Raw genomic sequence first — 54,129 nt, 5'->3', positions numbered from 1 at the left:
ACAGCTTCACCCTGCTGGCCGTGCCGCTCTTCGTGCTGCTGGGCGAATTGCTGGTGAAGGGCGGCGCGACGGACCGCATGTACAAGGCGCTGGCCGCCTGGCTGGGGCCGCTGCCGGGTGGGCTCCTGCACACCAATATCGGCGCCTGCGCGCTGTTCGCGGCCGTCTCCGGCTCCTCCGTCGCCACCGCGGCCACCATCGGCACGGTGGCCATGCCGACCTTCGCGGACCGCCGCTACGACCCGCGCCTGGTGCTGGGCACCATCGCCGCCGGCGCCACGCTGGGCATCCTGATCCCGCCCTCGATCAACATGATCATCTATGGCGCGATGACCAACACCTCCGTCGGCCGACTCTATGCGGCGGGGGTGATCCCCGGGCTGCTGCTGACGGCGATGTTCATGGCGCTGATCGCGCTGATGTGCCTGTGGCGGCCGGCGCTGGCCGGGCGCAGCGAGCCGCGGCTTCCCCTGGGCGAGCGCATCCGCGCGCTGGGTGGGCTGGCGGCGCCGGTCGGGCTGTTCGTCGCGGTGATGGGCAGCATCTATGCCGGCTGGGCGACGCCCACGGAAAGTGCCGCGGTGGGCGTGATGGCGGCCTTCCTGCTGGCGCTGTTCTCCGGCCGCTTCAAACTCTCCATGCTGCATGCCTGCTTCGAGACGACGGTGACCGTCAGCTCCATGATCCTGCTGATCGTGGCGGCGGCCTTCTACCTGAACTTCGTGCTGGGCATCCTGGGCGTGCCGCAGGCGCTGTCCGCCTTCGTCACCGCGCTCGGCGTCGGGCCTATCGGCATCCTGTTCGTGCTGTTCGTCTTCTACCTCATCATCGGCTGCTTCCTGGAGACGCTGTCGATGATGGTGGGCACCATCCCCATCGTCTTCCCCATCGTCGTCGCCCTGGGCATCGACCCGGTATGGTTCGGCATCTTCCTGGTCATCATGTGCGAGATCGCGCTGATCACGCCGCCGGTGGGGATGAACCTTTATGTCGTGCAGGGGGTGCGCAATGGCGGCTCCGTCGGCGAGGTCATCCAGGGCACGCTGCCCTTCCTCGGCGTGATGGTGCTGCTGATCCTGGTGCTGATCGCCTTCCCGGGGCTGGTGCTTTGGCTGCCGGGACTGGCCTTCGACTAGGGCCTTTGGAAAGGTGGGGCCGGGATGCGGCCGGCGCGGGATTCTTGGTGCTGGGCAGGAGGGCAGCGCAGCCGATGGCTATCCATCGGCGAGCATGGCTGACGCACCCGGCGCGGAAAAGCACCGCCGGACGCGCCCGCTGCCCAACTGTCGACAGGCCCTAGACCTCGCGGGCCAGGTAGTGGTCGCGCACGGCGGCGACGAGCCCGGCCACCGCTTCCTCCCGCCCCGGCGTCCAGGGCGCGCGGGCGCGGGCGGCGGCTTCCGCCGCAGCGGCGGCGATGGCGGCAGGGTCGAGATGCGGGAAGCGGCCTTCCCGGTACAGCACGCGGCCATCCACCATGGTCAGCCGCACATCCCGCGCATCGGCCCGCGCCAGCAGCAGGTCCAGCAGCGGCACGGAAGGATCGGCATAGGCGCCGCGCACCCGCGCCAGGTCCACGGCGATGATGTCCGCCGCCAGCCCCGGCGCCAGCGCGCCCACCTGCCCTTGCAGCCCCATCGCCGCGGCGCCCATGCCGGTGGCCATCGCCAGCAGCGTCTCAGCATCGGCCGGGCCGGCGCCGTGCCAGGCGGGCTCGGTGGCCAGCCGCGCGGCCAGGCGCAGCTCCTTCCACAGATCCTCGTCGTCATCCATGGTCTGGCAGTCTGTCCCCACCGCCACCCGCACCCCCGCCGCCCAATAGGCCGCCAGCGGCGCGGTGCCGCAGCCGAGGCGGAGGTTGCTCGCCGGGTTGCGCACCAGCAGGGTGCCGGTTGCCGCCGCCACCGCCACATCGCCCGGCGTCAGATGCGCCGCATGGGCGAGCGAGGTGACGGGGCCGAGCACGCCCAGGCGTTCCAGCCGCGCCAGCGTGCCTTCAGGGTACAGGGCGCGCGCGGCGGCGGCCTGCGCCACGCTTTCCAGCGCATGCAGGTGGATCGGCGCGCCGCGCGACCGTGCCGCCTGCGCCAGCCCGGCGAACAGCGCGTCGCTGACCCATTGCGGGCCGGCCGGCGCGAAGGCCAGGCGGAGCCGGCCATGCGCGGGCAGGCGTGCCGCCAGATCGTCGAACAGCGCCGCCGCTTCCGCCGCCGTCGCCGCGAAGACCGGCGGATCGGCCTGCCCGACCAGCGCCTGCAGCGCCGTCGGCAGGCCGTCGACGAAGCCGGGCTGGGCCTCTGCCGGGAAGACCAGGCCGGCACGGTCCTGCGCGCCGATGCCCACCAGGGCGCGCACCCCCGCCGCGTCATAGGCCGCAATGGTGCGCGCCAGATCGTCCGGCTGCCGCCCGGCCTCGCCCCAGGTGCTGTTGGCGTGGATGGTGGCGGTGACGCCGGAGGCCAGCATCTGCATCGCCGCGAGCGGCACCATCGCCGCCGGATCCAGCCAGCCGCGCCGGCGCTTGGTGGTCTGCCAGGCCTCCAGGATCATGTCCGGGAAGCCGAGCTGCAGCTGCGTCAGCCCGCGCCCGTGCTGGTGCGCGTTCACCAGCCCCGGCATCAGCATGCAGCCCGCCAGGTGCAGCCGCGCCGCGCCCGGCGCCCTTTCGGCCAGCGTCGCCGCCGGGCCGATGGCGGCGATGCGCCCACCTTCCACCAGCACCCCCTGCCCTTCCCGCGCCCGGCTGTCGGCGGCTCCGACGATCAGCGCCTCGGCCGTCAGGATGGTGCCCGTTCCGCTCATCGGAGATCTCCATGAACCCAGTTGATGCCGAAGCCGCAGCGCTTGCCCTGGCCGCCGGCTACCTCGATGCGATCCGCGCCGGCAGCCTGGACGACCCCGGCGTCACCCGCGCCTCCTACGGCGAAGGCGAGCGCCTGGCCCACCGCCTGGCGCGGGAGGCCGCGGAAAGCCTGGGGCTGGAGGTGGCGGTGGACCCGATCGGCACCCTGTCCATGACGCTGCCCGGCGAGGATCGCGCCTTGCCGGCGGGGATCATCGGCAGCCATGCGGACAGCGTGCCGCATGGCGGCAATTTCGATGGCGCGGCGGGGGTGGCGATGGGGCTGGCGGTGGCGGCGCGGCTGCGCCATCTCGACCGCCGCCTGGCCCGGGACCTGACCGTGCTGGCGATCCGGGCGGAGGAGATGGTCTGGTTCCCCGCCAACTACCTGGGCAGCCGCGCCGCCTTCGGCCTGCTGCCGCCGGCGGCTCCCGACACCCTTCGGCGCAGCGACAGCGGCCGGACGCTCGCCGAGCACATGGCGGAGGAGGGCTTCGACCCCGACTTCATCCGCCAGGGCCGCGCCAGCCTGCACCCCGCGCGCATCGCCTGGTTCCTGGAGCCGCATATCGAACAGGGGCCGCTGCTGGTGGAGGCCGGGGTTCCGGCCGGCATCGTCACCGGCATCCGCGGGTCGCTGCGGCATCGGAACTGCCGCGCGATCGGGCAGGATGCCCATGCGGGAGGCGCGCCGCGGCGCCATCGTCGCGACGCCGTGATCGCCGCCTCGCGCCTGGTGGCCGGGCTGGATGCATTCTGGACGGCGGAGGAGGCGGCGGGCACCGACCTGGTCTGCACCATCGGCGAGTTCTTCACCGACCCCACCCGCCACGCCCCCACCCGCGTGCCGGGCGAGGTGCGCTTCACCCTGGATATCCGCAGCGCGGAGCCCGCCGCGCTGCTGCGCGCCGAAGCCTGGCTGGCCGGGGCGGCGGCGTCCGCCCTGGCGCGGCAACGGGTGGAGATCGACTACGGCCCGGCGCTGCACGTACCGCCCGCCGCGATGGATGCCGGGCTGCGCGCGGCGCTGGCGGCCGCGGCGGCGGAGGCCGGCATTCCCACCCTGCAGATAGCCTCCGGCGGCGGGCATGATTGCGTGACCTTCGCGGGCCAGGGCGTGCCCTCCGCCATGCTGTTCATCCGCAACGAGGGTGGCAGCCACAACCCCGATGAGGCGATGGCGATGGCGGATTTCGCCGCCGCCTTCCGCATCGCCGCGGGCGCGGTGGAGCGCTTCGGCTGAACGCTCCACCGTGCATTGCGGCCGGCCTGCTTCGCCGGCCGAGCGGCCGCCCGTCACGCCTTTGGCGTGCCTCTGCCACGGCTGAGGGCTAATTGATGGTGAAGCCGCGCGCGGCGCCCACCGTGCCGTTCCAGGTCCGGGTGCACTGCGCCCAGACGCGGTTGCAGGTGTCGCGCCAGGTCGGCAGGATCACCGCGCCCACCGCATCGCGCACCAGCGCGGCATCGGCCTCGCTCACCGCCACCAGCGTGTTGCGGAACGGCTTGTGTTCCGTGCAGGCGCCGCCGGTGGAGCAGGACAGCGCATCGCCGTTGGAATTGCTGGCGAGGTTCCACATGGAATCCTCCATGCGGCGGAATTCCCGCGTCAGCGCCGCCTGCTGCTCGGGCGAGAAGCGGCGCCAGGCGGCCAGCGTCATGAAATGGCCCTGCACGGCGCCGGACAGGCCCAGCGGCAGGATGTGCGTGGTCACTTCCGGCCAGTTGCCGGTGTTGCCGGAGGTGGCGGAGGTGATGGCGCAGCTGGTCACGCCGCGCTGCAGCGCCGGATACACCTCGCTGAACTGCAGCGTCACCGGGGTCGCGCCCAGGTTCTGCAGCAGCGCCGACATGGTCGGCGTGAAGGACCGCACCTTCAGCCCGCGCAGGTCGCGGACCGAGGTGATGGGCGCGTTGCAGTAGATGATCTGCGGGCCGAAGGGCCACAGCGTCATCACCTTGGCGCCGAAGCGCTGCTGCAGGCGCGCATCGAAGGCTTCCCGGTAGCTCTCCACCGCCTGGCGCAGCTGCGGCACGGTGGTGGAGACGCCGATCAGGTCCAGACCCTCGAAGAAGGGATCGTCGCGCGCGACCATGCCGATCTGCACGCTCATCACGTCGAAGGTGTTGGAGCGCAGCAGGCGCAGGCTGTCCGCGGCCTGGATGCCGAGCACGTCCAGCGGGTTGTAGTTCACCGCCAGGGGGGTGCCGCTGGCCGCCGCAAGCCCGGCGAAGAAGGGCCGCTCCACCCCGTCCACATGCTTGGTGTTCTGGCTGAAATTGCCCGCCACGCGCAGCGGGATCGGCGCCTGCGCCTGGGCCTGCGCGCCGAGACCCAGGGCAAGGGCGGCGGCGGACAGGCCGATGGCAAGGCGGCGTGGAAGGAAACCCATGGACACTCTCCTGGAGGCGTTTGCGCCGCGAAACTTTGCAAGTTCCGGGCCAGCGGCATGAAGGTTGCTTCCCGGGCTGCTGCCGATGTTGCTTCCGCGCAGCGCGGCAGGGGAGTTGGGCATGCGTCGTGATCTCGTCGGCTATGGCTTCGATCCGCCGCGCCTCGCCTGGCCCGGCGGCGCGCTGCTCGCCGTCTCGCTCGTGGTGAATTACGAGGAAGGGGCGGAGATGGCGGTGGAGGCGGGCGATGCGGAAAACGAGCGCATCGGCGAGGTCATCAGCGTGGTGCCGCCCGGCCGGCGCGACCTCGGCCAGGAACAGATCTTCGGCTACGGCCTGCGCGCCGGGCTGCCGCGATTCCTGGACGCCTTCGACCGCCACGGGGTGAAGGCCAGCTTCTTCCTGTGCGGCCGCGCCGTGGAACGCACGCCGGCGCTGGCGGCGGAGGTCACGCGGCGCGGGCATGAGGCGGCGAACCATGGCTGGGTCTGGCGCCCGCATGCGGACTACGCGACCGAGGCGGAGGAGGAAGCGGCCCTGCTGCGCAGCAGCGCCGCGATCGAGGCCGCGACGGGCGAAAGGCCGGTCGGCTTCTTCTGCCGCGGCAGCGCCTCCGCCTGGACGCGATCGCTGCTGGCGAAGCATGGCTACCGCTATGACAGCAACGCCTTCGATGACGACCTGCCCTATTGGGATTCGGGGATGCTCGTGCTGCCCTATGCGCTGGACTGCAACGACATGAAGTTCTTCCACCCGAACGGCTTCGTGCTGCCCGACCAGTTCGTGGCCTATGCGGAAGCGGCGATGGACCAGCTGATCGAGGAAGGCGCGCGTGGCGTGCCGAAGCTGCTCAATATCGGCCTGCACCTGCGCATCTGCGGCCGCCCCGCCCGCTTCCGCGCCGTGGAGGGCATCCTGCGCGCCCTGAAGCTGCGCGGCGACGCGGTCTGGGTGGCCAGGCGGCGCGACATCGCCGAGCACCTGCACCGCACCCTGCCGAAGCCGGAGACCGCCACGCCATGATCACCATCGACAACCAGCAGGTCTTCACCGAAACCTCGGAACTGGTGGACCCGGCGCATACCGCGCTGGTGGTGATCGACCCGCAGAATGATTTCTGCGCGGAAGGCGGCATCTTCGCCCGCACCGGCAAGGACATGTCCACCTTCCCCGCCGCCATCCGCGCCTGCGCCCGGCTGGTGGACAGCGCGCGCGCCGCCGGCGTGCGGGTGATCTTCATCCAGAACCAGAAGCTGCCCAACGGCCGCTCCACCTCGCCCGCCTGGCTGCGCTTCCTGACGGTGCGCAACGGCATCACGGAGGAGCCGGAGGTGTGCCTGGCCGGCAGCTGGGGCGCGGAGTTCGTGCCGGCGCTGCAACCCACGGCCAGCGACATCGTGGTGCAGAAATGGCGCAGCTCCGCCTTCGTCGGCACCAACCTCGACATGCTGCTGCGCGTCAACGGCATCCGCACCGTGGTGTGCTGCGGCTTCATCACCCAGGGCTGCGTCGAATCCACCGCGCGCGATGCCGGCTTCTACGACTACTACCCGGTGGTGGTGGAGGATGCGGTCGCCAATCACGACCCCGCGTTGCACGAAGCCTCCCTGCTGGTGCAGCGCAGCCGCTACGACGTGATGCCAAGCGCGGAGATCCTGCCGATCTGGGAAGCCCGCGCACCGCAGCTTTCGCGAAACGCCTGACCGGATCAGGCGACTAGGTAGCCGCCCGGAGTCCCACCCGCCGCATCGCTGCCCCAATTGCCGCTCCGCCTGCCGGGCACCACCACCCCGGCGGCGCGGATGAGGAGGGGCAGCAGATGCGAAACCCGACAACGCGGCACGCCCTGCGGGCGCTGCTGGGCGGCGTCGTCGGCCTCGGCCTGGGCAGCACGGCCCTGGCGCAGGGCGGTGCCGCGTCGGACGAGACCCGGGCCCGTTTCGAAGCCGGCTTCCGTGCCGGCATCGCCGATGAGCGCCGCCGGCAGGGTCCTGGCGCAGGCTGGAACGAAGCTGCGCAGGGCCAGGCGATGCGGCGCCTGGAGCGGGCGCGCATCCTGCTGCGGGAAGCGCTCGTCGCGCTGCAGGAGGCCCCCCTCACCGAAAGCCGGCGGCGGGCCATCGCCCAGGCGCGGGAAGCGGCGCGGGAAGCGCTGATCCACACCCAGAACGCCGTCACCTGGATGCCGCGCGGCGGGTCCGGGTCCAACCACGGCGCGACACCGCGGCGCATGCCACCGGGCGCGCTCGAGCATGGCTGGGGCGAGCGCGCCTCCGGCGGCCCCCGGGGTTGAGGTGCGACGCCGGCAAGCGGCCGACGAGAACAGGAAGGAAGCCAAGCCATGAAACGCAACCTGATCGTCCCGGCGCTGCTCGCGCTGGGTTTTGCCGGCGGCGCGCTGCCCGCCGGCGCCTTTGCCCAGGGCCCGTCCCAGGGGGAGGATTGGCGCGGCCAGGGCATGGCCAGCCCGTCCCGCCCCGCCGATGCGCGCCGAGCCTATGAACGCTACCTGCGGCAGTTGCACGACGATCTGATCCGCGACCAGGACGCCCGCTCCGCCCGCGGCGACAGCGCCCGCCAGGGCGGCGGCCAGGCGGGGGGGGCCTCCTCCGGCAGTCCGCCGGGTTGGGAGCAATCGGGCTGGGAGCAATCGGCCTGGCAGCAATTCGCCCGCGGCTACCGGGCGGGCCGCGCGGCGGAACGACGCTCCGGCGGCGGGAGCGCTGGCCGCGAAAGCCGGTCCGGCCCGCGCGCCGGCGCGGATCGGGCCTCGGCCGGCGGCCGGCGGGAAGGCTTCTTCGTGATCCCGAATGCCTATCCGCCGGGCGTGCCCTTCCAGCGCGCCGTCATCGTGCCGGACCGTTCCCGCGCGATGGATAGCCTGCTGGCCGCAGCGCAGAACATCCGCGTGGCGATCCAGGCGCTGGCGCGCCAGCCCGCGGGCGATGGCCGCGACCAGGCGATCGCGGAAATGCAGGACGCGCTGCTGGAGACGCAGCAGGCGATGCTGCGCATCCCTGCCGAGCTGCGCTGACGCCCCCTTTCACACCAGGAGAACATCCCATGCGACACAGCCGAACCAACGCCCTCACCCTGACCCTCGCCGCCGCGCTGCTCGGCGGCACGGCCCTGGCGCCGGCGCCGGCCGCGGCCCAGCGGGGAGAGATCAGCGAGCGCGGCCGCTTCATGACCTCCCCCACCGAGGGCACCTACTATCGCCGTGGCGAGGATCAGCGCCTGTCCGCGCCCTGGGGCGGCCCCGGGCCGGACCCGATGGCGCGCCGCAACAGCGGCGACACCTGGTTCGACAGCAGCGGCCGCCAGGGCATCGACGCCTTCGACGACGGCTACCGCGCCGGGCGCGAGGATGAGCGGCGCTGGCGTGACCGGTCTTCCGGGATGTCGGAGGCGCGCAACGAGCGCGCTGCGATGGAATTCCTCGACCATGCCCGCATGCAGATCGACCGCGGCAATCTGCGCGAGGCCTGGGTGGCGCTCGGCCAGGCGGAAACGCGGCTGCTGACGCGCGCGGTGCCGGAAGGCAGCGCCGGGGAAGCTGCGACGGGTGCGGCCATCGGTGCCATCCGCTCCGCCCGCCGGGCGCTGGAGGACCGCGAGGCGGATCGTGCCCGCTGGCGCACGGCGCGCGCCATGGAGCTGGCGGCGCGCGGGCAGGTCGTCGGCAGCAACACCGCCGGCTCGCGGGTGAATCCGGCGGGCGAAGGGGGCCGTGGCCAGCCGCAGGCCTCCGGCGATCGGAACAGCGGCAACTGGAACACCGGCAGCAACTGAGGCCACGCCCTCGGACGGCGACGACAGGACACGGGAGACAGAGATGGAACGCACGCGGATGATGATGATGCCGGCGCTCGGCCTGGCGCTGGCGCTGGGCACCGGCGCGCCGGCGCTGGCCCAGGGCGGCGATCAGGGCAGGCAGGGCGAGCGCGGCGCCGGCGCGGTGCTGGACCGCTACGACCCCTATGCGGCGGGCTACCGGATGGGCCGCGAGGCGGAGCGCCGGCGCAGCATGCAGGGCGGCCAGATGAGCGGCCAGATGAGCGGCCAGATGAGCGGCCAGATGGGTGACCGCATGGGCGGCCAGATGGGCGGCAGCCGGCAGGCCTCGACGCGGGATGGCCGCGACACCGGGCTGCTGATCCTGATGCTGGAGCGCGACCGCACCCAGCAGATGCTGCGCGACGTGCGGGAGCCGTTGCAGCAGGCCCGCCAGGCCCTGCAGCAGGGCGACACGCAGCGCGCCCAGCAGGCGCTGGAGCAGGCGGATCGCGCCATGCGCCAGGACGACGCGCTGCGCAGCCGCCAGCAGGTTGAAATGGCCATCGAGCAGGCCGAGGAGGCGCTGCGCGAGGGTGACCGGCGCGGCGCACGCCAGGCGCTGCGCCAGGCCCGCCAGGCAATCCGCGGCGACAGCGCCAGCGGCGGCAGCCAGGGCAGCGGCGGCCAGGCCAGCGGCAGCCAGGGCAGCAGCAGCCAGGGCAGCAGCAGCCAGGGCAGCAGTGGTGGCCAGGCCAGCAGCGGCCAGGGCAACCAGGGCAACGGCGAGGCCACCGGCTCGGGCAGCGACTCCCCCGCCGGCTCCGGCGGCGGGTCCTCCAGCGACTCGGAGTCCTCCAGCGGCTCGGAGTCCGGCAGCAGCGAGGGCTCCGGCAGCGGCAACGATTAGCCAGCCAGGCGCGGCCCCGACCGGGGCCGCGCCTTCGACAACGACGTGCTGTGGCCGCAACCCAACGGAGGAGAACGACATGCGCATCATCACCACCCTGCTGCCCGTCGCGCTGGCCCTGACGCTGGGCGCCGCGCTGCCTGCCGCCGCGCAGCCGGACAACCGCGGCTGGGCCCAGGACCGCGGCTGGAACGACCGGGACAGGAACGACCGCGACGACCGCGCCTGGAACAACCGGGGCTGGAACGACCGCGACGAGCGCGGCCGGGGCAGCCGCGGCTGGAACGAGGGCCGCCGCGAGGATCGCGGCTGGTTCGAGGATCGGGAGCGCGAGGCGCGCGACCGCTACGATCGCGGCTACCAGCAGGGACGCATGGATGAGCGGCGCGAGCGCAGGCGCGGCGAGGGCTATCGCGACGATGGCGAGCGCGACGACGGCTGGTTCGGCGGCGACGGCCTGTTCGGTGGCGATGGCCTGTTCGACTGAGCAGGGTGGCGCCGGCCCTGGCGGCTGTCCGGCGTTGCCACAGGCGGCGCCTCCCCGCCCGGGCCGGGCGGGGCGCATGCGCGGCCTCGGCCACTGAAGGCGGCGCCGGGTTCGGCGATCCTGGGCCGAGGGGCGATGCGGCCATCGCGATCGATGGTATGACACCGCCCCCACCCAGATCGCCCGACCCGCAAGGACGCTGCCATGGCGCTGCCCGAGATCCTCGAAGCCGATGCAACCGGCGAGGTCGCGGCGACCTATGGCGCGCTGCGCCAGGCGCTCGGCATTCCGCTGGTCAACCTGATCTGGCGCCATTTCGCCGCCCTTCCCGGGGTGCTGCCCTGGGCCTGGGCGGCGCTGCGCCCAGTGGCGCAGGCGCAGGCGCTGCGCGAGGGCACCGCGCGGATGGAAGCGCGCATCGCCGCCCTGGCCGGGCCGGGGCTGGCGGTGCTGCCGGTGCTGGTGCCGGCGCAGATGGCGGTGACGGAGCTCTACAACCGCGGCAACGGCCTCAACCTGCAACTGCTGACGGCGCTACGCCAGGCGGTGACCGGCGCGCCCTGCGGCGGCGGCCCTGCCCTGCCGCAGGCCGCGCCGCTGGCGATGCTGCCGCCGGTCCCGCCCATGCCGCGCCTGGAGGTGCTGGAGGCCGCGACGCGGGCGGAGGTGCTGGCGCTCGCCGCGCTGCATGGCGAAGGCGCCGCGGCCGCGGTGCCCAGCCTGTACCGGCACCTGGCCCTGTGGCCTGCGGTGCTGCCGCCGCTGTACGCCGCGCTGGCGCCGATGGCGGCTTCCGGGCTGATCGCCGCGGGGCGCGCGGCGCTGGTGGCGGAGGCCTCGGCCACCGCCGGGCTGCTGCTGCCGGCGCTGCGCCCGCCCGGCGCCTTCCCCGCCGAGCAGCGCGCGGCGACGCTGGCGGCGCTGGAGACCTTCACCGGCCGCATCATCGCCGAACTCGGCACGGTGGGGCTGCTGCTGCGGGCGCGCGCCGCCGCCTGACGCGGCCTCAATCCTCGCCGGCCAGGATCGCGGCCAGGCCCTCGCGGTAGCTCGGGTGGCGCCAGGCCAGGTGCAGCGCCGCCTTGGTCGCCGCATTCGCAACAAGCCGGTTCTCCGCCCAGAAGGACAGTGCCATGGGCGACATCGCCGCGCATGCCTGCTCGAAGGGCACCGCCGGCGGCGGTGCCACGCCCAGCAGCCGCGCCGCCTCCGCCACCACCTCCGCATTCGGCGCCGGCACATCGTCCACCAGGTGCAGCACCCGCACGCCCTGCCCCGCCCCTTGCCTTCCCCCCTGGCCCACCTGGCGCGCGGCCGCGAGCACGGCCAGCGCGATGTCGTCGCGGTGGATGCGGCTGAAGGCGTGGCCAGGCTTGGCGATGCGCCGCGCAGTGCCGGCGCGCAACTCGTCCAGCGCGCTCCGGCCGGGGCCGTAGATGCCGCCGACGCGGAACAGGTCCAGCGCCGCCCCGGCCGCCCCGGCCGCCACCCGCCAGGCAGCTTCCGCCTGCAGCCGGGCGACGGAGCGCGGCTGGCCCGGCGCCGGCGGCGTCGCCTCCTCCACCCAGCCGCCGGCGCGGTCGCCATAGACGCCCGTGGTGGACAGGTAGCCGATCCAGCGCAGCCCGGGCGCCGCCGCCAGCGCCGCGCCATGCCGCGCCAGCACCGGGTCGCCCGCCGCATCGGGCGCCGCGGTCACGACGAGATGCGTCGCCGCGGCGATCGCCGCCCCGGCCTCCGCGAAGCGCAGCACCGCGACACCCGGCGGCGCCTGCACCCGGGCCGGGTCCCGCGTCGTGCCCGCCACCACGAAGCCTGCTGCCACCGCCTCCGCTGCGATCGCCGCCCCGGCATAGCCGAGCCCTGCCACCACCATCCGCATCGCCACCGATCCCCCCTTCGCTCACCAGCCTGCAACTGGCGCCGATGAGGGACGATGGTTAGGATCGCCGCGCATGCGAAACCAGACCCGCCCCGCCCTTCTCGGTGCCTGCGCCGCCGCAGCCCTCGCGGTGATGGGCGCGGGCGGCTGGCTGGCGATCGCCCCGCGCGCGGCGCAGACGGCGCAGGCCGGCGTCGCCGCGGGCGCGGCGAACCGCCTTGCCGAAGGGCCGGAATTCGAACGCTGCGTCGCCCTCCTGCGGCAGGACCCGGAAGCCGCCCGCGCCCATGCCACGGCGTGGGAGGCGGAGGGTGGCGGCGAGGGGGCGCGGCATTGCCACGCCTTGGCGCTGCTGGCGATGGGCGAGCCGGCACGCGCAGCGCAGCGGCTGGAGACGCTGGCCAACCGCTCGGAAGCCGCCAGCGCGGCCCGCGCCGCGGTCTATGCCCAGGCCACCCAGGCCTGGCTGATGGCGGGCGACGCCAACCGGGCCTATGGCGCCGCAACCCTGGCGCTGACCCTGGCGCCGGAGGATGACGAGCTGCTGGTGGACCGCGCCGTGGCGCTGGGCATTCTGGGCCGGTACCGGGAAGCCATCCAGGATCTGGACCGGGCGCTGGGCATCGAGGCCGGCAGGGCGGAGACGCTGGTCTTCCGCGCCGCCGCGCATCGCCACCTGGACCAGGTGGAGCAGGCGGCGCGCGACATCGACCGCGCCCTGGCGCTGGACCCGCTGAATGCGGAGGCGCTGCTGGAACGCGGCATCCTCCGCCAATTGCGCGGCGACAGCACCGGCGCGCGCGAGGATTGGGAAAGGGCGATCCAGCTGGCCCCCAATTCCGCCACCGCCGACCTCGCCGCGCAGAACCTCGCCCTGAACGAGGCCGGGCCGGCACGTCGCTGAGCATTGCCGGACCGCAATCCGACGCCGATAAAACGCCCTGATAGGAAGGGCTTATCCTGCTCCGGCTGGATCACCCGCCGAATCCGGCGGCTTGCACCGGCCGCCTGGCCTCCCTAACGTTTCCCGCAACCTGGGATTTGTCACGAACCAGGACCAAGGGAGGACAGGCCAATGACGGACCGGCTGAACACCAAGGGCATTCCCGCCTCGCGCAGGCTTCTGCTGGGCGGGCTCGGCGCCGGCATGGCCGGGCTCGCCGCCCCCGGCCTGCTGCGGGCGCAAGCCGCCTTCCCCGGCGACCGCCCGATCCAGATCATCGTGCCCTTCCCGCCTGGCGGCGGCACCGACATCAACCTGCGCGCCATGACCACGCACTTCGCGCGGCACCTGCCGGGCGCGCGCTTCGTCATCGTCAACCGCCCCGGCGCCGGGGCCGAGATCGGCTACACCGTGGCGGCGACGGCGGAGCCGGATGGCCACACCATCGGCACCATCATCACCCCCAGCCTGCAGACCATCACCATCGAGCGCCAGCCGCGCTACAAGCTGGAGGATTTCGCCTATCTCGGCACCATCGTGGAGGATCCGGGCGGGCTGCACGTGGCCGCCAGCAGCCCCTGGCGCAGCGTCGCGGACCTCGTCGCCCATGCCAAGGCCCATCCCGGCGCGGTCGCCGTCGGCACCGCCGGCATCGGCTCGGACGACCACCTGCTGATGATCGGCCTGGCGCGCGCCGCCGGCATCCGCCTGAACCACATCCCCTATGCCGGCCAGGCCCCCACCGTGACGGCGCTGATCGCCGGCCACATCCAGGTCGCCTCGATGAACATGGGGGAGAGCGTGGCGCTGATCCGGGAAGGCCAGGTCCGCCCGCTGGCCTCCGCCGGGCCGGATCGCTTCCCGATGACGCCGGGCGTGCCGACCTTCCGCGAGGCCGGCTACGCGCTGGACACCGGCGTGGTGCGCAGCCTGGTGGTGCCCGCCGCGACCCCGGCGCCGATCCGCGAGAAGCTGGCGGAGGTGATCGCCGCCACCATGCGCGACCCGGCCTGGATCGCGGAGGCGCAGCGCCTGTTCATCCCGCTGCGCTACCGCAGCCCGGAGGAGACCCGCGCCATCGTCTTCCGCGAAGCTGCGGCGCTGCGCCAGCTCTGGCAGCAGCAGCCCTGGCGCGATGCCTGAGGAGAAGCCCATGCCGCGCCTGATCGACCTTTCCACACCCGTGCGCACCGGGCATTTCCGCTGGGCGGTCGATAGGCGGCTGGCCAAGGCGCATGACACCGGCGCGGGCCAGGCCACCTGGGCCGGCTGGAACGTGCACGGCTTCACCCACATGGACAGCCCGCGCCATGTGGACCCCGAGGGCTTCACCACGGATGCCATCACGCTGGACATGACGGTGGGGCCGGGCGCGGTGCTGGATGTCTCCGACGTGCCGGCCAACACGCCGATTGCGGTGGAGCGCCTTGCGGCGGCGGGCGCGCATCTGCGGCGCGGCGACTTCGCGCTGATCCGCACCCGCTGGGACGAGCGCGCCAGCCTGGACACGCCGGATTTCTGGCTCAACGCGCCCTGGATGACGGCCGAGGGCTCGATCTGGCTGCGCGAGCAGGGCGTGAAGGCGGTGGGCTTCGACTTCCCGCAGGACCACTGCATCCGCTTCTTCCTGACCGGGGAGAAGCGGCCGCCGCTGCCGGAACATGTCACCCACTACCACCTGCTGGCGCGCGGCGTGATCATGTTCGAATACCTCTGCAACATGGGCGCCCTGACCCAGCCGCGGAACCAGGTGGTGGGCCTGCCGGTGAAGCTGCCGGATGCCGATGGCGCGCCGGCCCGCGTCATCGCCATGGAGGAGGCGCCATGACGGGCCAGGCAGCACTGGTCACCGGCGGCGGGTCCGGCATCGGCGCCGCCATCGCCGCCCGGCTGGCGCGCGACGGCGCCGCGGTGCTGGTGGCGGATCTGAACGCCGAAGCGGCCGAACGGGTCGCCGCCGGCATCACCCGGGCCGGCGGCCGCGCCCTGCCCTTCACCCTGGATGTGGCCGAACCGGCCCAGGCCGCGGCCGCGGTGGCGGCGGCGGAGCAGGCCTTCGGCCGGCTGCGCCTCGCCATCTGCAATGCCGGCATCACCGATCGCGTGCCGGTGCTGGAACTGGAATTGGCGGCCTTCGAGCGCGTGCTGCGCACCAACCTGGTGGGCTGCTTCGTCTCGGCGCAGGCGGCGGCCCGCGCCATGGCGCGGAAGCCGGAGCCGGGCGGGCATATCGTCACCGTCTCCTCCGTCTCCGGCCAGTTCGGCGGCACCGGCCGCGCCGCCTATGGCGCCAGCAAGGGCGGGATCGAGACGCTGACCAAGGTGCTGGCGGTGGAACTCGCCGCCCATGGCATCCTGGTGAACGGCGTGGCACCGGGGCCGACGCAGATCGCCCGCACCGCGCATGGCCCGCGCCAGCGCGCCGCCTTCCTGGATCGGATGGCGATCAAGCGCTACGCGACGCCGGAGGAGGTCGCCGGCGCGGTGGCCTTCCTCTGCGGTCCGGATGCGGGATTTCTCGCCGGGCACATCGTCAATGTCGATGGCGGCTTTGCGGCGGCCGGGGTGATGTACGACCCGGCGGAGGGCGCCTGAGCCGCCCCTGCCTCAGCGATCCCGGATCAGAAATCCAGGTCCTCGTAATGCGGCGGCGGCGTCACCCCGGTGACGCGGTCGCCGAGCAGCGGGCGGAAGCTGGGGCGGGACTTCACCCGCGCATACCAATCCTTCGCCGCATCCGAGATGCTCCAGTCCACATCGCCGATATAGTCCAGCGTGGACAGCTGCGCCGCGGCCGCCAGATCCGCCAGGCCCAGCTGCGGCCCGGCCAGCCAGGCCCGCGTCTCCGCCAGCCAGCCGATATATTCCAGATGCGGCTTGAGATTCGCATAGCCGGCGCGGATCGCCGCGGCGTCCGGATTGCCGCGGCCCAGCAGCCGCTTCATCTGCTTCTCGAACACCAGGTTGCGCGTGACCTCGGCGTGGAACTTGTGATCGAACCAGGCGACCAGCCGCCGCACCTCCGCCCTTTCGCCAAGCGTGCGGCCCAGCAGGGGAATGTCCGGATAGGCTTCGTCCAGATATTCGCAGATCGCATAGGAATCCGCGATCGAGAGCCCGTTCGATTCCTGCAGCACCGGCACCGTGCCGGCGGGATTCACCGCCAGGAACTCCTCCCGCCTGTCCCAGACCCGTTCGATGCGCAGGTCGAAGGGAAGCCGCTTCTCGGCCAGCGCAAGCCGGACCTTGCGGGCGAAGGGGGACAGGGGAAGGTGGAAAAGGATCCGCATGCGGGCCTGTATTTGAGACGCCCGACATATGACACGCGGCGCCGGCGCGGCCAACCCGCAGCCGGGGGTTGATACGGTTCAGCCCCGACGCGGCCCCCGATGCGGCGCGGCATCCAGCGCGGCGGCGATCGCCGCCCACATCGGCTTGCGGCGCATCGCCTCGTCATAGGGCAGCGGTCGCGGCGTGGCGCGGTCGCGCCGCCGGTGTTCCGCCAGCCGCCCTTCGCGGATCCAGGAATGCCGGTCCGTCAGCCCCCAGCTCACCACCGCCCGCACCGCCGGCTCGGCCAGCGTCACGTCCAGGAAGCGCCGCACCAGATCCGCCACCCCGGCATCGCGCGGCGCGGCGGCGGCCGGCAGCGCGCGGTCATTCACGTCCAGCTCCGTGATCTCGATGGTCAGGCCCAGCGCCGCGACATCGGCCAGGAAGGCCCGCCATTCCGAGGCCTCGAAGGGCTGCCCGGCATGCAGATGCGCCTGCACGCCCAGCACATGCACCGGCACGCCGGAGGCGCGCAGCGCCCGCAACAGCGTGAGGATGCCGATGCGCCGGCGGCGCGACCAGGCGGTGGCATGTTCCACGCCGAAATCATTGTAGGCCAGCCGGGCCGCGGGGTCCGCCGCATGGGCGATGTGGAAGGCCTGCGCGATATGGTCCGGCCCCAGCCGGTTCAGCAGCCAGGTGCGGCGCAGCCAGTCCGGCCTGCCATGCTCTGGGGCCACCGCCTCGTTCACCACGTCCCAGGTGCCGATGGCGCCGCGCCAGCGCTGCATCGTCTCGTCCACATGCCGGGCGAGGGCCGCCTCGGCGCCGCGCGCGGACAGGTCCGAGACCCAGCGCGGCTCGCTTTCATGCCAGACCAGCGTGTGGCCGCGCAGCGCCATGCGGTTGCGGCGTGCGAAATCCACCAACTGGTCGGCGCGGCGCCAGCGGCGGTTGCCGGCCTGCGGCTCCAGCTCCGCCCATTTCATCTCGTATTCCGCGACCAGCAGGCCGCAATCGGCGCGGAAGGCGGCCATCAGGTCGGCTTCCGCCAGATGCCGGGTGGCCAGGGCGGCGCCGAAGGCCAGGCCCTTCGCCGCCGCCCTGGCGTGCAGCCCGCCACCCGGCGCAGCGGGCGGCGTCACCAGTGGCGGCTGCGCCGCGGCGCAGCCGGGGATCGCCAGGGCCAGCAGCGCGCGGCGGGTGGCCCCGGCGGGGTTCACTCCGCCGCGACGGCCAGCGCGTCTTCCATCGGCTGCGGCAGATACCGGACAAAATCCTTCGGCACGACATGCCAGAAGTTGAGTCGCTCCGCCGCCCAGTCGTTCAGCAGGCGGGCGGCGAAGGGGCTGCCCGTCTCCTCCACATGCCGCGCCACATGGTCGCGCAGCACGCCTTCCCAATGGGCGGATCCGCCGACGCGGCGCCAGCGCAGCGTCTCCGGGTTCACCCGATGCTCGAAGGCGCCATCCGGGTCGTAGAGATAGGCCACGCCACCGGTGAAGCCGGCGCCGAAATTGTCGCCGACCGCGCCGAGGATCACGACGGTGCCGCCCGTCATGTATTCGCAGCCATTGGCGCCGACGCCTTCCACCACCGCCAGCGCGCCGGAATTGCGCACGGCGAAGCGTTCCCCCGCCTGGCCGGCCGCGAACAGCGCCCCGCCGGTCGCGCCATAGAGGCAGGTATTGCCCACGATGGTGTTGTCCTTCCACACCAGGGTGGAGGACGGCGCCGGGCGCACCACGATGGTGCCGCCGGACAGGCCCTTGCCGACATAGTCGTTGGCGTCGCCGAACACTTCCAGCTTCAGGCCGCGCACCGCGAAGGCGCCCAGCGACTGGCCGGCGGAACCGCGCAGCCGCACCGTCAGGTGACCGCGCTGCAGCCCCTCCATGCCGAACTTGCGCACGATCTTGGAGGAGATCTTGGTGCCGATGGCGCGATGCGTGTTCCGGATGTTGTAGGCCAGCTGCATCTTCTCGCCGCGTTCGAACAAGGCCGCGGCGTCGCGGATCATGTCGGCGTCCAGCGTCTCCGGCACCTCGTTGCGGCCCTCGATGGTGCAGTAGGCGGCATGCGCGCCGGCATCGGCCTTCACCAGCAGCGGGTTCAGGTCGAGGTCGTCCAGATCCTCCGCGCCGCGGCTGACCTGGCGCAGCAGGTCGGTGCGGCCAATCACATCCGTCAGCTTGCGGAAGCCGAGTCCGGCGAGAATCTCCCGCACCTCCTCCGCCACGAAGCTGAACAGGTTGATCACCTTCTCCGGCGTGCCGGCGAATTTTTGCCTCAATGCATCGTCCTGGGTGCAGACGCCGACCGGGCACGTGTTGCTATGGCACTGCCGCACCATGATGCAGCCCATGGCGACGAGCGACGCCGTGCCGATGCCGAATTCCTCAGCGCCCAGCATGGCCGCGATCACCACGTCGCGCCCGGTCTTGATGCCGCCATCGGTGCGCAGCTTCACGCGATGCCGCAGACGGTTGAGCATCAGCACCTGATGGGTCTCGGTCAGCCCCATCTCCCAGGGCAGGCCGGCATGCTTGATGGAGGAGACCGGGGAGGCGCCCGTGCCACCGGAATGGCCGGAAACCAGGATCGCATCCGCCTTCGCCTTGGCCACGCCCGCCGCGATGGTGCCGATGCCGCTGCGCGCGACCAGCTTCACGCAGACGGTGGCCTCGGGGTTGATCTGCTTCAGGTCGTAGATGAGCTGCGCCAGATCCTCGATCGAATAGATGTCGTGGTGCGGCGGCGGGCTGATGAGCATCACGCCCGGCGTGGAATGCCGCAGCTTGGCGATCAGCTCCGTCACCTTGAAGCCGGGCAGCTGCCCGCCCTCCCCGGGCTTGGCGCCCTGGGCGACCTTGATCTCGATCTCCTTGCAGTTGTTCAGGTACTCGGCGGTGACACCGAAGCGGCCCGAAGCGATCTGCTTGATGGCGGAATTCGCGTTGTCGCCGTTGCGGCGCGGCCGCGCGCGCACCGGGTCCTCGCCGCCCTCGCCGCTGTCGCTGCGCGCGCCGATGCGGTTCATGGCGATGGAGAGCGTCTCATGCGCTTCCGGCGACAGCGCGCCGAGCGAGATGCCGGGCGCCACCAGCCGCTTGCGGATTTCCGTGATGCTCTCGACCTCCTCGAGCGACACGGCGACCCGTCCCTCGGCGCGGAAATCCAGCAGGTCGCGCAGCGCCACCGGCGGCAGCTTGCGCACGCCCTCCGAGTAGCGCTTGAAGGTCTGGTAGCTGTCCGTCTCCACTGCCTTCTGCAGCGTGTGGATCAGGCTGCCGTCGAAGGCGTGGTTCTCGCCGCGCTTGCGCAGCTTGTAGAGCCCGCCCACCGGCAGCGTCACCGCGTCCGTATCCCACGCCTTGGCATGCAGCGCGAGCACGCGCCGCGCGATGCCGGACAGGCCGATGCCGGAGATGCGCGAGGCAATGCCCGGGAAGAACTCCGCGACCAGCGCCCGCGAAAGGCCGATGGCCTCAAAGTTCATGCCGCCGCGGTAGGACGAAATCACGGAGATGCCCATCTTGGACATCACCTTCAGCAGCCCCTTGTCGACCGCCTTCTTGTAGCGCGCGACGCAGTCCTTCAGCGACAACTCGGGAAAAAGCCCGCGGCGATGCCGGTCCGCGATGCTTTCCTGCGCCAGGTAGGCATTCACCGTGGTCGCGCCCGCGCCGATCAGCACGGCGATGTAGTGCACATCGATGGATTCGGCGCAGCGCAGATTCAGCGAGGTGAAGGTGCGCAGCGAGTTGCGCACCAGATGCGTGTGCACGCCGCCGACCGCCAGGATCATCGGAATGGCGGCGCGCTCGGGCCCCTGCCCTTCATCGGTCAGGATCACATGCGCGCAGCCGCTGCGCACGCCTTCCTCGGCCTCGCGCCGGATGCGCTCGATGGCATGGCGCAGCCCCTGCTCGCCCCCGGCAACCGCGAAGGTGCAGTCCACCACGCAGGCGGTGTCGCCCATATAGGCGCGCATGGCGGCGAATTCCGCGTTGGACAGCACCGGGCTGTCCAGCATCAGCATGTCGCACTGGGTCGGATCCTCGTCGAGGATGTTGCCCAGATTGCCGAGGCGCGTCTTCAGCGACATCACCCGCGTCTCGCGGAGCGAATCGATCGGCGGGTTGGTCACCTGGCTGAAGGACTGGCGGAAATAATGGTGCAGGCCGCGATACTGGCTGGACAGCACGGCGATGGGCGTGTCGTCGCCCATGCTGCCGATCGCCTCGCTGGCTTCCTCCACCATCGGGTGCAGGATCGTCTCCAGCTCCTCCAGCGTGTAGCCCATGGCCAGCTGGCGGCGGCGCAGCGCCTCCCCGGTCAGTTCCGCCTGTTCATCGGCGCCGGCCTTGACGATGGCGTCGATGCGCGTGGTGCGCCGGGTCCAGTCGCCGAAGGGCTTGCGGGCGGACAGCACGTCCTTCAGCTCGCTGTCGCCGTAGAAGCGGCCGGTGGACAGGTCCACGCCGACGCACTGCCCGGGCCCGACGCGGCCCTTCGCGACGATGCGGTCTTCCGCGATCTTCACCATGCCGGTCTCGGAGCCGACGACCAGGATGCCGTCCACGGTGATGGTGTAGCGCATCGGGCGCAGGCCGTTGCGGTCCAGCCCGCCGATCACCCATTTGCCATCGGTCGCCGCGATCGCCGCCGGGCCGTCCCAGGGCTCCATCACCGCGTTGCAGTACAGGAACATCTCCCGGTGCGCATCCGGCATGGTCGCGTTGCTGCCGAGGCTTTCCGGAATCAGCATGGACTTCGCCATCGGCGCGTCGCGGCCGCCGCGCACCAGCAGCTCGAACACATTGTCCAGCGTCGCGGTGTCGGACCCGCCGGCCTGCACCACCGGCTTGATGTCGTCCATGAACGGGTCGAGCAGCGGATGCGCCAGCCGCGTCTCGTGCGACTTCATCCAGTTGACGTTGCCGTGGACGGTGTTGATCTCGCCATTGTGGGCGAGCATGCGGAAGGGCTGCGCCAGGCGCCAGGTCGGGAAGGTGTTGGTCGAGTAGCGCTGATGGTAGATCGCGAAGCGGCTGACGAAGCGCGCATCCAGCAGGTCCGGATAGAACTCCGTCAGGCTCTCCGCCAGGAACATGCCCTTGTAGACGATGGACCGGCAGGACAGGGAGCAGAGATACAGTTCCGGGATCTGCGCCGCGATCGCCTGCTTCTCGATCTTGCGGCGGATCACGAACATGTCGCGCTCATAGGTGTCGTCATCGACGCCGCGCGGATTCCACAGCAGGATCTGCTCGATCTCCGGCCGCGTCGCATTGGCCTTCTCGCCGATGCAGGCGACATCGATCGGCACCTGGCGCCAGGAATAGATGTTGTAGCCGGCGGCCAGCACCTCCGCCTCGACGATCTGCCGGCAGCGTTCCTGTGCGCCGAGATCGGTCTTCGGCAGGAACACCATGCCGACCGCGATGCGCCCCGGCCGCAGCCGGTCGCCGCCGCGCTCCACCACCTCGGCGAAGAAATCCTGCGGGATCTCGACATGAATGCCGGCGCCGTCGCCGGTCTTGCCATCCGCATCCACCGCGCCGCGATGCCACACCGCCTTCAGCGCATCGATGCCGGCCTGCACCACCTTGCGATGCGCCTGGCCGTCGAGCGAGGCGACGAGGCCGACGCCGCAGGCATCATGTTCCGTCAGGTCGATCTGGCCCTCGGACGACAGCAGCGCATGCTGGGCGCGAAAAGCCTCGACGTAGTTCTTCTCCATCGCCGTCACTCCGCCGCCACGGCGAGCGCCGCGGTCTTCTGCTCGATGTAGTGGTGCATGGTCTCGGCCGCGTCGCGCCCGTCGCGGATCGCCCAGACCACCAGGGATGCGCCGCGCACGATGTCGCCGGCGGCGAAGACGCCCGGCAGCGCCGTCATCATGGTGCGGTGGTCCACCTTCAGCGTGCCCCAGCGCGTCACCGGCAGCGCCGGCTCGTTGAAGGCCTTGGGCAGGTCCTCCGGGTCGAAGCCCAGCGCCATGATGACGAGGTCGGCCGGCAGGTCGAAGCTGCTGCCCGGGATCGGCGCCACCTGCTGGCGGCCCGTCGCATCCGGCAGGCCGAGATGCATGCGCTGCGCCCGCACGGCGGTGACTGCGGCATCGCCCAGGAAGGCCTCCGGCGCGCCGAGCCATTCGAAGACAACGCCTTCCTCCTCGGCGTTGTACACCTCCCGCATCGAGCCGGGCATGTTGGCCTTGTCGCGGCGATAGAGGCAGGTGACGGAGGTGGCACCCTGGCGCACCGCGGTGCGGACGCAGTCCATCGCCGTGTCGCCGCCGCCGATCACCACCACGCGCTTGCCGGCGGCGTTCATCGTGCCGCTGGCCATGCCGGGCACATTCTCCCCGAGGCCGGCGCGGTTCGATGCCGTCAGGTAGTCCAGCGCCGGCACGATGCCGGGCAGGCCGATGCCGGGGGCGGCCATGTCGCGCGCCTTGTAGACGCCGGTCGCGATCAGCACCGCGTCATGCTTCACGCGCAGGTCTTCAAGCGTGATGTCTCGGCCCACTGCGACGTTCAGGTGGAACTGGATGCCGCCTTCCTCGAACTGCTTCCAGCGGCGCAGCACCACCTCCTTCTCCAGCTTGAAGTTGGGGATGCCGTAGATCATCAGCCCGCCGACGCGGTCGTAGCGGTCATAGACATGCACCTGGTAGCCGCGCATGCGCAGCCGCTCCGCCGCCGCCAGGCCGCCCGGGCCCGCGCCGATGATGCCCACGCTCTGCGCCAGTTCCCGCCGCGGCTTCGGCGCCTTGACCCAGCCATTCTCCCAGGCGGTGTCCGTGATGTACTTCTCGACCGACCCGATGGTGACGCTGCCGAAATCCTTCTCGATGACGCAGTTGCCCTCGCAGAGCCGGTCCTGCGGGCAGATGCGGCCGCAGATTTCAGGAAAAGTGTTGGTGGCGGCGGCGACCTCATAGGCCTCCTCCAGCCGCCCTTCCGCGGTCAGCTTCAGCCAGTCCGGGATGTTGTTGCTCAGCGGGCAGTGCACCTGGCAGAAGGGCACGCCGCACTGGCTGCAGCGGCTGGATTGCGCCGCCGCGGCCTGGGGCGCGAAATCCTGGTAGATCTCGGCGAAATCCTCGCGGCGCGCCGTGGCCGGCCGCTTGTCCGGCTGGTGCTGGTCGAGGCGCACGAATTGCAGCATCCGATCGGCCATGGCGGCACAACGCTCCACAGGGGGGAAGGCGCGGTGCGGCACCGCGCGGGGGGGGTCCTACACGACCTTCCCACGCGATGCGAGTCCGATTTAGGCAGATAGGACAGCTTTTCTGTCGTTCTATCCTGAAACTTCGACCGCCTGCCTAACAACCCCCACCCAGCCTCGCGCCAAACGGGCCGGATCGGCCCTTCAGGCCGCCACCACATCCCGGCGCCCGCCGCCGGGCCGGTAGCGTCGCAGGTAGCCCGGCACCACCGCCTCCACCGAATGCGGCGCGATGCCGAGCGCGGCCAGGCCGGGCTTGTCGGCTGCCGCCACATTGTCCTTCTGCAGCAGCAGCAACTGGTCGCGGGTCAGCGCCGGGTTGGGCAGCTTTTCCAGGAAGCCGGCCTGCAGCCGCATCAAGCCCATCGGCATCGCCACCATCCGCTTCGGCCGGCGCGTCGTGTCCAGGATGAAGCGCAGCACCTCTGCCATCGTCATCACCCGCGGGCCGCCCAGCTCATAGGTCAGCCCCTGCGCCTGATCCTGCACCAGCGCCGCCATCACCGCATCCGCCACATCCCCCACGAACACCGGCTGGAAGCGGGAGGCGCCGGAGACGACCGGCATGAAGGGCAGCAGCTGCGCCATGGCGGCGAAGCGGTTGAAGAACTGGTCCTCCGGCCCGAACACCACGGAAGGGCGCAGGATGGTGGCGCCCGGAAAGGCCGCCAGCACCGCCGCCTCCCCCTTTGCCTTGCTGCGCGCATACAGGCTTTCGCTGGCCGCATCGGCGCCGATGGCGGAGAGGTGCACCAGCCGCGCCACCCCGGCCGCCGCGGCGGCCTGCGCCACCAGGCCCGGGGCCTCGCCCTGCACCCGGTCGAAATCCCCGGCGCGGCGCTCATGCAGGATGCCCACCAGGTTCACCACCACATCGGCCCCCTGCACGGCACGCGCCAGCGCAGGGGCGTCGGTGACGGAAACCTGCAGCGGCACGATCTGCCCGACCCGGCCCTGGGTGGTCAGGAAGCGGGTGCCGGCCGGGTTGCGGGTGGCCACCCGCACCACATAGCCCTGCGCCGCCAGGCGCTGCACCACGTAGCGGCCGATGAAGCCGGCACCACCGAACACCGTGGCCACCCTGCGATCCTGCCCCACCTGCATGTCACCCGCTCCTCGACCCATCGGTGCCGGACCATATGGGGGCGCCCGGGCGGCGCCAAGCGCGGCGGCGAACTTCCTGTCACGCCAATGCAGGAAACCGTGCGGCCCCCGCTTGACGGGGACCAGCCCCCCCCGTAAATCCCCGCCACGTCACACAGACGCCCCATTGCCCAGGTGGCGGAATTGGTAGACGCGCTGGCTTCAGGTGCCAGTGACCGCAAGGTCGTGAAGGTTCGAGTCCTTTCCTGGGCACCACCGATCGGGATCAGCATGGCGTGGGTTCCACCCTCTTCACCCGGGGCGCCATGATCCGCCTTCACAAGCACGACCTCCCGGACGGCATCGACTTCGGCCCTGCCGTTGCCATCGATACCGAGACCATGGGCCTCGACCCGCGGCGCGACCGGCTTTGCCTCGTGCAGCTTTCCGCCGGCGACGGCACCGCCCATTGCGTGCAGATCCAGCCCACCCGTCTCGGCGGCCATGGCGCGGATTGCCCGAACCTCAAGCGCCTGCTGGCCGACCCGGCGGTGCTGAAGATCTTCCACTTCGCCCGTTTCGACGTCGCCGCGCTGTACAACGCGCTGGGCGTCGTTGTGGCCCCGGTGGTCTGCACCAAGATCGCCTCCAAGCTGGTTCGCACCTATACGGACCGGCACGGGCTGAAGGATCTGTGCCGCGACCTGCTCGGCGTGGATCTGTCCAAGCAGCAGCAATCCAGCGACTGGGGCGCTTCGGAGCTGACGTCGGAGCAGCTGGCCTATGCGGCGTCGGACGTGCTGCACCTGCATGCGCTTTGGGCAAGGCTGAAGGCATTGCTGGAACGCGAGGGCCGCCTGGACATCGCCGAGGCCTGCTACCACTTCCTGCCGATGCGCGGCAGGCTGGACCTTCTCGGCTACGAAGACCCGGACATCTTCGCGCATTAGCAACCAGCAGTGCGGAAAGCTGCCAGAAACTTGACCGCAGCGCAAAGCCGTTTCGGCATCCTGGCGCCGCCTTGGCACGAATCTTGTCCGCCGGGCACCATGGCCGCATCTGCGCGTTGACCCTCCGCTTCGCGAGGCCCATAGAAACGCCGTGAGACTGCCGCCGCCCATCTCCGTCCGCCCCAGCGCCACACCGGGCACGGCCATCCGCGCGCCGGCTCGGCGCATGTTGGCGCCATCCCGCGAACGCCGCGCGCCCAGCGCCGGGCAGTTGGCGCGCCGCCGTATCCTGGTCGCTGTCGCCAAGCGGATGCTGCCGCTGGCGGCCGTGGGCCTGCTGGCCGCCGTGGCGCTCTGGCCGGAATTCGACGGCGCCGCGGAGCGTGGCCGCGTCGCCTTCCGCCGCGTCACCCAGGCGGTGCCGGAGGCGCTGCGCATCGTGGACCCGCGCTACCAGGGCGTGGATGAGCAGAATCGGCCCTATACCGTCACCGCCAGCGTCGCCACCCAGGGTGGAGACGAGGAGGTGGTGGTGCTGGACGCGCCGCGCGCCGACCTGCTGATGGCCGACCAGGCCTGGGTCTATCTGGAATCGCGCAAGGGCCGCTTCGACCGCCCGACCAACAAGCTGGATCTCGCCGGGCAGGTGACGGTGCATCACGACGACGGCACGCAGTTCGTGACCGAGAGCGCGGCCATCGACCTGCGCGCCGGCAATGCCTCCGGCGATGAACCGGTGGCGGCGCAGGGCCCCTTCGGCACGCTGACGGCGCAGGGCTTCCGCCTGTATGAGCGCGGCCAGGTGGTGGTCTTCACCGGCCAGTCCCGTGTGGTGCTGGAGGGCGCACGATGAGTCGCCTTCTGCCCGCCATCCTGCTTCTGGCGGCCCTCGCCCGCCCCGGCGCCGCCCCGGCGCAAAGCCTGGACCTGAACCAGGGCGGGCCGGTGGAGATCACCGCCTCGGATGGCATCGAGTGGCGCCAGCAGGAACAGGTGGTGATCGCCCGTGGCGCCGCCCGCGCGCTGCGCGACGGCGTGGCGGTGGACGCCGACCGGCTGATCGCGCGCTATCGCCCCCGCGGCGGCGCCGGCGCGCAACCCGCCGCCACGCCGGGCGAAAGCCCGCTTTCCGGCGGCGAGATCTGGCGGCTGGAGGCCGAGGGCAGCGTCCGCGTCACCTCCGCCACCGAAACCGCGGAGGGGGAGCGCGCGGTCTATGACATGGACCAGGCGGTGATGGTGCTGTCCGGCCGCGGCCTGTCGCTGACCACGCCGGAACAGCGGATCACGGCGCGCGACAGCCTGGAATACTGGCCCCAGCGCCGCATGGCGGTGGCCCGCGGCAATGCGCTGGTGGTGACCAGCGACAACCGCCGCATCGCCGCGGAAACGCTGGTGGCCTATTTCCTGGACGCCCCGACCGAGGGCGCGCCGGCGCGCGCCCCTGCCCCGGCGCCCGCCCCCGCCCCTGGCGCCCGCCCGCCCATCGCCGGCCTGCCGGGCGCCGACGAGGGCAGCCGGATCGACCGGGTGGAAGCCTATGGCAATGTCGAGATCCGCACGGCGGATGAGGTGGTCCGCGGCGCACGCGGCGTCTACAGCCCGCATACCGGGCTGGCCCGGCTGGTGGGTGGCGTGCGTATCACCCGTGGAGAGAACCAGTTGAACGGCCAGGAAGCCATCGTCAACCTGCGCACCGGCGTCTCGCGCCTTGTCTCCGCGCCCGGGGCGCGGGTGCAGGGGCTGGTGGTGCCGGGCCAGCAGCAGCCGAACCAGGCGGCGGTGCCGCCGGCCGGCCGCCCCGCCCCGCGCAACCCCGGCAGCCCGCCGCCGCGCGGCCAGGCACCCGCCCGATGAACACGCCCGGACGCCCGGACCAGCTGCGGCCCGACCCGGCCCGCGCCGACCAGTCGCGCCCCGATGGACGCCCCGATGGGCGACCGGACATCGCCCGTGGCGGGCCGGTCCGGCTCGCGGCGCAGAACAACGGCCTGGTCGCGACCGGCCTCGGCAAGCGCTACAAGAAGCGGCCGGTGGTGCGCAACGTCTCCATCAACCTGCGGCGGGGGGAGGCGGTGGGCCTGCTCGGCCCCAACGGCGCCGGCAAGACCACCACCTTCTACATGATCACCGGCCTGGTGCAGCCCGATGAGGGCACCGTCACCATGGATGGGCACGACGTCACCTTCCTGCCCATGTACCGCCGCGCCCGCCTCGGCCTCGGCTACCTGCCGCAGGAAGCCTCGATCTTCCGCGGCCTGTCGGTGGAGGACAATATCCGCGCGGCGCTGGAGGTGGTGGAGCCGGTGCGCGACCGGCGGGAGCAGATGCTGGACAGCCTGCTGGCCGAATTCGGCATCGGCCATCTGCGCCGCGCCCCCGCCCTGGCGCTGTCGGGTGGCGAGCGGCGACGCTGCGAGATCGCCCGCGCCCTGGCCACCCAGCCCAGCTACATCCTGCTGGACGAACCCCTGGCCGGCATCGATCCCATCGCGGTGGGCGAGATTCGCGACCTGGTCAAGCACCTGAAGGACCGTGGGATCGGCGTGCTGATCACCGACCACAATGTGCGCGAGACGCTGGAGATCATCGACCGAGCCTACATCCTGCACGAGGGCCAGGTGCTGATGGAGGGCAACCCGCGCGACATCGTCGCGCATGAGGGTGTGCGGCGGGTCTATCTCGGCGAAAGATTTTCGCTCTAGGCTGGCCCGGATGAACAGGGCTGCGCATCGCCGGGTTGGGGATTAGGGGCCGTGGCGCTGGGCCCTCGGCTGGACCTGCGGCAATCGCAGTCGCTGGTGATGACGCCGCAGCTGCGGCAGGCCATCAAGCTGCTGCAGTCCAGCAACGTGGAAGTCACCGCCTTCGTCGAGGAGGAGCTGGAGCGCAACCCGCTGCTGGAGCGCGACGAGCGCCCGGAGCCGCGGACCGCCGCCGATGAACGCGCCCCGGAGGCGGCGCCGGCGGAGCCGCTGGACGCCCATGCCGCCGCCACCTCCACCGACCTGCCGACGGAAGGCGCGGCGCCGCTCGATGCCGATTGGGGCAATGTCTATGACGGCGAGGGCGGCGGCTACGCCGAATCCGGCGGCCGCGGCGGCCGTGCCGATTTCGACGAGAGCCTGTCCGACATCGAGGATCTGGCCGATGGCCGCAAATCCCTGCGCGAGCATCTGGGCGAACAGGTCCGCCTGACCTTCGGCGATGCGCGGGAGAGGCTGATCGCGGCGCAGATGCTGGCGCTGGTGGACCCGGCCGGGCGGCTCGCCATCACCGATGCGCAGATCGCCACCGCCATGGGCTGCCCGGAAGCGCAGGTGGCCGCGGTGCGGGCACGGCTGCAGCGGCTGGATCCCGTCGGCATGTTCTGCCGCGACCTGCGCGAATGCCTGGCGGTGCAGCTGGCGGACCGCAACCGGCTGGACCCCTGCATGGACCGGCTGCTGGACAATCTGGAGATGCTGGCCCGGCGCGACCTGCGTGGGCTGATGCGGGTCTGCGAGGTGGACCAGGAAGACCTGACGGAGATGGTGGCGGAGCTGCGCCGGCTGGACCCCAAGCCGGGGGCAAGCTTCGACGCGCCGCCGGCCATGGCGGTGGTGCCGGACGTGCTGATGCGCCGGATGCCGGATGGCGGCTGGGCGGTGGAGCTGAACCCGGAGACGCTGCCGCGCATCCTGGTCAACCGCGGCTTCCATGCGCGCGCCGTGGTGGGCGCCAAGTCGCGCGACGACAAGGCCTTCATCGCCGACCGCCTGCAATCCGCCACCTGGCTCGTCAAATCGCTGGAGCAGCGGGCCAACACCATCCTGAAGGTGGCCGCCGAGATCGTGCGGCGGCAGGACGGCTTCTTCCGCCACGGAGTCGCGCATCTGCGGCCGCTGATCCTGCGCGACGTTGCCGAATATGTCGCGATGCATGAAAGCACCGTGAGCCGCGTCACCGCCAATAAATACATCGCGACGCCGCGCGGGACCTTCGAGCTTAAGTATTTCTTCACCACTGCCATCGCCGGAACCCTGGGTGGCGAGGCGCATTCGGCCGAGGCGGTGCGTTTCCGCATCCGCGAGATGATCGGCGCCGAAACCTGCGCGGATGTGCTCTCCGACGACGCGATCGTCGAGCGTCTGCGCAAGGAGGGAGTGGACATTGCCCGCCGAACGGTGGCCAAATACCGGGAGGCGCTGCGCATTCCCTCATCGGTGCAGCGCAAGCGGGAGAAGGCCGTCCCGGCCTGATCCGCGGCGCGATTCCGCCGCCTTCCCCCGGGCGCGGCCTTCCCCATAGCGGAGAAGGAGCCAGGCTCTCATGCACATCACTGTCGCAGGCAAGCAGGTCGAAACCGGCGAGGCGCTGAAGACGCATGTCCGGGATGGGTTGAACACGATATCCCGCAAGTATTTCGACCATGCCGTGGAAGCAAACGTCACCTTCAGCCGCGACGCCAAGGGTCATGCCTTTCTCTGCGACATCAACCTGAAGGCCGGCCGCAACCTGTTCCTGCGCGGCGAGGGCGAGGGCGCCGATGCGCATCGCGCCTTCGAGGTGGCGGCGGAACACGTCGCCAAGCGCCTGCGGCGCTACCGCCGCCGCATGAACGACCACGCCCGCAGCCTGGCCGGCGAACGCGAGCCGGAGGTGGCGGAGGTCGCCCGCCAGGTGGTGCTGCGGCAGGAGGAGGAGGAGGAAACGCCCGACCCGATGCTGGAGGATGTCGGCGACAACCCCGCCGTGGTGGCCGAGACCCCGGCCGAGATCCACCGCCTGACGGTGGGCGAGGCGGTGATGCGCATGGATCTGGCGCATGTGCCGGTGCTGATGTTCCGCAACCGCGCGACCAACGGGCTGAACGTGGTCTATCGCCGCGGCGACGGGAATATCGGATGGATCGACCCGAAGACCGCCTGAGGCAGACCCGGCTGAGAACAAGGGCAGCTGCCCGATGCCCCCGTCCGGGTCATCGGGCAGCCAGCCGGTCCAGGTTGCACAGGATGGCCACGGCGCCGGCGACCACCATGACGTCTTCCACCAGGCCGGTCCGCTTCCGGCCATGGCGCCGCATGGTGGCGATGCGTCCGTGCCAGCCGGGGTAGGAAGCGGCGACGGCCGTTGCACCCGCCAGCGCGGCGGCACCCCATCGCTGTCGGCGTGGCGCCAGCGCGGCGCCCGCAATGGCACAGGCGACGAAGCGCGTAGCCAGCCCGACCGGCACGATCCGGTCGGGCGCCGACTTCATCTTGTCGCCGGCCAGTTCGGCCGCCGCCAGGGCCATGCTGCCGCCCACCACCAGCGGATGGCCGAGGAAGGGCGGCCCGCCATGGTCCGCCGGCAGATCGCCGCGCGCGGCGGCCACGGAGACGGCGGCGAGCGGCGTCATACCGCGCTGCCCACCGACCAGGGCCATCAGGAAGGAGGCGAGCATGGCGTGATCCCCGATCAGCTTCCGGGGCAAACTCCCGCCCCGGGCCTGGGTTCCACGACAGGGTGGCGCGGCGCCGGGCGCGGCGGCGCGCTCAATGCACCAGCATCGGCTCCATGTCGTGCTGGCGGATCGCGGCCGCCGCCAGATTTGCGTCAGGCGCCGCGCCGATCGGGGTGCCGTCAGCGGCATGGATCGAAAAGGCCAGCGCGCCGTTCAGCAGCACGGGGCGAAGATAGGCCACCTCATCGGCGCCGAGCCGGGCGAAATCGCGGTTCGACAGGCTGCGCAGGGTAGAACGGCTCAGGTGCATGCGGCCCTCTTCGGCGCCGCCTTCGAAGTCGGACATGGTATTCTCCTTCCGGCGCGGCCGGCATGGCCCGCGCCCTTCAACGCTCGAATCGCTGCCCCGGGACTGCCGGGACAGGCCTCAACCCTCCTTGACGCGTCCCTCGCCCACCTGGCCCACCACCGGGCGCTGCGGACCATTGCCGCGGGTGGCGATCTGGATGGTCTTGACCCGCACCTCCGGCACCGGGCGGCGCAGATCCACATGCAGCAGGCCATTGTCCAGCCAGGCGCCTTCCACCTCGATGCCTTCGGCCAGCACGAAGGCGCGCTGGAACTGCCGCGCGGCGATGCCGCGATGCAGGAAGATCCGCCCCTCCGAATCATCCCGCTGGCGGCCACGAATCACCAGCTGGTTGTCCTCCTGCGTGATCTGCAGGTCGTCCATCGAGAAGCCGGCAACCGCCAGCGTGATGCGCAGCCGCGTCTCGGCTGTCTGCTCGATGTTGTAGGGGGGGTAGCCGTCGGCGCTTTTCTGCACCCGGTCGAGCATCTGCTCGAGATGGTCGAAGCCGAGGAACAGCGGCGAGCCGAACAGGGATGAACGCGACATTCGTTTAACGGTGCCTCCTCGCTCAGGAGCGAAGCCGAGTGGTGCGGGGCCCGAAGGCACCCCGCGAGACGCAATTTTGGCGGTGGCGCGGGCGGTTGCAAGGGGGGCAAGGTCGCGGCCGCCGATGCGGGGAGCGTTGCCAAGGGGGTGGTTCGGCTCTACCTCTCCCGCCCCTGATGCGCCCCCGATGGCCGCGCCCCTCCGGCCGAGCGACCGATATGACCCCCGAACCCGACCTGCTGCCCATCCTGTTCGTCCCCGACCCCCGGCTGCGCGCCAAGGCCAAGCCCGTCGCGGCGGACGACCCGCGCATCGGCGACCTCTCCGCCCGCATGCTCGCCACCATGTACAAGGCCCCCGGCATCGGCCTGGCGGCGCCGCAGGTGGGTGAGATGCTACGCCTTGTGGTGCTGGACCTGCACGAGAACGACACCCCCGCGCCCATGGTGCTGGTGAACCCGGAGGTGGTGGCCAGCAGCGCGGAGACCGCGGTGCGGGAGGAAGGCTGCCTCTCCCTGCCCGGGCAGTATGCCGAGGTGACGCGCCCGGCCCGGGTGAAGGTGCGCTACCGCGACCTGACCGGCGCGAAGCGGGAGATCGAGGGCGACGGCCTGCTGGCCGCCTGCCTGCAGCACGAAATCGACCACCTCGACGGGGTGCTGTTCGTCGACCACATCTCGGCGCTGAAGCGCAACATGCTGCTGCGCAAGCTGGCCAAGGAGCTGAAGCTGAAGGCGCAGGAGAAGGCGTGACAGGCCGGCCGCTCCGCCTGGCCTTCATGGGCAGCCCCGATTTCAGCGTCCCGGCGCTGCGGGCGTTGCACCTGGCGGGGCATGAGATCGCGGCGGTCTACACCCAGCCGCCGAAACCCGCCGGGCGCGGCCAGAAGGAGACCCCCTGCCCCGTGCATCGCGCGGCGCTGGAGCTGGGGCTCGCGGTCCGCACGCCGGCCCGGGTGCGGCGGGATGCGGCGGAGCATGTGGCCTTCGCGGCGCTGGATCTCGATGTGGCGGTGGTCGCGGCCTATGGGCTTATCCTGCCGCCGGCGATGCTGGCGGCACCAAGGCGCGGCTGCCTGAACATCCATGCCTCCCTGCTGCCGCGCTGGCGCGGCGCCGGGCCGATCCAGGCGGCGATCCTGGCGGGCGACTCCGAATCCGGCATCACCATCATGCAGATGGAGGAAGGGCTCGATACCGGCCCGATGCTGCTGGCGGAGGCCACGCCGATCGGCCCCCGCACCACCACACCGGCGCTGCACGACGCGCTGGCCGAGATCGGCGCCCGGCTGATCCTGCGCGCGCTGACGGAAAACCCGCCCGCCACGCCGCAGCCGGAGGCGGGCGTCACCTACGCGCCGAAACTCTCCAAGGCGGATGGGCGGCTGGACTGGACGCAGCCGGCGGAGGCGCTGGACCGCCGCATCCGCGCCCTGACCCCCTGGCCCGGCTGCTTCTTCCAGGCCGGGGAGGAGGTTCTGCGCGTGCACGAAGCGGAACCCGTGGCCGGCGAGGGTCCCCCCGGCACGCTCCTTGCCCCGGATACGGTCGCCTGCGGCCAGGGCGCGCTGCGCCTGCTGCGCCTGCAACGCCCCGGCCGTGCCGCCATGCCCACCGCCGACCTGCTGCGCGGCTTCAGCCTGCCCGCGCCGCTGCCATAGATGCCGCGCTACGCGCTGCTGCTGGAATATGACGGCACGAATTTCTGCGGCTGGCAGCGCCAGGGCGACCTGCCCAGCGTCCAGAAGCTGCTGGAGGAAGCGGCCGCGCCGCTGAACCAGGGCGTGCTGCCCACCGCCACCGCCTCGGGCCGCACCGATGCCGGGGTGCATGCCGAAGGCGCCGTGGCGGATATCGAGCTGGCGCTGGACCTGCCGCCGGCGCGGGTGCGGGATGCGATCAATTTCCGCACCCAGCCGCAGCCGGTGGTGGTGCTGGCGGCGGCCCGAGTGGCGCCGGACTGGTCCGCGCGCTTCGACTGCCTCGGCCGCGGCTACCGCTACCGCATCCTCAACCGCCCTGCCCGTCCGGCGCTGGAGGCAACGAAGCTGTGGCATGTGAAGCGCCGGCTGGATGCGGCAGCGATGCACGCGGCGGCGCAGCTGCTGCTGGGCCGGCACGATTTCTCCGCCTATCGCGCCGCCGCCTGCCAGGCGAAGTCGCCTGTCCGCACGCTGGACCGGCTGGATGTGGCCCGGCTGGGGGAGGAAGTGCACATCATCGCCGAGGCCCGCAGCTTCCTGCACCACCAGGTCCGCAACCTGGTGGGCACGCTGGTCGAGGTGGGCCAGGGCCGCCGCCCCGTCACCTGGCCCCGCCAGGTGCTGGAGGGGCTGGACCGCGGCAAGGCCGGCCAGACGGCGCCGCCGGACGGGCTGGTGTTCCGGTTTGCCCGGTATGAGCCGGCGCCGGCCTGGGGCTGACGCCAAATCCCCGTGACGGAACCTGCGCCCGCCGCAGGCCGGCGAGCGGCCGGACGGCCGCCGCGCCAGGTGGCGCGCTGCCAAGCCGGCGATTGAGACGGTGCTGGGTGACGAGCACCGGAAGCTGGCATGAGCTACCCCGCCGCGGGCAGTTCCAGCTCGAAGCGCTGCGCCAGCCTCGCCAGGGCGGGCGGGATGGCCGGGTGCAGCGCCACGCCTTCCGCCATCGCCTGCGCCCGGCGGGCCATGGCGCGCTCGCCCGGCAGGCGCGGCGCCTCGCCGCCCGGCTTCGGCGGGTTGGCGTGCACGGCATCCGCCATCCACCCCGTCTCCCGCAGGAAGGCGGCGGTGCCGCCGAAACGGGCCGGGTCGATCACCATCACCAGCACCGAAGCGCCCCAGCCGGTCGGTGCGTCGGCGCGGCCATGGCCGGCCAGCGCGCTGGTCAGCACCTCGATCAGCAGGCCCAGCGCAAAGCCCTTGTGGCCTGCCTCCACCCCGCCCAGCGGCATCAGCGTGCCATCGGCCCAGAAGGCATTGGGGTCGCGGGTCGGCGTGCCCTGCGCGTCCAGCAGCACCTCATGGTCGAACAGCTGGCCCTCCGCGCGCTTGCGGCCGGTCATCCCGTTGGTGGTGACGGACATGGAGACGTCGATCAGCACCGGCCCGGCCGGCGTCGGCCAGGCGGCGGCCAGCGGGTTCGGCGTGTAGAGGCGCCGCGTGCCGCCCCAGGGCGCGACGGACCCCGTCGCCGGGTCCGAACAGGTCAGCAGCAGCATCCGCCCGGCGGCGGCCACCGGCGGGCCATAGGCGGCGAGGCAGCCGATATGGTGGCAGCGGCCGATGCTGACCACGCCGATGCCCAGGCTGGCGGAAGCGGCCTCCGCCTCGCCGATCGCGCGGCGCACCAGCCAGGGGCCCGGCAGCTTGCGGCCATCCCAGGTCTGCGCGACGGCGGTGGCGGAGACCACCTCCGGCTCCCCGCTGCCGCGCATGTCGCCGGAGAGCAGCGCGTCGAGATAGGGCGTCAGCAGCGCCAGGCCATGCGTGTCGTGGCCCATCAGGTCGCCCTCGAGCAGCACCTCGGCCACCGCGCGCGCCTTCTCCGGCTCCAGCCCCGCCGCGGCGCAGGCCTGCGTGGCGAAGTGGCGCAGCGCGCCAACCTGATAGCGAGCCATTTCCGTCTCCTCCCCGAATTATTTTTGCCCGGCCGGCGACCCGGCCGAGATCCTGCTTGCGATGCCGGCCAAAGCCATATGCGTTCAGGCGAATGCAGCTCGTGCTCTCGAGCAATTTCAAGCCTTGCGGCTTCGCAAGGCGACTCGGAAAATGCATCGAAACAATAAGCTGGAGCTGTTTCACCGTCTTCGCCTGCGGTGAAACGGCTCTAGCCGGCCGAGATCCGGTGCACGATGCCGGCGATGAACAGGCCGAGCACCAGTTCCAGCACCACCAGCCCGGTGGCGCGCCAGCCCGAAATGCCCAGCGCCACGCGCGCCACGAACCATTCGAGCCAGAGCGAATAGCCGACCACCGCCAGGGTCAGGCCTTGCGCCAGCACCCCCGTCAGCCCGAGCAGCAGCGGCACCGCCAGCAGGATCTGCGCCAGGTACTGCACCACGCTGATCCAGTTCCAGGCCGACAGGAAGCGCGGATACAGCGCCGCACGGCCCCAGCCCTGCAGCATCGGCAGGCAGACCAGGGCGAACAGCACCCAGCCGAAGACATAGCCGATCAGCTCCGCCGCCAGCGGCCGGGCCAGCGCCTCCGGCCCGCCCATCTCGGCCCAGGACAGCAGGCGCAGCGCCAGGAAGGCCGGCAGGCAGATCAGCGCCGCCACGAAGGACCGCAGCGCGCCTTCGGGCGAGGCCTCCACCAGCGCCATGCCCTCGGCGCGCCCGCGGCCGAGCAGGACGGCGCCGAGCACGCCGGCGGCCATCACGCGGCGCCAGGGCGGCGGCGGGGGGACCACGCCGCTCAGCCCTGCACCTCCTCGATCACGCGGGCATAGAGCCGGGCCAGCGCCCGCAGCTCCGCCACCGGCGTGCTTTCATCCACCTGGTGCATGGTGGCGCCCACCGCGCCCAGTTCCGCCACCGGGCAGTGGCGGGCGATGAAGCGCGCATCCGACGTGCCGCCGCCCGTATCCAGCTTCGGCGCCAGCCCGCATTCAGCCTGCACCGCCCGCTCCAGCGCCGCCACGAAGGGGCCGGGCCGGGTCAGGAAGCTCTCGCCGGAGCAGGACACCTCCAGCGTGTGCCGCGGTGCCTCCCGCGCCAGCACGTCGCGCAGAAGCGCGGTCAGGCTGGCTTCCGTGTGCCGGTCGTTGAAGCGGATGTTCAGCCGCGCGGTGGCGCTGGGCGGGATGACATTGGTCGCCGGATTGCCGACATCGACGCTGGTGACCTGCAGCGTGGAGGGCTCGAAGAACGCGGTGCCCTGGTCCAGCGGTTCCGCCGTCAGCGCCGCCAGGGCGCGCACCAGCCGGTGCACCGGGTTGTCGGCGCGCTGCGGATAGGCGCTGTGGCCCTGGGTGCCGTGCACCGTGATGGCGGCGTTCAGGCTGCCGCGGCGACCGACCTTGATGGTGTCGCCCAGCGCCACCTTGCTGGTGGGCTCCCCCACCACGCAGCAATCCGGCACCAGGTCCTGCGCCGCCAGCCAGCCGAGCACCTTCACCGTGCCATCCACCGCAGGGCCTTCCTCATCCCCGGTGATGAGCAGCGAGAGCATGCCCGGCAGCCCCGGCCGGCGGTCCAGCACCGTTGCCACGGCGGCGACCCAGGCGGCGACGCCGCCCTTCATGTCGGTGGCGCCGCGGCCCATCAACCGGCCGTCGCGCACTTCGCCGCCGAAGGGATCGACGCTCCACCCCGCATCGCCCGCCGGCACCACGTCGGTGTGCCCGGCGAACATCAGGTGCGGCGCGCCCTGGCCGCGGATGGCGAACAGGTTCTCCACCGCCCCGAAGCGCAGCCGGTGGCAGGCAAAGCCCAGCGGCGCCAGCGCCGCCTCCAGCACCGCCAGCGCGCCATCATCGGCGGGGGTGACGGAGCGGCAGCGGATCAGCGCCTGCGCCAGGGGGAGCGGGTCCAAGGTCAATCCCGCAGAAGTTCGTTGATCGAGGTCTTGGCGCGGGTCTGCGCATCCACCCGCTTCACGATCACGGCGCAGTACAGGCTCGGCCCCGGCGTGCCATCCGGCAGCGCCCTGCCCGGCAGGCTGCCCGGCACCACCACGGAATAGGCCGGCACGCGTCCCACAAAGACCTCGCCCGTCGCGCGGTCGATGATCTTCGTGGAGGCGCCGAGGAACACGCCCATGGACAGCACGCTGCCGCGCTCCACGATCACGCCTTCCGCGACTTCGGAGCGCGCGCCGACGAAGCACTCATCCTCGATCACCACCGGGTTGGCCTGCAGCGGCTCCAGCACCCCGCCGATGCCGGCGCCGCCGGAGATGTGGCAGTTCTTCCCGATCTGGGCGCAGGAGCCGATGGTGGCCCAGGTGTCCACCATGGTGCCGGAATCGACATAGGCACCGAGGTTCACGAAGGACGGCATCAGCACCACGCCCGGCGCGATGAAGGCGGAGCGGCGGACGATGGCGCCGGGCACGGCGCGGAAGCCGGCCTCCTTGAAGCGGTTGGCGCCCCAGTCGGCGAATTTCAGCGGCACCTTGTCATAGGCGCCGGTGCCGACATCCATCGGCGCGCTGTCGGTCAGGCGGAAGGACAGCAGCACGGCCTGCTTCAGCCACTGGTTCACCGTCCAGCCGGCCTCGCCCGGGGCGGCGACGCGGGCCTGGCCGGAATCCAGCAGTTCCAGCGCCTGTTCCACCGCGGCGCGGTCCTCGCCCTGGGTCTGCGCGTTCAGCGTGTCCCGGCGGTCCCAGAGCGCCTCGATCTGGCCCTTCAGGCGCGTCGTCGTGTCCATGATGTGCGGTCTGTCCTGGCTGCGGGGGGGCGGCGCGGCGGCACCTTGCGCGGCGGACCATGCCTAGCGGGCGGCGAGGCTGTCAACGCGGGGACAGGTGGGGCACTGCGCTAACCGCGCCTTCACCGGCCGGCGGCATAGTGTGGCGCATGGATGGCCTGACCCTCTCGGAAGCGCTGATCGAAAGCCGGGGCCGCTGGCGGGATTTCGCGCTGCTGTCCGCGGACCTGCTGTTCGAGACCGATGCCGAGGGCCGCTTCACCTTCCTTGCCCCCGACACCGTGCTGGGCCACCCGGCGCAGGGGCTGCTGGGTACCGAGGCGGCGCTGCTGCTGGCCGCACCGGGAGACGCGCCAGGGCCCTTCATCCCATCCTGCCGCCCGCGCCACCAGCGCGCCTGGCTGCGGGCCGCCGATGGCAGTCAGGCCTGCCTGGACTTCGCCCTGATGCCGCATGGCGAGGGGCTGCGCGGCGCGGCGCGGGACGTCACCGCGACGGAACGCCAGCAGGAGGTCGCGGCACGGGCACTTCGCCGCGCCACGGCCCTCGGCCGGCTGCTGCGGCTGGGCCAGCGGCAGGGCGGCGCGCAGGCGGCGCTCGAAGCCATGCTCGCCGCCCTGCCCGGCGCCCTGGCCTGCGACGGCGCGGCGCTGCTGCTGCCGGAACCGCAGGGCTGGAGCGTGGCGCATGGGACACGGACGCCGCCGCTGCACCGCCTGCCGCAGCCGACCCAGGTCCTCCCCCCCGGCCCGCTGGCCCTGGCCCGGACCGAGGCAGGCCCCTGCCTGCTGGCCTGGCGGGGCGAAGGCGCGCCGCCGCTGGAGGAGGATGATCGCGACCTGCTGGAAGCCATGGCCCTGCCCATGGCGGCGCTGCGGGCGGAGGTGCTGCGCCAGCGCGAATTGTCCGCCGCCGCGGAATGCGATGCCTTGACCGGGCTGCTCAACCGCCGCGGCCTGGTCGCGGCGCTGCCGGCAGCGCGCCAGGGGGTGCTGGTGTTTCTCGACCTGGATGGGCTGAAGCCGCTGAACGACCGGCTGGGGCACGAGGCCGGCGACGCCGCGCTGCGCAGCATGGCCGGCCGGCTGCGCGCCGCCTGCGCCCGGGCGGATCTGGCGGCGAGGCTGGGCGGCGACGAATTCTGCCTGTGGCTGGAAGACGCCACGCCGGCGGATGCGGCGCGGCGGATGCGGCAGGTTGGCCAGCCCGGCCCCCTGCCCGGCTGGCCGGAAGCGGGGCCGGAAGCGCTGCGCGCCAGCTGCGGCCTGGCGGTGCCGCGGCCGAACGAGCCGGTGGACGCGCTGCTGGCTCGTGCCGATGCCGCCATGTACGCTGCCAAGCGCACCCACCAGGCGGAACGGCGGGAGCGCGAGCGCCGGCAGGCGGCAGCGGTGCCAGGCTGGCCAGAGGGCCAGGGCGAATGACGGACACTGCCGCCACCATCCAGGCCGCCCGCCATGGCGATGCCGCCGCCCGCGCCGCGGTCGCGCGCGGCACCACCACCTCGCCCGAATTGCTCACCTTCCTGGCCGCGGATCGCGCGGCGGAGGTGCGCCAGGCCGTCGCCGCCAATGCCGGCACGCCGCCGGCCGCAGCCCGCCTGCTGGCCAGCGATGCGGATGCGGCGGTGCGGCGCGTGCTGGCCCGGCGCATCGCCGCCCTCGCCCCCAGCCTCGGCCCGGGCCTGGGACCGGGGGCGCAGGACCGCATGGCGCGGATTTCCGCCGGCACCCTGGCGATGCTGGTGGAGGATGCGGCGGTGGAGGTGCGCGCCGCCATCGCCGCCGTGGTGCGGGACATGCCGGACGCGCCGCGGGCACTGATCCTGCGGCTGGCGCGGGATACCGCCATGCCGGTGGCGGAGCCGGTGATCCGGCTGTCGCCGCTGCTCTCGGACGCGGACCTGCTGGCGCTGATCGCCGACCCGCCGGCGCCGGCCACCCGCCGCGCCGTCGCCCGCCGCCCCGCGCTGAGCGAGGTGCTGTCGGATGCCATCGTCGAGACGACGGATACGCCGGCCATCGCGGCGCTGCTGGCCAACCCCTCCGCCGCCATCCGGGAAGCCACGCTGGACCGGCTGGTGGAGAATGCCGGGAACCACAGCAGCTGGCAGGCCGCGCTGGTCCGCCGGGCCCGGCTGCCCGCCGGCGCCGCCCGCGCGCTGGGCGAAATGGTCGCCGACCACCTGCTGGGCGTGCTGGCGGCGCGGCCCGACCTGCCGCCCGGGCTGGCCGAGACCCTGCGCGGGCGCGTCACCGCCCGGATGGCGCAGCCCGATGACGCGCGGGCGGAGGCGGCGCTGTTCGCCGCCGCCCGCGCCGGCGACCGCGGGCTGCTGACGGAACACCTGGCGGAAGCCGCCGGCGTCACCGTCGCGCGGGTGGAGGCGGCGCTGGCGCTGCGCAGCGGCCGGGCGATCGCCGGGCTGTGCCACAGCGCCGGCTGGTCGGCCGCCCTGGCGGCGGAGGTGCAGGCGGTGCTGGGCGGCCTCAGCCCGGCCGAGGTGGTGCGCCCCACCGCGGAAGGCGGCTGGTCGCTGGGCGAGGCGGAGCTGCAGTGGCAGGCCGAATTGCTGGAAGGGCTGCCGGCCTGAGCGCATGGGCCTGAGCGTTCGGGCCTGAGCGGCGGAATGCCCGAAGGCGCCGGCAACGGCGAGCAAGCCCAAGGATGGCAGCGGGCGTCAGGACCGAAGCCCGGTTTGTCGACACGCGCCGGGTCCCCCCGGCGCGGGGCGCGCAGGAAGGCTGGCCGGTCCCGCGGTCAAGCGCGGAACCGGCGGCTCACGCCCGGATCAGCGTCCCGGCGCCGGCACCGGTGAACAGTTCCAGCAGCACGGCGTGCGGCACGCGGCCATCGACGATGACGGCAGCCTTCACGCCCCGCTCCACCGCATAGATGCAGGTCTCCACCTTCGGGATCATGCCGGCGGAAATCCAGCCGGCGGCGATGCCGGCCTTCACCTCGGCCACCGTCATCTCCGGGATCAGCTCGCCGTCGGGCCCGAGCACGCCGCGCACATCGGTCAGCATCAGCAGCCGCTCCGCGCCCAGCGCGCCGGCGATGGCGCCGGCCACCGTGTCGGCGTTGATGTTGTAGGTCTGGCCGTCGGCGCCGACGCCGACCGGCGCCACCACCGGCACGATGTCCGCGCCGATCAGCAATTGCAGCACCCGCGGGTCCACCCGCTCCGGCTCCCCCACGAAGCCGAGGTCCAGCACCTTCTCGATGTTGCTGTCCGGGTCGCGGTAGGTGCGGGCCAGCTTGCGGGCCTGGATCAGCCCGCCATCCTTGCCGGAAATCCCCACCGCGATGGCCCCGGCGCGGGTGATGGCGGAGGCCACCTGCTTGTTCACCGGGCCGGCCAGGACCATCTCGACCACGTCGAGCATTTCCTCATCCGTCACCCGCAGGCCCTGGACGAAGTTGGACTTCACGCCGAGCCGCTTGAGCATGGCGTTGATCTGCGGGCCGCCGCCATGCACCACCACGGGGTTGACGCCGACCTGCTCGAGCAGGGCGATGTCGCGGCCGAAGCGCAGCGCCGCGTCCTCCTCGCCCATCGCGTGGCCGCCATACTTCACCACCACGATTTGGTCGTCGTAGCGCTTCAGGAACGGCAGAGCCCCGGCGAGGATCGCCATCTGGTCGAGCGCGTCGTCGGTCATCGTGGCGAACCCCATCAGCCGGCGCCCGCAGCGCGCCTCGGCTGGCCGTGTGGCGTCCGCTTCGTTCAGGGTCAAGAGGGTGGCGCGAAACTCGTCCGGATCACCCCTTCGCCGGCCCGGTGGAGCGGGTGCAGGTGAGGCGCACCTGCAGCCGGCCGCGCACCACGGTGGGCGTGGCCTGGCGCAGCCGGTAGGTGACGCCGCCCAGCCGCGTCGCCGCGCGCCTCCCCTCCCACACCATCGAGCCGTCCGTCGCCTCCGCATAATAGTACAGGCGGTGGTTGGTCAGGTGCTTCAGCCGCGTGCCGCGCAGGCTCAGCGCGCGGGGCCGGCCGGCGCCGGGAAACTGCCACCAGCCGCGGGACTGCCAGCGGCGCGGCTGCTCGGCATGGCGTACCAGCAGCCGGATCGGCTTGTTGCAAGCATTGTGGAACCAGATCTCGCGGGCAACGCCCTGCTGCGCCAGGGCTGGCCTGGGGCCGTACAGAAAGAGCCCCGCCAGACCCAGCCCGATGAAGCAGAATGCAAACAAGGCGGCGCGTGAAGACATGCTTCTTCTCCCCATTCCTCCGCGGCAGCCAGGCTGGGCGAGGAAGGGAGCAGGGTCAACAATGACGGACTGCCTGCGGCCGGCAGGATTTTCACGAAGCCATGAGAGATCGTTTGATAACAGCGCGGGTCGATTCGGCAGCGCCTTTCCGCCCCGGATCGCGTTGCCGACCGAACGGTCCCCGAGCCAGCGCCCGGGCGTGCCGCCGCCAGCCCGGCCATCCGCCAGCGGGCGGCCCCGCCCCGCCGCCTCAGCCGGCCAGCGCCGCCAGCTCCGCCCGCAATTCGGGGATGCCCTGCCCGGTCTCGCTGCTGGTCACCAGCATCAGCGGGTGGGCGGCCGTGCGCTTCTTCACCAGCGCCTCCAGCTCGCGGATCCGCTTCTCCAGCTGCGGCTTCTTCACGTCATCGACCTTGGTGATGCAGATCTGGAAGGCGACGGCGGCATCCGACAGCAGCTCAATCGCGGCGCGGTCGGCCGGCTTGATCTCGACGCGGGCATCCATCAGCAGCAGCACGCGGCGCAGCGTCGGCCGGCCGCGCAGGAAGTCGAACATCAACCCCTGCCAATCCTCCTTCAGGGTCTTGGAGGCCTTGGCGTAGCCATAGCCCGGCATGTCCACCAGCGTGAGCTGGCCCTCGTCGCAGCGGAAGAAGTTCAGCTGCCGGGTACGGCCCGGGGTGACGGAGACACGGGCCAGCGCCTTCTGCCCCGTCAGGGCATTGAGCAGGGAGGATTTGCCGACATTCGACCGGCCGCAGAAGGCCACCTCCGGCCCCGCCAGGGGGGGAAGCTGGTTGATGGCCTGGGAGGCGTAGAAGAAGGTGCAGGGGCGCGCGAACAGCAGGCGCCCGGCCTCGATCAGCGCCTCGCGCTGCTCGTCATCCACCGCCTCGGCCAGGCCGCCGGCGGGGGGTGCCACCGGCGATGGCGCGTTCATCCCTTGCGGCCCTTGGGCGCGGGCTTCGCCTCGGCCTTGCCGGCCAGAAGGGGCTTGGGCGGGGTGGGGGCCGCGGCCGGGCGGCTGGCCTGGCGCTTCTTGTCCATCTGCATGATCCAGTACTGCTGGGCGATGGAAAGCAGGTTGTTCCAGGTCCAGTAGATCACCAGCCCGGCCGGGAAACTGGCCAGCATGAAGGTGAAGATCAGCGGCATCCAGGCGAAGACCTTGGCCTGGATCGGGTCCGGCGGCGTCGGGTTCAGCTTGAACTGCAGGAACATCGTGATGCCCATCGCGATGGCCCAGGCCGGCATGTGCAGGAAGCTCGAAAGCTGCATCGGGTCGTAGGGCAGGATCCCGAACAGGTTGAACAGGTTGGTCGGGTCCGGCGCGGACAGGTCCTGGATCCAGCCGAAGAAGGGCGCGTGCCGCATCTCGATGGTGACGAACAGCACCTTGTACAGCGAGAAGAAGATCGGGATCTGCAGCAGGATGGGCAGGCAGCCGGAGGCGGGGTTCACCTTCTCCGCCTTGTAAAGTGCCATCATCTCCGCCTGCGCCTTGGCGGGGTCGTCCTTGTAGCGCTCCCGCACCTCCGTCATCTTCGGCGCCAGCGTCTTCATCCGCGCCATGGAGATGTAGGCCTTGTTGGCCAGCGGGAAGAAGGCGAGCTTCAGGGCGAAGGTGAAGATCAGGATCGCCACGCCGAAATTGCCGAAGATGCCGAACAGCCAGTCCAGGGCGTAGAAGAACGGCTTGGTGATCCAGTAGAACCAGCCGAAGTCGATCGCCTTGTCGAAGCCCTCGATGTTCAGGCGGCTTTCGTAGGAATCCAGCAGGTGGACTTCCTTGGCGCCGGCGAAAAGCCGCGTCGCCAGCCCCGCTTCCGCGCCCGGGGCGACGGATTGCGCTGCCGGGGTGGCCAGGTCGAGCTGCCAGCGGTCCTGCCCGCCCTCCGCCGAGTGGCGGTAGGCGGCGCGCACCTGCGTCGCCTGGTCGGCCGGCGTCAGCGCCGCCAGCCAGTACTTGTCGGTGAAGCCGATCCAGCCGCCGGTGCTTTCCTGCTCCATGGCCGGGCCGCGGCGCTTCTCGGCCTCGGTCTTGGCGTCGCTGTACTTCCACTCGATCAGGCGGCCATCCAGCACGCCGGTGAAGCCCTCATGCAGGATGAAGAAGCCGGCGGTCTGCGGCGTGCGTTCGCGCCGCACCCGCGCCCAGGGCAGCAGCTGCACCGCGTCGGCCGCGGTGTTCCGCACGGATTGCCGCGCGGTCAACATGTAGTCCTCGTCCAGTTCCAGCAGGATGCGGAATTCCTGGCCCTGGCCATTGTCCCAGCGCAGCGTCACCGGCTGGGTGGGGGACAGGGTGCCGCCTTCCGCGGTCCAGTCGGTCTCCGGCCCCGGAACCGGGGTGCGGCCATCGGCGGCGGTCCAGCCCCATTGCGCGAAATACGGGTTGGCGTCGCTGCGCGGCGCCAGCAGGCGGACCAGCGGGCTGTCGGGGGCGACGGTCTCCCGGTACCCGCGCAGCACCAGGTCATCGAGGCGGGCGCCGCGCAGGCTCAGGCTGCCCTGCAGGCGGGGGTTGACGATCGGCAGGCGGGTTTCCGGGGCGCGCGCCGCCTCGGCGGCGGCCACCGCGGCGCCGGGGGTCGCCAGCGGCGCGCCGGGCGTCGCCAGCGGCGCGGCGGGCACCGGCACGCCCGGGGCCGGCACGCCCGGGGCCGGCACACCAGGGGCCGGTACACCGGGAGCAGGGGCGGTGGCGGCCTGCTGGGCGGAGATTTCGGCCTGGCGGCGCTGCTCGGCTTCCCGGGCCGGGCGGTTCCACAGGTCGAACAGCAGCAGGATGCCGACGGAAAGGGCGATGGCGGCGAGGAGACGCTTCTGGTCCATGACGGCCTGATTCAGCCTTTCGTCGGGCGCGGGACAGGCGCATGCGCCGTCCCCGTGACGTTCTGGGAAGGGGGCGGGACCGGGTCGTAGCCACCCGGGTGCCAGGGGTTGCAGCGCAGGATGCGCCGGGCGGTCAACCAGCCGCCCCGCAGCGCGCCGTGTTCGGCCACCGCCTGCAGGCCGAAATCGCTGCAATGCGGCAGGAAGCGGCAGTTGCAGCCGATGATGGGCCGCAGCGTGTACTGGTAGGTGCGGATGGCGCCGCGCAGCAGATGCTGCTGCGGGGTCATGCCACCGCCCCCTGCAGGACGACCCCCGGAGGGGCCTGGGCCACCAGGGCGGGCGCGACCTCGCGCGGTTCCGCGGGCAGCGGCACGCCGGCCTGCTTCAGGGCACCGCGCAGGTCGCCCAGCAGCTGGCGGAAGTCCCGCTTCGCCGTCCCGTCGCGCCCGATCAGCACAAGGTCGTACCCCTGCGGGCCGTCCCGGCCCAGCAGCAGGCGCGCAGCCTCGCGCAGTCGGCGCTTGGTCCGGTTGCGGACCACGGCGTTGCCGATCTTCTTGGTGGCCGTGAAGCCCGCGCGCAGCGGTGCCTCCGTCCCCTTCAGCACCTGCAGCACCAGCCCGGGGCGCGCGACACGCTGGCCGTTCTGCGCCACGCGCTTGAACTCCCGGCGCAGCTTCAGGCGTGGCGGGCGCGCCGGCATGGCACGAACAGGCCCGCCCCGACCTCAGGCCGAGAGCTTCTTGCGGCCCTTGGCGCGGCGATTGGCCAGCACCCGGCGCCCGCCGACGGTCTCGGTACGGGCGCGAAAGCCGTGGCGGCGCTTCCGGACGAGCTTGGAGGGCTGGTAAGTACGCTTCACGACACTACTCCCGCGGGCCCCGGCTGATCGGCCCGGCCAGGGCGATCCCCGACCGCCGTACGCCGGCTGGCATCTGAACGAACAGGCTGAACGAATAGGCCGGCGGCAGCCCCCATGGATTGAGCCGCCCCGGCGAAGGCCCGGACGTATAGGGAAGCGCCCCCCCTGCCGTCAACCGCATGGCTTGCACCAGATGAAGGATCGGGCGTGCCACCCTCGCCGCCAGAGGGCAGGATTGCAGGGAACCACCGACGGCTGAACCTTTACGAGATCACAATCCCGTCGTCATCAAGACAGCGGCCCGCCCAGGTAGAAGGCGCGACGACGCCATCAACCGGGACAACAACGTGAAAAACCTCCTCGCTGCCCTCGGCCTCTGCTTCGGCCTTGGCACCTCGGCCCTTGCCCAGACCCCCGCCGCCGCGCCGGACTGGCGCCAGCAATTCCGCCAGATCACCTTCGGTGTCGCCTCGGGCGAGAACCAGCAGGAAGGCAATCTGCGCTGGGCGCCCATGGCCCCCTACCTGCAGCAATGCCTGGGAATCGAGCGCGTCACCATCCGCGTCAGCAACGACTATTCGGCGATGATCGAGGCGATGGCGCAGGGCGACGTGCACCTCGCCTGGTACGGCCCGGCGCAATACGCGATCCTGTCCGACCTGACGCGCGGCGACGTGGTGCCGGTGGCGGTCGATGTCTCGCCGCAGGGCGACATGGGATACCGCTGGGTCATCATCGTCCGCGCCGACAGCCCGATCCGCACGCTTGAGGATCTGCGCGGCAAGTCGGTGGGCTGGGCGACGCCGACCTCCACCTCCGGCTACGTGCTGCCGATGCAGTATTTCCGCGAGCGCGGCTGGGTGGATGAGCGCGGCCAGAGCAGCTTCTTCGGCCGGCTGGTGCAGACCGGCTCGCACGACAACGGCATGGTCTCCGTGGCGCAGGGCCGCCTGGATGCGACGACGGGCTGGTACTACTCGCCGCAGGCGGGCGCGCATGTCCGCGCCGCCGGCGCCGGCACCATCAAGCTCGAGGATATCCGCTTCATCCACGAAAGCGGGCTGATTCCCAACGCGCCCTTCACCACCCGCCGCAGCTACCCCGAGCCGATGCGCGCGAAGATGAGCGAGTGCCTGGTCAACATGCGCTACACCGCCCCCGAGGCCTGGGCGACGGTCAGCCGCAACGTCTTCGGCGGCATCGGCCTGGTCTCGCACGAGGCTTATGAGCCCTTCATCGCCCTGCGCCAGGCCGAACGCCGCCGGCGTTGAGCCCGTGCTCGAACTCCGCGGGCTGACCCGCCGGTTCGGTGATGCCACCGCCGTGGACAACCTGTCCCTGGCGGTGGCGGATGGCGAGATGGTGGCCGTGCTGGGCCGATCCGGCGCCGGCAAATCGACCCTTCTCAACATGATCAACCGCCTGATCGACCCGAGCGGCGGCGAGATCCTCTATGGCGGCAGGGACATCGCACGGCTGCGCGGGGCGGAACTGCTCGCCTGGCGGCGCCAGAGCGCGATGATCTTCCAGCGCTTCAACCTGGTCGGCCGGCTTTCCGTGCTGACCAATGTGCTGACCGGGCGGCTCAACCACCCGCCGCGCCTGCCCAAGCTGGTCGGCCTGTTCACCGACCGGGAGCGCGACATCGCCATCGATGCGCTGGCGGCGCTGGGGATGGAAGACCATGCGCTGAAGCGCGCGGACCAGCTTTCGGGCGGGCAGCAGCAGCGCGTCGCCATCGCCCGGGCCCTGGTGCAGGAACCGCGGATCATGCTGGCGGACGAGCCCGTCGCCAGCCTCGACCCGGTGAACGCCCAGGCGGTGATGGAGGCGCTGCGCCGCATCAACCGGGAGCTGGGCATCACCGTCCTCTGCAACCTCCACTCCGTTCCGCTGGCGCAGGCCTGGTGCGACCGCGCCATCGCGCTGTCGGCCGGACGGCTGGTCTATGACGGCCCGGTCGCGGGGCTCGACGAGCCGACGCTGCTTGGCATCTATGGCAGCGCGGCCGCTCTCAGCGAGGCGCATTGACCATGCACCGGACAGCACCGGCTGGCGCGCGGGCGGCGTTCGCCCGGGCCTGGGCGGCACAGGGCCGGGTGCGCCGGCGGCAATGGCTGGTGGCGGCGGCGCTGCTGCTGGTGCTGGTCGCCGCCGCGGCCTGGCTGGGGGAGGTGGATCTGGTCCTGCTGTGGGACCGGCTGCCGCGCTTCGGCTCCTATTTCGGCCGCATGGTGCCGGATCTGGCCTGGGCGACGCTGGGGGAGGACCTCGCCCATTGGTACTGGAAGGGCTGGCGCTGGCTGGCGGCGCTCTGGCAGACCGTGCTGATCGCGATCTACGCGACCATCTTCGGCGCCGTCCTGGCCTTCGGCGCCTCCTTCCTGGCGGCGCGGAACCTGACGCCCGCCCCCTGGGTCGGCATGGTCGCGCGGCGCGTCCTGGAAGTGGCGCGCACGGTGCCGGAGCTGGTCTTCGCCGTGCTGTTCGTCTACGCCTTCGGCATCGGGCCGCTGGCGGGCGTGCTGGCGATCGGCCTGCATACCTTCGGCGCCCTGGGCAAGCTGTTCGGGGATGCGGCGGAGAATGCCGACCCCGAACCCCTTCGGGGCCTGCGCGCGACCGGGGCGGGCTGGGTGCAGACCATGCTCTACGGCGCGACGCCGCAGCTGGCCCCCGACTACCTCTCCTACGGCCTGCTGCGGCTGGAGATCAATGTGCGCGCCGCCTCCATCCTCGGCTTCGTCGGCGCCGGCGGGATCGGGCAGGAACTCTACGGCGCGATCAAGAATTTCGACCATACCGACATCTCGGCGATCGCCCTGATGCTGATCGGCACGGTGATGCTGATCGACGCGCTCTGCGCCTGGGCGCGCGGGCGGGTGATCGGGCAGGATGGGTTGCGCGCCCTATGAGTGCCACCAAGCCAACCGCCTGGCGCGCGCGCCGGCCGGAACTCTACCCGCCGCGGGGCCCGGCGCTGTGGCGCCGGGCGGCGCTGGTGCCGCTGGGGCTGGGCCTGTTCCTGTGGGGCCTGCATGCGCTGGAGGTCTCGCCCGGCCAGATCTACCGCGGCCTGGGCGAGTTGGGGCGGGTCTTCATGCTGATGATGCCGCCGGCCATCACCGAACATGTGTGGCAGTATCTGCGGGCGATCGGCGAGACGCTGGCGATGGCCTTCCTCGGCACGCTCATCGCCTCCCTGCTGGCGGTGCCGCTCGCGCTCATGGGCGCGCGCAACGTCATGCCGCTGGGACCGGTCCGGCTGCTGGTGCGGCGATCGAGCGACGTGGTGCGGGGGATCGACAGCCTCGTCTGGGCCATCTTCTTCGTCAGCGTGGTCGGGCTTGGGCCCTTTGCCGGCATCCTGGCCATCGCGGTGAACGACACCGGCGTGCTGACCAAGCTGTTCGCCGAGGCGATGGAGAACACCGACCGGGAGCAGGTGAAGGGGGTGCGCGCCACGGGCGCCGGCCGGCTGCAGACGATCGCTTTCGGCATCATGCCGCAGGCCCTGCCGGTGCTGCTGGCGAACAGCCTGTATTTCCTCGAATCCAACCTGCGCTCCGCGACGGTGCTCGGCGTGGTGGGGGCGGGCGGCATCGGCTTCTACCTGATGGACCGCATGATGATCAGCGCCTGGCGGGAGGTTTCGCTGATCGTCATCCTGGTCCTGGTGACCGTGATCGGCCTCGACACCCTCTCGCGCGCCCTGCGGCAGCGGCTGATCGGCAGCGCCAGGGGTTGAGGCCGGGGGCGCGCCGCGGCCGGCGCGGAAGGCGCCGCCGCGCATCGGGCTGACTGATCCGGCCAGACCGGGTATGCCCGTGCCGGCGCGATCCAGCAGACGGAACCCGACATGCCCGATTTCGACCTGGTGGTGATCGGCGCCGGCGCCGCCGGCCTTTCCACGGCGGCCTTCTCGGCCGGGCTGGGGCTGAAGGTGGCGCTGGTGGAGCGTGGCCGGATGGGCGGCGACTGCCTGAATTTCGGCTGCGTCCCCTCCAAGGCGCTGCTGGCCGCCGCCCATGCCGCCGCCAGCGCCCGCCGCGCCCACCGATTCGGCATCCGCCTGCCGGAGCCCGAGATCGACTGGGCGGCGCTGCGCGCCCATGTGCAGGGCGCCATCGACCGGATCGCGCCGATCGATTCGGAAGCCCGCTACCGCGGCATGGGGGTGGAGGTGATCCGCGCCTCCGCCCATTTCGTGGCGCCGGACATGATCGAAGCAGGCGGCCGCCGCCTCACCTTCCGCCGCTGTGTCATCGCCGCCGGCAGCCAGGCCATCGTGCCGGACATCCCCGGCCTCGGCCCGGTGCCCTGGCTGACCAACGAGACGATCTTCGAGCTGGAGGAGCCGCCCGGCCACCTCATCATCCTGGGCGGTGGCCCGATCGGGCTGGAGATGGCGCAGGCGCATGCGCGGCTCGGCTGCCTGGTGACGGTGATCGAGGCCGGGCGGCTTGCCGGGCGGGACGACCCGGAACTGGCCGATGGCCTGCGCCGCGCCCTGGTGCGGGACGGGGTGACGCTGCTGGAAGGGGCGAAGCTCGCCCGCGTTTCCTCCGACCGGCCGGAGGATGGCGGGCCGGGCCTGGTCGCGCATCTGGAGGATGGGCGGCAGATCGGCGGCACCCACCTGCTGCTGGCGGTGGGCCGGGCGCCGCGCCTGGCCGGGCTGGACCTGGCAGCGGGCCAGGTGGCGGCAACCCGCCAGGGCATCGCCACCGATGCCGGGCTGCGCTCCACCACCAACCGCCGGGTCTGGGCCGTGGGCGACATCGCCGACCCCGCGGGCATCGGCCCGCGCGCCTTCACCCATGTGGCCTCCCAGCATGCCGGCATCCTGGCCCGGCGGATGCTGTTCCGCCTGCCGGCCAGTGTGGACTACGCCGCCCTGCCCCGCGTCACCTACACCGACCCGGAACTGGCCCAGGTGGGCATGACGGAGGCCGAGGCGCGGGACGCCGGGCACGACATCCGCCTCCTGCGCTTCCCCGTGGCGGAGACCGACCGCGCGGTGGCGGAGGGCATCGAGGAGGGGCTGGCCAAGCTGGTGGTGACGCCGGGGGGCAGGCTGCTCGGCGCCGGCATCCTGGCGCCGCATGCCGGGGAGATGGCCGGCACCTTCGGGCTGATGATCGGCCGCAAGCTGCCGCTCTCGGCGCTGGCCGGGCTGGTGCTGCCCTACCCCACCCTGGCGGAGGCGGCGAAGCGGGCGGCGGGGGATTTCTACGCGCCGAAGCTGCTCTCGCCGCTGGTGAAGCGCGTTGTCGGCTTGCTCAAGCGCCTGCCTTAGGCAACGCTTGCTGCAACGCGGGAAGAAGGCGCCTCCATCATGACCAAGACCTTGCAGGGCCGTGTCGCCCTCGTCACGGGATCCACCTCCGGCATCGGGCTCGCCATCGCGCTCGGCTTCGCCCGGGCCGGGGCGAAGGTGATGCTGAACGGCTTCGGCAAGCCGGAGGAGATCGCCGCCGCCCGCCAGGCGGTGGGCGAGGCGATGGGCAGCGGCGAGGCGCCCTATTCCCCCGCCGACATGGCGAAGCCGGAGGAGATCCGCGCCATGGTCACGGCCTGCGAGGCCGAGCTCGGCGCCTGCGACATCCTGGTGAACAATGCCGGCATCCAGTTCGTCTCCCCGGTGGAGGAATTCCCCGAGGACCGCTTCGACCGGATCGTGGCGATCAACTTCGTTTCCAACTTCCACGCCATCAAGGCGGCGCTGCCGGGGATGAAGGCGCGCGGCTTCGGGCGCATCGTCAACGTCGCCTCGGCCCACGGCCTGGTCGCCAGCCCCTACAAGACCGCCTATGTGGCGGCGAAGCACGCGGTGGTCGGGCTGACCAAGTCGGTGGCGCTGGAGATCGCGCGCAGCCCGGTCACCTGCAACGCCATCTGCCCCGGCTTCGTCCGCACCCCGCTGGCCGAGGCGCAGGTGAAGCCGCTGGCGGATAAGCATGGAGTCTCGGAGGAGGCGGCGCTCACCGACTACCTGCTGGACCGCCAGCCCACCAAGCGGTGGGTGGAGGTGGAGGAAGTGGCGGAGATGGCACTGTATCTCTGCGGCCCGAACAGCGGCAGCGTGAACGGCACGGCGCTGTCCATCGATGGCGGCTGGACCGCGCAATAGGCACCCCGGCTGCGGTTCTTGCGCCGCGGCCACAGTTCGGCAAGCCGGGGGGCGCAGACTGCGGCAGTCCCCCGGCTCCGCGTGAAGGCACACCCCGCCACCCATGATCGAGAACGAGTTCCTGCAGGAGGCCGCCGACACCCTGGGTGCCGCCGGCGCCACCCCCGCCCCCCGCCCCGCCGCCGCCCGCGCGGCGCCGGCGACGCGGCGCATCAACCTGGCGCTGCAAGGCGGCGGCACCCATGGCGCCTTCACCTGGGGAGTGCTGGAGCGCCTGCTGGAGGATGAGAGGCTGGAGTTCGAGGCCGTCTCCGGCACCTCGGCCGGCGCCATGAACGCCGCCGTCTTCGTCCAGGGATTGTGCGAGGGGGGGCGGGATGGCGCGCGCCGCGCGCTGGACCGCTTCTGGCGCAACGCCGCCGGCCGCATGGCGATGAGCCCGCTGCAGAACACGCCGCTGGAAAAGGCGATCTGGGGCCATGACCTGACCTGGTCCGTCGCCTACCAGACCTTCGAGACGCTGACCCGCGTCATGTCCCCCTACCAGCTCAACCCCACCCCGTATGAGTTCAACCCGCTGCGCCAGGTGCTGGAGGAGGAGATCCACCCGGAGATCCTGCGCAGCGGCCGCGGCCCCAAGCTGTTCATCTCCGCCACCTCCGTCCGCACCGGCAAGCCGCGGGTCTTCGCGCGCAACGAGGTGACGGTGGACGTGCTGCTCGCCTCCGCCTGCCTGCCGCAATTCTTTAAGGCGGTGGAGATCGACGGCGAGCCCTTCTGGGATGGCGGCTACCTGGGCAACCCGGCGCTGTGGCCGCTCTACGAGCAGGGCGGGCCGCCCGACATCGTGCTGGTCCAGCTCAACCCCATCGTGCGCGACGAGCTGCCGACGCGGCCGACGGAAATCGTCAACCGGCTGAACGAAATCAGCTTCAACGCCTCCCTGATGGCGGAAATGCGCGCCATCGACTTCGTGCAAAGGCTGCTGGAGGCCGGGCGCCTGGAACAGCCGCGCTACCGCCGCCTGTTCATCCACTGCATCGAGGACGAGGCGCGGATGCGGGATTTCAAGCTCAGCACCAAGCTGAACGGCGACTGGGGCTTTCTGTCCACGCTGAAGCAATATGGGCGTGAAGCGGCGGAAGCCTGGCTGGCCGGCAGCTTCGACAAGCTGGGCCGCGAAAGCACGGTGGACATCCGCGAACGCTTCCTCTGACGCCAGGCCCGATCGCCGCCATAGGCCGTTCCTTCTGGCGCCGGTCGTCCCCGCATGGCCAGATCACGGCGGCGCGAGCATCCGGCTCGGCCTTGGGCAGGAGAGAGGCACATGACGGGACAACCCAGGCCGATCACGGAGGCCGAGCTGGCGGGTGTGGTCGGTGGTGCCGGGGAGCGCGATGGGCAGGCGCCGCCGCAGGCGGGGCGGGAGATCAATGGCTCCAGCGACAACGACGTGATCTTCGGCGGTACCGGCGACGACACCATCCAGGCCGGAGACGGCAATGACGCCATCTTTGCCGGCCAGGGGGCCGACCTGATCGATGCCGGCACGGGCGATGACCGCATCTACTGGAACCCGGCCCAGGGCGAGGACACCATCGAGGGCGGCGCCGGCCAGGACATG

At 71.9% G+C, this 54,129-nt stretch carries 55 protein-coding genes and 1 tRNA gene (2 of these 56 running past the window's edge); 34 read left to right on the top strand and 22 right to left on the bottom strand.

From position 1 onward, the window contains the following. On the top strand, positions 1 to 1,136 hold the 3' portion of the coding sequence (locus HEQ75_RS02585) for a TRAP transporter large permease (protein WP_168027349.1). The gene continues 175 nt to the left of window position 1, outside the view; the window shows 1,136 of its 1,311 coding nt (coding positions 176-1,311); the start codon falls outside the window, past its left edge; its stop codon occupies positions 1,134 to 1,136. A gap of 160 nt (positions 1,137 to 1,296) precedes the next feature. Here HEQ75_RS02585 and HEQ75_RS02580 read toward each other — a convergent pair whose 3' ends face one another. Next, positions 1,297 to 2,802 (bottom strand): amidohydrolase family protein, encoded by a 1,506-nt coding sequence (locus HEQ75_RS02580; protein WP_168027348.1) that lies wholly within the window; start codon positions 2,800 to 2,802, stop codon positions 1,297 to 1,299. Between the two features lie 11 nt (positions 2,803 to 2,813). Here HEQ75_RS02580 and HEQ75_RS02575 point away from each other — a divergent pair, with 11 nt between their 5' ends. Beyond that, positions 2,814 to 4,085 (top strand): hydantoinase/carbamoylase family amidase, encoded by a 1,272-nt coding sequence (locus HEQ75_RS02575; RefSeq protein WP_168027347.1) that lies wholly within the window; start codon positions 2,814 to 2,816, stop codon positions 4,083 to 4,085. A gap of 88 nt (positions 4,086 to 4,173) precedes the next feature. Here the strand turns inward: HEQ75_RS02575 and HEQ75_RS02570 are convergent, their stop codons facing one another. Then, positions 4,174 to 5,235, bottom strand: coding sequence for a TRAP transporter substrate-binding protein (locus HEQ75_RS02570; protein ID WP_168027346.1), 1,062 nt, complete (start codon positions 5,233 to 5,235; stop codon positions 4,174 to 4,176). A gap of 121 nt (positions 5,236 to 5,356) precedes the next feature. Between HEQ75_RS02570 and HEQ75_RS02565 the strand changes: the two genes are divergently transcribed. The 8 genes from HEQ75_RS02565 to HEQ75_RS02530 all read left to right on the top strand — a co-directional run bounded on the left by HEQ75_RS02565 (position 5,357) and on the right by HEQ75_RS02530 (position 11,406). After that, positions 5,357 to 6,259, top strand: a complete 903-nt coding sequence (locus tag HEQ75_RS02565) for a polysaccharide deacetylase family protein (RefSeq protein WP_168027345.1) — start codon at positions 5,357 to 5,359, stop codon at positions 6,257 to 6,259. Then, positions 6,256 to 6,939, top strand: coding sequence for a cysteine hydrolase family protein (locus tag HEQ75_RS02560; RefSeq protein ID WP_168027344.1), 684 nt, complete (start codon positions 6,256 to 6,258; stop codon positions 6,937 to 6,939). The genes HEQ75_RS02565 and HEQ75_RS02560 overlap by 4 nt, the downstream gene beginning before the upstream one ends. A gap of 116 nt (positions 6,940 to 7,055) precedes the next feature. Continuing rightward, complete coding sequence (locus HEQ75_RS02555) at positions 7,056 to 7,529, top strand: hypothetical protein (protein WP_168027343.1); 474 nt, start codon at positions 7,056 to 7,058, stop codon at positions 7,527 to 7,529. Positions 7,530 to 7,577: 48 nt separating this feature from the next. Then, complete coding sequence (locus HEQ75_RS02550) at positions 7,578 to 8,270, top strand: hypothetical protein (RefSeq protein WP_168027342.1); 693 nt, start codon at positions 7,578 to 7,580, stop codon at positions 8,268 to 8,270. A 29-nt stretch (positions 8,271 to 8,299) separates the two neighbouring features. After that, on the top strand, positions 8,300 to 9,028 hold the full coding sequence (locus tag HEQ75_RS02545; RefSeq protein WP_168027341.1) for a hypothetical protein: 729 nt from the start codon (positions 8,300 to 8,302) through the stop codon (positions 9,026 to 9,028). Positions 9,029 to 9,071: 43 nt separating this feature from the next. Beyond that, positions 9,072 to 9,920 (top strand): hypothetical protein, encoded by an 849-nt coding sequence (locus HEQ75_RS02540; protein ID WP_168027340.1) that lies wholly within the window; start codon positions 9,072 to 9,074, stop codon positions 9,918 to 9,920. 79 nt (positions 9,921 to 9,999) lie between these two features. After that, positions 10,000 to 10,407, top strand: a complete 408-nt coding sequence (locus tag HEQ75_RS02535; protein ID WP_168027339.1) for a hypothetical protein — start codon at positions 10,000 to 10,002, stop codon at positions 10,405 to 10,407. 204 nt (positions 10,408 to 10,611) lie between these two features. Next, a complete protein-coding gene (locus tag HEQ75_RS02530) occupies positions 10,612 to 11,406 on the top strand; it encodes a hypothetical protein (RefSeq protein ID WP_168027338.1) in 795 nt (264 codons plus the stop codon). 7 nt (positions 11,407 to 11,413) lie between these two features. Here HEQ75_RS02530 and HEQ75_RS02525 read toward each other — a convergent pair whose 3' ends face one another. Then, a complete protein-coding gene (locus HEQ75_RS02525; protein WP_209318315.1) occupies positions 11,414 to 12,289 on the bottom strand; it encodes a Rossmann-fold NAD(P)-binding domain-containing protein in 876 nt (291 codons plus the stop codon). A 73-nt stretch (positions 12,290 to 12,362) separates the two neighbouring features. On the opposite strand from HEQ75_RS02525, the gene HEQ75_RS02520 reads away from it, so the two are divergent. From HEQ75_RS02520 to HEQ75_RS02505, 4 genes are all read left to right on the top strand, one after another. Then, positions 12,363 to 13,193 carry a tetratricopeptide repeat protein gene (locus HEQ75_RS02520; protein ID WP_168027336.1) on the top strand — a complete coding sequence of 277 codons (831 nt, stop codon included), beginning with the start codon at positions 12,363 to 12,365 and terminating at the stop codon, positions 13,191 to 13,193. 171 nt (positions 13,194 to 13,364) lie between these two features. Further along, a complete protein-coding gene (locus HEQ75_RS02515; protein WP_168027335.1) occupies positions 13,365 to 14,375 on the top strand; it encodes a tripartite tricarboxylate transporter substrate binding protein in 1,011 nt (336 codons plus the stop codon). Between the two features lie 10 nt (positions 14,376 to 14,385). After that, positions 14,386 to 15,060 (top strand): cyclase family protein, encoded by a 675-nt coding sequence (locus HEQ75_RS02510; protein WP_168027334.1) that lies wholly within the window; start codon positions 14,386 to 14,388, stop codon positions 15,058 to 15,060. After that, complete coding sequence (locus tag HEQ75_RS02505) at positions 15,057 to 15,827, top strand: SDR family NAD(P)-dependent oxidoreductase (protein ID WP_168027333.1); 771 nt, start codon at positions 15,057 to 15,059, stop codon at positions 15,825 to 15,827. Before HEQ75_RS02510 ends, HEQ75_RS02505 begins: the two co-directional genes overlap by 4 nt. Before the next feature lie 26 nt (positions 15,828 to 15,853). On the opposite strand, the gene fzlA is transcribed toward HEQ75_RS02505, so the two are convergent. From fzlA to HEQ75_RS02480, 5 genes are all read right to left on the bottom strand, one after another. Next, on the bottom strand, positions 15,854 to 16,522 hold the full coding sequence (gene fzlA / locus HEQ75_RS02500) for an FtsZ-binding protein FzlA (protein WP_168027332.1): 669 nt from the start codon (positions 16,520 to 16,522) through the stop codon (positions 15,854 to 15,856). Positions 16,523 to 16,600: 78 nt separating this feature from the next. Further along, positions 16,601 to 17,728: an endo-1,4-beta-xylanase gene (locus HEQ75_RS02495; RefSeq protein WP_168027331.1), complete on the bottom strand. Its 1,128-nt coding sequence runs from the start codon at positions 17,726 to 17,728 to the stop codon at positions 16,601 to 16,603. After that, a complete protein-coding gene (gene gltB / locus HEQ75_RS02490) occupies positions 17,725 to 22,251 on the bottom strand; it encodes a glutamate synthase large subunit (RefSeq protein WP_168027330.1) in 4,527 nt (1,508 codons plus the stop codon). Before gltB ends, HEQ75_RS02495 begins: the two co-directional genes overlap by 4 nt. Before the next feature lie 5 nt (positions 22,252 to 22,256). After that, positions 22,257 to 23,696, bottom strand: coding sequence for an NAD(P)-dependent oxidoreductase (locus tag HEQ75_RS02485; protein WP_168027329.1), 1,440 nt, complete (start codon positions 23,694 to 23,696; stop codon positions 22,257 to 22,259). 192 nt (positions 23,697 to 23,888) lie between these two features. Continuing rightward, positions 23,889 to 24,848 carry a complex I NDUFA9 subunit family protein gene (locus HEQ75_RS02480; RefSeq protein WP_168027328.1) on the bottom strand — a complete coding sequence of 320 codons (960 nt, stop codon included), beginning with the start codon at positions 24,846 to 24,848 and terminating at the stop codon, positions 23,889 to 23,891. Between the two features lie 168 nt (positions 24,849 to 25,016). Between HEQ75_RS02480 and HEQ75_RS02475 the strand changes: the two genes are divergently transcribed. The 7 genes from HEQ75_RS02475 to hpf all read left to right on the top strand — a co-directional run bounded on the left by HEQ75_RS02475 (position 25,017) and on the right by hpf (position 30,688). Continuing rightward, a tRNA-Leu gene (locus HEQ75_RS02475) sits at positions 25,017 to 25,103 on the top strand. Between the two features lie 50 nt (positions 25,104 to 25,153). Further along, complete coding sequence (locus tag HEQ75_RS02470; RefSeq protein ID WP_168027327.1) at positions 25,154 to 25,777, top strand: ribonuclease D; 624 nt, start codon at positions 25,154 to 25,156, stop codon at positions 25,775 to 25,777. Positions 25,778 to 26,003: 226 nt separating this feature from the next. Then, positions 26,004 to 26,630: an LPS export ABC transporter periplasmic protein LptC gene (gene lptC / locus HEQ75_RS02465; RefSeq protein WP_168027326.1), complete on the top strand. Its 627-nt coding sequence runs from the start codon at positions 26,004 to 26,006 to the stop codon at positions 26,628 to 26,630. Beyond that, positions 26,627 to 27,634 (top strand): LptA/OstA family protein, encoded by a 1,008-nt coding sequence (locus HEQ75_RS02460; RefSeq protein ID WP_168027325.1) that lies wholly within the window; start codon positions 26,627 to 26,629, stop codon positions 27,632 to 27,634. Before lptC ends, HEQ75_RS02460 begins: the two co-directional genes overlap by 4 nt. Beyond that, a complete protein-coding gene (gene lptB, locus HEQ75_RS02455; protein ID WP_235961194.1) occupies positions 27,631 to 28,482 on the top strand; it encodes an LPS export ABC transporter ATP-binding protein in 852 nt (283 codons plus the stop codon). Before HEQ75_RS02460 ends, lptB begins: the two co-directional genes overlap by 4 nt. Before the next feature lie 51 nt (positions 28,483 to 28,533). After that, on the top strand, positions 28,534 to 30,018 hold the full coding sequence (gene rpoN, locus HEQ75_RS02450) for an RNA polymerase factor sigma-54 (protein WP_168027324.1): 1,485 nt from the start codon (positions 28,534 to 28,536) through the stop codon (positions 30,016 to 30,018). A gap of 70 nt (positions 30,019 to 30,088) precedes the next feature. After that, a complete protein-coding gene (gene hpf / locus HEQ75_RS02445; protein WP_168027323.1) occupies positions 30,089 to 30,688 on the top strand; it encodes a ribosome hibernation-promoting factor, HPF/YfiA family in 600 nt (199 codons plus the stop codon). A 49-nt stretch (positions 30,689 to 30,737) separates the two neighbouring features. Here the strand turns inward: hpf and HEQ75_RS02440 are convergent, their stop codons facing one another. From HEQ75_RS02440 to HEQ75_RS02430, 3 genes are all read right to left on the bottom strand, one after another. After that, positions 30,738 to 31,202: a DUF4126 domain-containing protein gene (locus HEQ75_RS02440; RefSeq protein ID WP_168027322.1), complete on the bottom strand. Its 465-nt coding sequence runs from the start codon at positions 31,200 to 31,202 to the stop codon at positions 30,738 to 30,740. A gap of 91 nt (positions 31,203 to 31,293) precedes the next feature. Further along, positions 31,294 to 31,548 carry a DUF1150 domain-containing protein gene (locus HEQ75_RS02435; RefSeq protein WP_235961193.1) on the bottom strand — a complete coding sequence of 85 codons (255 nt, stop codon included), beginning with the start codon at positions 31,546 to 31,548 and terminating at the stop codon, positions 31,294 to 31,296. An 81-nt stretch (positions 31,549 to 31,629) separates the two neighbouring features. Then, a complete protein-coding gene (locus HEQ75_RS02430) occupies positions 31,630 to 32,100 on the bottom strand; it encodes an Hsp20 family protein (RefSeq protein ID WP_168027321.1) in 471 nt (156 codons plus the stop codon). 218 nt (positions 32,101 to 32,318) lie between these two features. Here HEQ75_RS02430 and def point away from each other — a divergent pair, with 218 nt between their 5' ends. From def to truA, 3 genes are read left to right on the top strand one after another with little or no spacing between them, the layout of a single operon-like run. Beyond that, positions 32,319 to 32,852 carry a peptide deformylase gene (gene def / locus HEQ75_RS02425; RefSeq protein ID WP_168027320.1) on the top strand — a complete coding sequence of 178 codons (534 nt, stop codon included), beginning with the start codon at positions 32,319 to 32,321 and terminating at the stop codon, positions 32,850 to 32,852. A 26-nt stretch (positions 32,853 to 32,878) separates the two neighbouring features. Beyond that, positions 32,879 to 33,760, top strand: coding sequence for a methionyl-tRNA formyltransferase (gene fmt / locus HEQ75_RS02420; protein ID WP_168027386.1), 882 nt, complete (start codon positions 32,879 to 32,881; stop codon positions 33,758 to 33,760). Beyond that, positions 33,761 to 34,522, top strand: a complete 762-nt coding sequence (gene truA / locus HEQ75_RS02415) for a tRNA pseudouridine(38-40) synthase TruA (RefSeq protein WP_168027319.1) — start codon at positions 33,761 to 33,763, stop codon at positions 34,520 to 34,522. A 134-nt stretch (positions 34,523 to 34,656) separates the two neighbouring features. On the opposite strand, the gene HEQ75_RS02410 is transcribed toward truA, so the two are convergent. The 4 genes from HEQ75_RS02410 to dapD form a co-directional block, all read right to left on the bottom strand. Further along, complete coding sequence (locus HEQ75_RS02410; RefSeq protein WP_168027318.1) at positions 34,657 to 35,700, bottom strand: Ldh family oxidoreductase; 1,044 nt, start codon at positions 35,698 to 35,700, stop codon at positions 34,657 to 34,659. Positions 35,701 to 35,909: 209 nt separating this feature from the next. Then, positions 35,910 to 36,494, bottom strand: a complete 585-nt coding sequence (locus tag HEQ75_RS02405; RefSeq protein WP_168027317.1) for a hypothetical protein — start codon at positions 36,492 to 36,494, stop codon at positions 35,910 to 35,912. 5 nt (positions 36,495 to 36,499) lie between these two features. Beyond that, complete coding sequence (dapE, locus tag HEQ75_RS02400) at positions 36,500 to 37,618, bottom strand: succinyl-diaminopimelate desuccinylase (protein ID WP_209318305.1); 1,119 nt, start codon at positions 37,616 to 37,618, stop codon at positions 36,500 to 36,502. Positions 37,619 to 37,620: 2 nt separating this feature from the next. Next, positions 37,621 to 38,457 (bottom strand): 2,3,4,5-tetrahydropyridine-2,6-dicarboxylate N-succinyltransferase, encoded by an 837-nt coding sequence (gene dapD / locus HEQ75_RS02395; RefSeq protein ID WP_168027315.1) that lies wholly within the window; start codon positions 38,455 to 38,457, stop codon positions 37,621 to 37,623. Positions 38,458 to 38,606: 149 nt separating this feature from the next. Here dapD and HEQ75_RS02390 point away from each other — a divergent pair, with 149 nt between their 5' ends. Both HEQ75_RS02390 and HEQ75_RS02385 read left to right on the top strand, forming a co-directional pair. Next, positions 38,607 to 39,881: a sensor domain-containing diguanylate cyclase gene (locus HEQ75_RS02390; protein ID WP_168027314.1), complete on the top strand. Its 1,275-nt coding sequence runs from the start codon at positions 38,607 to 38,609 to the stop codon at positions 39,879 to 39,881. Beyond that, a complete protein-coding gene (locus tag HEQ75_RS02385; protein WP_168027313.1) occupies positions 39,878 to 41,050 on the top strand; it encodes a DUF2336 domain-containing protein in 1,173 nt (390 codons plus the stop codon). The genes HEQ75_RS02390 and HEQ75_RS02385 overlap by 4 nt, the downstream gene beginning before the upstream one ends. A gap of 187 nt (positions 41,051 to 41,237) precedes the next feature. Here HEQ75_RS02385 and argB read toward each other — a convergent pair whose 3' ends face one another. The 7 genes from argB to rpmH all read right to left on the bottom strand — a co-directional run bounded on the left by argB (position 41,238) and on the right by rpmH (position 46,372). Further along, entirely contained in the window at positions 41,238 to 42,122 is an 885-nt protein-coding gene (gene argB, locus HEQ75_RS02380) for an acetylglutamate kinase (protein WP_168027312.1), read from the bottom strand. 100 nt (positions 42,123 to 42,222) lie between these two features. Beyond that, complete coding sequence (locus HEQ75_RS02375; protein ID WP_168027311.1) at positions 42,223 to 42,672, bottom strand: DUF1036 domain-containing protein; 450 nt, start codon at positions 42,670 to 42,672, stop codon at positions 42,223 to 42,225. A 250-nt stretch (positions 42,673 to 42,922) separates the two neighbouring features. Next, positions 42,923 to 43,612 carry a ribosome biogenesis GTP-binding protein YihA/YsxC gene (gene yihA / locus HEQ75_RS02370; RefSeq protein ID WP_168027310.1) on the bottom strand — a complete coding sequence of 230 codons (690 nt, stop codon included), beginning with the start codon at positions 43,610 to 43,612 and terminating at the stop codon, positions 42,923 to 42,925. Further along, positions 43,609 to 45,507, bottom strand: coding sequence for a membrane protein insertase YidC (yidC, locus tag HEQ75_RS02365; protein ID WP_168027309.1), 1,899 nt, complete (start codon positions 45,505 to 45,507; stop codon positions 43,609 to 43,611). Before yidC ends, yihA begins: the two co-directional genes overlap by 4 nt. 11 nt (positions 45,508 to 45,518) lie before the next feature. After that, on the bottom strand, positions 45,519 to 45,797 hold the full coding sequence (gene yidD / locus HEQ75_RS02360) for a membrane protein insertion efficiency factor YidD (protein WP_168027308.1): 279 nt from the start codon (positions 45,795 to 45,797) through the stop codon (positions 45,519 to 45,521). Then, positions 45,794 to 46,213, bottom strand: coding sequence for a ribonuclease P protein component (gene rnpA, locus HEQ75_RS02355; RefSeq protein WP_168027307.1), 420 nt, complete (start codon positions 46,211 to 46,213; stop codon positions 45,794 to 45,796). Before rnpA ends, yidD begins: the two co-directional genes overlap by 4 nt. A gap of 24 nt (positions 46,214 to 46,237) precedes the next feature. After that, positions 46,238 to 46,372 (bottom strand): 50S ribosomal protein L34, encoded by a 135-nt coding sequence (gene rpmH, locus HEQ75_RS02350; protein WP_168027306.1) that lies wholly within the window; start codon positions 46,370 to 46,372, stop codon positions 46,238 to 46,240. A gap of 347 nt (positions 46,373 to 46,719) precedes the next feature. Here rpmH and phnD point away from each other — a divergent pair, with 347 nt between their 5' ends. The 8 genes from phnD to HEQ75_RS02310 all read left to right on the top strand — a co-directional run. Continuing rightward, positions 46,720 to 47,643: a phosphate/phosphite/phosphonate ABC transporter substrate-binding protein gene (phnD, locus tag HEQ75_RS02345; protein ID WP_168027305.1), complete on the top strand. Its 924-nt coding sequence runs from the start codon at positions 46,720 to 46,722 to the stop codon at positions 47,641 to 47,643. A gap of 4 nt (positions 47,644 to 47,647) precedes the next feature. After that, the gene (phnC, locus tag HEQ75_RS02340) at positions 47,648 to 48,403 is read left to right on the top strand and encodes a phosphonate ABC transporter ATP-binding protein (RefSeq protein WP_168027304.1); all 756 of its coding nucleotides are present in this window, start codon (positions 47,648 to 47,650) and stop codon (positions 48,401 to 48,403) included. A gap of 2 nt (positions 48,404 to 48,405) precedes the next feature. Next, the gene (phnE, locus tag HEQ75_RS02335) at positions 48,406 to 49,287 is read left to right on the top strand and encodes a phosphonate ABC transporter, permease protein PhnE (RefSeq protein WP_168027303.1); all 882 of its coding nucleotides are present in this window, start codon (positions 48,406 to 48,408) and stop codon (positions 49,285 to 49,287) included. After that, the gene (gene phnE / locus HEQ75_RS02330; RefSeq protein ID WP_168027302.1) at positions 49,284 to 50,120 is read left to right on the top strand and encodes a phosphonate ABC transporter, permease protein PhnE; all 837 of its coding nucleotides are present in this window, start codon (positions 49,284 to 49,286) and stop codon (positions 50,118 to 50,120) included. Before phnE (HEQ75_RS02335) ends, phnE (HEQ75_RS02330) begins: the two co-directional genes overlap by 4 nt. Positions 50,121 to 50,231: 111 nt before the next feature. Beyond that, positions 50,232 to 51,671 carry a dihydrolipoyl dehydrogenase family protein gene (locus tag HEQ75_RS02325; RefSeq protein WP_168027301.1) on the top strand — a complete coding sequence of 480 codons (1,440 nt, stop codon included), beginning with the start codon at positions 50,232 to 50,234 and terminating at the stop codon, positions 51,669 to 51,671. 39 nt (positions 51,672 to 51,710) lie between these two features. After that, positions 51,711 to 52,505, top strand: coding sequence for a 3-hydroxybutyrate dehydrogenase (locus HEQ75_RS02320; RefSeq protein WP_168027300.1), 795 nt, complete (start codon positions 51,711 to 51,713; stop codon positions 52,503 to 52,505). Between the two features lie 103 nt (positions 52,506 to 52,608). Beyond that, positions 52,609 to 53,721: a patatin-like phospholipase family protein gene (locus HEQ75_RS02315; protein WP_168027299.1), complete on the top strand. Its 1,113-nt coding sequence runs from the start codon at positions 52,609 to 52,611 to the stop codon at positions 53,719 to 53,721. Between the two features lie 111 nt (positions 53,722 to 53,832). After that, positions 53,833 to 54,129, top strand: the 5' portion of a protein-coding gene (locus HEQ75_RS02310) for a calcium-binding protein (protein WP_168027298.1). The gene runs 192 nt beyond the window's last position; only the first 297 of its 489 coding nucleotides appear in the window; its start codon is at positions 53,833 to 53,835; its stop codon lies off the right edge, out of view.

The sequence above is a fragment of the Falsiroseomonas selenitidurans genome, from assembly GCF_012103215.1.
Lineage (GTDB): Bacteria > Pseudomonadota > Alphaproteobacteria > Acetobacterales > Acetobacteraceae > Falsiroseomonas > Falsiroseomonas selenitidurans.
The sequence above is the reverse complement of the archived record's forward strand: the minus strand, read 5'-3'. Positions and strand labels throughout refer to the sequence as shown.

Excerpts from the sequence above, each read along its gene's own strand:
- HEQ75_RS02440 (WP_168027322.1), bottom strand. The coding sequence starts at position 31,202 with ATGCTCGCCTCCTTCCTGATGGCCCTGGTCGGTGGGCAGCGCGGTATG.
- HEQ75_RS02470 (WP_168027327.1), top strand. The coding sequence starts at position 25,154 with ATGATCCGCCTTCACAAGCACGACCTCCCGGACGGCATCGACTTCGGC.
- HEQ75_RS02545 (WP_168027341.1), top strand. The coding sequence starts at position 8,300 with ATGCGACACAGCCGAACCAACGCCCTCACCCTGACCCTCGCCGCCGCG.
- HEQ75_RS02480 (WP_168027328.1), bottom strand. The coding sequence starts at position 24,848 with ATGCAGGTGGGGCAGGATCGCAGGGTGGCCACGGTGTTCGGTGGTGCC.
- phnE (WP_168027303.1), top strand. The coding sequence starts at position 48,406 with ATGCACCGGACAGCACCGGCTGGCGCGCGGGCGGCGTTCGCCCGGGCC.
- truA (WP_168027319.1), top strand. The coding sequence starts at position 33,761 with ATGCCGCGCTACGCGCTGCTGCTGGAATATGACGGCACGAATTTCTGC.
- dapD (WP_168027315.1), bottom strand. The coding sequence starts at position 38,457 with ATGGACACGACGACGCGCCTGAAGGGCCAGATCGAGGCGCTCTGGGAC.
- HEQ75_RS02320 (WP_168027300.1), top strand. The coding sequence starts at position 51,711 with ATGACCAAGACCTTGCAGGGCCGTGTCGCCCTCGTCACGGGATCCACC.
- fzlA (WP_168027332.1), bottom strand. The coding sequence starts at position 16,522 with ATGCGGATCCTTTTCCACCTTCCCCTGTCCCCCTTCGCCCGCAAGGTC.
- lptB (WP_235961194.1), top strand. The coding sequence starts at position 27,631 with ATGAACACGCCCGGACGCCCGGACCAGCTGCGGCCCGACCCGGCCCGC.
- HEQ75_RS02505 (WP_168027333.1), top strand. The coding sequence starts at position 15,057 with ATGACGGGCCAGGCAGCACTGGTCACCGGCGGCGGGTCCGGCATCGGC.
- HEQ75_RS02385 (WP_168027313.1), top strand. The coding sequence starts at position 39,878 with ATGACGGACACTGCCGCCACCATCCAGGCCGCCCGCCATGGCGATGCC.
- HEQ75_RS02315 (WP_168027299.1), top strand. The coding sequence starts at position 52,609 with ATGATCGAGAACGAGTTCCTGCAGGAGGCCGCCGACACCCTGGGTGCC.
- yidC (WP_168027309.1), bottom strand. The coding sequence starts at position 45,507 with ATGGACCAGAAGCGTCTCCTCGCCGCCATCGCCCTTTCCGTCGGCATC.
- HEQ75_RS02570 (WP_168027346.1), bottom strand. The coding sequence starts at position 5,235 with ATGGGTTTCCTTCCACGCCGCCTTGCCATCGGCCTGTCCGCCGCCGCC.
- argB (WP_168027312.1), bottom strand. The coding sequence starts at position 42,122 with ATGACCGACGACGCGCTCGACCAGATGGCGATCCTCGCCGGGGCTCTG.
- def (WP_168027320.1), top strand. The coding sequence starts at position 32,319 with ATGACCCCCGAACCCGACCTGCTGCCCATCCTGTTCGTCCCCGACCCC.
- fmt (WP_168027386.1), top strand. The coding sequence starts at position 32,879 with ATGGGCAGCCCCGATTTCAGCGTCCCGGCGCTGCGGGCGTTGCACCTG.
- HEQ75_RS02560 (WP_168027344.1), top strand. The coding sequence starts at position 6,256 with ATGATCACCATCGACAACCAGCAGGTCTTCACCGAAACCTCGGAACTG.
- HEQ75_RS02535 (WP_168027339.1), top strand. The coding sequence starts at position 10,000 with ATGCGCATCATCACCACCCTGCTGCCCGTCGCGCTGGCCCTGACGCTG.
- HEQ75_RS02540 (WP_168027340.1), top strand. The coding sequence starts at position 9,072 with ATGGAACGCACGCGGATGATGATGATGCCGGCGCTCGGCCTGGCGCTG.
- hpf (WP_168027323.1), top strand. The coding sequence starts at position 30,089 with ATGCACATCACTGTCGCAGGCAAGCAGGTCGAAACCGGCGAGGCGCTG.
- HEQ75_RS02555 (WP_168027343.1), top strand. The coding sequence starts at position 7,056 with ATGCGAAACCCGACAACGCGGCACGCCCTGCGGGCGCTGCTGGGCGGC.
- HEQ75_RS02375 (WP_168027311.1), bottom strand. The coding sequence starts at position 42,672 with ATGTCTTCACGCGCCGCCTTGTTTGCATTCTGCTTCATCGGGCTGGGT.
- HEQ75_RS02460 (WP_168027325.1), top strand. The coding sequence starts at position 26,627 with ATGAGTCGCCTTCTGCCCGCCATCCTGCTTCTGGCGGCCCTCGCCCGC.
- HEQ75_RS02530 (WP_168027338.1), top strand. The coding sequence starts at position 10,612 with ATGGCGCTGCCCGAGATCCTCGAAGCCGATGCAACCGGCGAGGTCGCG.
- lptC (WP_168027326.1), top strand. The coding sequence starts at position 26,004 with ATGTTGGCGCCATCCCGCGAACGCCGCGCGCCCAGCGCCGGGCAGTTG.
- rnpA (WP_168027307.1), bottom strand. The coding sequence starts at position 46,213 with ATGCCGGCGCGCCCGCCACGCCTGAAGCTGCGCCGGGAGTTCAAGCGC.
- phnE (WP_168027302.1), top strand. The coding sequence starts at position 49,284 with ATGAGTGCCACCAAGCCAACCGCCTGGCGCGCGCGCCGGCCGGAACTC.
- HEQ75_RS02390 (WP_168027314.1), top strand. The coding sequence starts at position 38,607 with ATGGATGGCCTGACCCTCTCGGAAGCGCTGATCGAAAGCCGGGGCCGC.
- yihA (WP_168027310.1), bottom strand. The coding sequence starts at position 43,612 with ATGAACGCGCCATCGCCGGTGGCACCCCCCGCCGGCGGCCTGGCCGAG.
- HEQ75_RS02485 (WP_168027329.1), bottom strand. The coding sequence starts at position 23,696 with ATGGCCGATCGGATGCTGCAATTCGTGCGCCTCGACCAGCACCAGCCG.
- HEQ75_RS02435 (WP_235961193.1), bottom strand. The coding sequence starts at position 31,548 with ATGTCCGACTTCGAAGGCGGCGCCGAAGAGGGCCGCATGCACCTGAGC.
- HEQ75_RS02565 (WP_168027345.1), top strand. The coding sequence starts at position 5,357 with ATGCGTCGTGATCTCGTCGGCTATGGCTTCGATCCGCCGCGCCTCGCC.
- HEQ75_RS02430 (WP_168027321.1), bottom strand. The coding sequence starts at position 32,100 with ATGTCGCGTTCATCCCTGTTCGGCTCGCCGCTGTTCCTCGGCTTCGAC.
- HEQ75_RS02575 (WP_168027347.1), top strand. The coding sequence starts at position 2,814 with ATGAACCCAGTTGATGCCGAAGCCGCAGCGCTTGCCCTGGCCGCCGGC.
- HEQ75_RS02520 (WP_168027336.1), top strand. The coding sequence starts at position 12,363 with ATGCGAAACCAGACCCGCCCCGCCCTTCTCGGTGCCTGCGCCGCCGCA.
- yidD (WP_168027308.1), bottom strand. The coding sequence starts at position 45,797 with ATGACCCCGCAGCAGCATCTGCTGCGCGGCGCCATCCGCACCTACCAG.
- HEQ75_RS02550 (WP_168027342.1), top strand. The coding sequence starts at position 7,578 with ATGAAACGCAACCTGATCGTCCCGGCGCTGCTCGCGCTGGGTTTTGCC.
- HEQ75_RS02515 (WP_168027335.1), top strand. The coding sequence starts at position 13,365 with ATGACGGACCGGCTGAACACCAAGGGCATTCCCGCCTCGCGCAGGCTT.
- HEQ75_RS02580 (WP_168027348.1), bottom strand. The coding sequence starts at position 2,802 with ATGAGCGGAACGGGCACCATCCTGACGGCCGAGGCGCTGATCGTCGGA.
- HEQ75_RS02410 (WP_168027318.1), bottom strand. The coding sequence starts at position 35,700 with ATGGCTCGCTATCAGGTTGGCGCGCTGCGCCACTTCGCCACGCAGGCC.
- HEQ75_RS02510 (WP_168027334.1), top strand. The coding sequence starts at position 14,386 with ATGCCGCGCCTGATCGACCTTTCCACACCCGTGCGCACCGGGCATTTC.
- HEQ75_RS02525 (WP_209318315.1), bottom strand. The coding sequence starts at position 12,289 with ATGCGGATGGTGGTGGCAGGGCTCGGCTATGCCGGGGCGGCGATCGCA.
- HEQ75_RS02325 (WP_168027301.1), top strand. The coding sequence starts at position 50,232 with ATGCCCGATTTCGACCTGGTGGTGATCGGCGCCGGCGCCGCCGGCCTT.
- gltB (WP_168027330.1), bottom strand. The coding sequence starts at position 22,251 with ATGGAGAAGAACTACGTCGAGGCTTTTCGCGCCCAGCATGCGCTGCTG.